62 protein-coding genes, 1 tRNA gene and 1 pseudogene are annotated in these 48,745 nt (G+C 60.1%); 17 read left to right on the forward strand and 47 right to left on the reverse strand.

Annotated elements, in window-relative coordinates; translation table 11 throughout:
* Positions 1–214: transposase (locus A3728_RS12470; RefSeq protein ID WP_150120774.1), on the forward strand; the 214-nt coding region annotated here is incomplete at its 5' end.
* Positions 215–769: 555 nt separating this feature from the next.
* On the opposite strand, the pseudogene A3728_RS12475 reads toward A3728_RS12470, so the two are convergent.
* A pseudogene (locus tag A3728_RS12475) lies at positions 770–1,861 on the reverse strand (IS3 family transposase).
* 213 nt (positions 1,862–2,074) lie between these two features.
* On the opposite strand from A3728_RS12475, the gene A3728_RS12485 reads away from it, so the two are divergent.
* Positions 2,075–2,857 (forward strand): metallophosphoesterase family protein, encoded by a 783-nt coding sequence (locus A3728_RS12485; RefSeq protein ID WP_082850883.1) that lies wholly within the window; start codon positions 2,075–2,077, stop codon positions 2,855–2,857.
* Positions 2,858–2,894: 37 nt separating this feature from the next.
* On the opposite strand, the gene tviB is transcribed toward A3728_RS12485, so the two are convergent.
* From tviB to A3728_RS12520, 7 genes are all read right to left on the reverse strand, one after another.
* Entirely contained in the window at positions 2,895–4,172 is a 1,278-nt protein-coding gene (tviB, locus tag A3728_RS12490) for a Vi polysaccharide biosynthesis UDP-N-acetylglucosamine C-6 dehydrogenase TviB (RefSeq protein WP_067924081.1), read from the reverse strand.
* A gap of 7 nt (positions 4,173–4,179) precedes the next feature.
* On the reverse strand, positions 4,180–5,196 hold the full coding sequence (locus A3728_RS12495) for an NAD-dependent epimerase/dehydratase family protein (protein ID WP_201722105.1): 1,017 nt from the start codon (positions 5,194–5,196) through the stop codon (positions 4,180–4,182).
* Between the two features lie 235 nt (positions 5,197–5,431).
* The gene (locus tag A3728_RS12500; protein WP_201722106.1) at positions 5,432–6,781 is read right to left on the reverse strand and encodes a polysaccharide biosynthesis/export family protein; all 1,350 of its coding nucleotides are present in this window, start codon (positions 6,779–6,781) and stop codon (positions 5,432–5,434) included.
* Between the two features lie 167 nt (positions 6,782–6,948).
* A tRNA-Arg gene (locus A3728_RS12505) sits at positions 6,949–7,025 on the reverse strand.
* A 102-nt stretch (positions 7,026–7,127) separates the two neighbouring features.
* Positions 7,128–8,513: a sensor histidine kinase gene (locus A3728_RS12510; protein ID WP_067924085.1), complete on the reverse strand. Its 1,386-nt coding sequence runs from the start codon at positions 8,511–8,513 to the stop codon at positions 7,128–7,130.
* A gap of 13 nt (positions 8,514–8,526) precedes the next feature.
* Positions 8,527–9,945, reverse strand: a complete 1,419-nt coding sequence (locus A3728_RS12515) for a dihydrolipoyl dehydrogenase family protein (protein WP_067924088.1) — start codon at positions 9,943–9,945, stop codon at positions 8,527–8,529.
* A 2-nt stretch (positions 9,946–9,947) separates the two neighbouring features.
* Complete coding sequence (locus tag A3728_RS12520) at positions 9,948–10,682, reverse strand: TVP38/TMEM64 family protein (RefSeq protein ID WP_067924091.1); 735 nt, start codon at positions 10,680–10,682, stop codon at positions 9,948–9,950.
* A gap of 290 nt (positions 10,683–10,972) precedes the next feature.
* Between A3728_RS12520 and rpmH the strand changes: the two genes are divergently transcribed.
* From rpmH to A3728_RS12575, 11 genes are all read left to right on the forward strand, one after another.
* On the forward strand, positions 10,973–11,107 hold the full coding sequence (gene rpmH / locus A3728_RS12525; RefSeq protein WP_067924094.1) for a 50S ribosomal protein L34: 135 nt from the start codon (positions 10,973–10,975) through the stop codon (positions 11,105–11,107).
* Between the two features lie 40 nt (positions 11,108–11,147).
* Complete coding sequence (rnpA, locus tag A3728_RS12530; protein WP_067924096.1) at positions 11,148–11,576, forward strand: ribonuclease P protein component; 429 nt, start codon at positions 11,148–11,150, stop codon at positions 11,574–11,576.
* On the forward strand, positions 11,573–11,794 hold the full coding sequence (gene yidD, locus A3728_RS12535) for a membrane protein insertion efficiency factor YidD (RefSeq protein ID WP_067924099.1): 222 nt from the start codon (positions 11,573–11,575) through the stop codon (positions 11,792–11,794). Before rnpA ends, yidD begins: the two co-directional genes overlap by 4 nt.
* A 54-nt stretch (positions 11,795–11,848) precedes the next feature.
* Positions 11,849–12,679: a tRNA 2-thiocytidine(32) synthetase TtcA gene (gene ttcA, locus A3728_RS12540; RefSeq protein ID WP_067924102.1), complete on the forward strand. Its 831-nt coding sequence runs from the start codon at positions 11,849–11,851 to the stop codon at positions 12,677–12,679.
* 107 nt (positions 12,680–12,786) lie between these two features.
* Positions 12,787–14,337 carry a GGDEF domain-containing phosphodiesterase gene (locus tag A3728_RS12545; RefSeq protein ID WP_067924105.1) on the forward strand — a complete coding sequence of 517 codons (1,551 nt, stop codon included), beginning with the start codon at positions 12,787–12,789 and terminating at the stop codon, positions 14,335–14,337.
* Positions 14,338–14,460: 123 nt separating this feature from the next.
* Positions 14,461–16,293 carry a membrane protein insertase YidC gene (yidC, locus tag A3728_RS12550; RefSeq protein WP_067924107.1) on the forward strand — a complete coding sequence of 611 codons (1,833 nt, stop codon included), beginning with the start codon at positions 14,461–14,463 and terminating at the stop codon, positions 16,291–16,293.
* Positions 16,290–17,030: an MOSC domain-containing protein gene (locus A3728_RS12555; RefSeq protein WP_067924109.1), complete on the forward strand. Its 741-nt coding sequence runs from the start codon at positions 16,290–16,292 to the stop codon at positions 17,028–17,030. Before yidC ends, A3728_RS12555 begins: the two co-directional genes overlap by 4 nt.
* Positions 17,030–17,680, forward strand: coding sequence for a ribosome biogenesis GTP-binding protein YihA/YsxC (gene yihA / locus A3728_RS12560; RefSeq protein WP_067924112.1), 651 nt, complete (start codon positions 17,030–17,032; stop codon positions 17,678–17,680). Before A3728_RS12555 ends, yihA begins: the two co-directional genes overlap by 1 nt.
* A 31-nt stretch (positions 17,681–17,711) precedes the next feature.
* The gene (gene argB / locus A3728_RS12565) at positions 17,712–18,575 is read left to right on the forward strand and encodes an acetylglutamate kinase (RefSeq protein ID WP_201722107.1); all 864 of its coding nucleotides are present in this window, start codon (positions 17,712–17,714) and stop codon (positions 18,573–18,575) included.
* Entirely contained in the window at positions 18,572–19,231 is a 660-nt protein-coding gene (locus tag A3728_RS12570) for a ferredoxin (RefSeq protein ID WP_067924117.1), read from the forward strand. The genes argB and A3728_RS12570 overlap by 4 nt, the downstream gene beginning before the upstream one ends.
* Positions 19,228–19,701, forward strand: coding sequence for a SixA phosphatase family protein (locus A3728_RS12575; protein ID WP_236628146.1), 474 nt, complete (start codon positions 19,228–19,230; stop codon positions 19,699–19,701). Before A3728_RS12570 ends, A3728_RS12575 begins: the two co-directional genes overlap by 4 nt.
* Positions 19,702–19,751: 50 nt before the next feature.
* Here A3728_RS12575 and A3728_RS12580 read toward each other — a convergent pair whose 3' ends face one another.
* From A3728_RS12580 to rplO, 16 genes are all read right to left on the reverse strand, one after another.
* Positions 19,752–20,543 carry an amino acid ABC transporter ATP-binding protein gene (locus A3728_RS12580; RefSeq protein WP_067924120.1) on the reverse strand — a complete coding sequence of 264 codons (792 nt, stop codon included), beginning with the start codon at positions 20,541–20,543 and terminating at the stop codon, positions 19,752–19,754.
* 13 nt (positions 20,544–20,556) lie between these two features.
* Positions 20,557–21,861 carry an amino acid ABC transporter permease gene (locus A3728_RS12585; RefSeq protein ID WP_067924123.1) on the reverse strand — a complete coding sequence of 435 codons (1,305 nt, stop codon included), beginning with the start codon at positions 21,859–21,861 and terminating at the stop codon, positions 20,557–20,559.
* A 1-nt stretch (position 21,862) separates the two neighbouring features.
* Positions 21,863–23,101, reverse strand: coding sequence for an amino acid ABC transporter permease (locus A3728_RS12590; RefSeq protein ID WP_067924126.1), 1,239 nt, complete (start codon positions 23,099–23,101; stop codon positions 21,863–21,865).
* 127 nt (positions 23,102–23,228) lie between these two features.
* Entirely contained in the window at positions 23,229–24,245 is a 1,017-nt protein-coding gene (locus A3728_RS12595; RefSeq protein ID WP_067924129.1) for an amino acid ABC transporter substrate-binding protein, read from the reverse strand.
* A gap of 178 nt (positions 24,246–24,423) precedes the next feature.
* Positions 24,424–25,140 (reverse strand): ATP12 family chaperone protein, encoded by a 717-nt coding sequence (locus tag A3728_RS12600; RefSeq protein WP_067924130.1) that lies wholly within the window; start codon positions 25,138–25,140, stop codon positions 24,424–24,426.
* Complete coding sequence (locus tag A3728_RS12605; RefSeq protein ID WP_067924133.1) at positions 25,137–25,820, reverse strand: HAD-IA family hydrolase; 684 nt, start codon at positions 25,818–25,820, stop codon at positions 25,137–25,139. Before A3728_RS12605 ends, A3728_RS12600 begins: the two co-directional genes overlap by 4 nt.
* Positions 25,817–26,866: an RluA family pseudouridine synthase gene (locus tag A3728_RS12610; protein ID WP_067924136.1), complete on the reverse strand. Its 1,050-nt coding sequence runs from the start codon at positions 26,864–26,866 to the stop codon at positions 25,817–25,819. The genes A3728_RS12605 and A3728_RS12610 overlap by 4 nt, the downstream gene beginning before the upstream one ends.
* Positions 26,863–27,243, reverse strand: a complete 381-nt coding sequence (gene crcB, locus A3728_RS12615) for a fluoride efflux transporter CrcB (protein WP_067924139.1) — start codon at positions 27,241–27,243, stop codon at positions 26,863–26,865. The genes A3728_RS12610 and crcB overlap by 4 nt, the downstream gene beginning before the upstream one ends.
* Positions 27,244–27,274: 31 nt before the next feature.
* Positions 27,275–28,615, reverse strand: a complete 1,341-nt coding sequence (locus A3728_RS12620) for a replication-associated recombination protein A (protein ID WP_067924141.1) — start codon at positions 28,613–28,615, stop codon at positions 27,275–27,277.
* 191 nt (positions 28,616–28,806) lie between these two features.
* The gene (gene rplQ / locus A3728_RS12625) at positions 28,807–29,226 is read right to left on the reverse strand and encodes a 50S ribosomal protein L17 (RefSeq protein ID WP_067924143.1); all 420 of its coding nucleotides are present in this window, start codon (positions 29,224–29,226) and stop codon (positions 28,807–28,809) included.
* Positions 29,227–29,354: 128 nt separating this feature from the next.
* Positions 29,355–30,371: a DNA-directed RNA polymerase subunit alpha gene (locus A3728_RS12630; RefSeq protein ID WP_067924145.1), complete on the reverse strand. Its 1,017-nt coding sequence runs from the start codon at positions 30,369–30,371 to the stop codon at positions 29,355–29,357.
* 114 nt (positions 30,372–30,485) lie between these two features.
* The gene (gene rpsK / locus A3728_RS12635) at positions 30,486–30,875 is read right to left on the reverse strand and encodes a 30S ribosomal protein S11 (protein ID WP_067924149.1); all 390 of its coding nucleotides are present in this window, start codon (positions 30,873–30,875) and stop codon (positions 30,486–30,488) included.
* Positions 30,876–30,890: 15 nt separating this feature from the next.
* Positions 30,891–31,259, reverse strand: a complete 369-nt coding sequence (rpsM, locus tag A3728_RS12640; protein WP_067924151.1) for a 30S ribosomal protein S13 — start codon at positions 31,257–31,259, stop codon at positions 30,891–30,893.
* A gap of 241 nt (positions 31,260–31,500) precedes the next feature.
* Positions 31,501–32,148, reverse strand: a complete 648-nt coding sequence (locus tag A3728_RS12645) for an adenylate kinase (RefSeq protein WP_067924153.1) — start codon at positions 32,146–32,148, stop codon at positions 31,501–31,503.
* Positions 32,145–33,521 (reverse strand): preprotein translocase subunit SecY, encoded by a 1,377-nt coding sequence (gene secY, locus A3728_RS12650; RefSeq protein ID WP_067924155.1) that lies wholly within the window; start codon positions 33,519–33,521, stop codon positions 32,145–32,147. The genes A3728_RS12645 and secY overlap by 4 nt, the downstream gene beginning before the upstream one ends.
* A 116-nt stretch (positions 33,522–33,637) precedes the next feature.
* Positions 33,638–34,120 carry a 50S ribosomal protein L15 gene (gene rplO / locus A3728_RS12655; RefSeq protein ID WP_067924158.1) on the reverse strand — a complete coding sequence of 161 codons (483 nt, stop codon included), beginning with the start codon at positions 34,118–34,120 and terminating at the stop codon, positions 33,638–33,640.
* A 273-nt stretch (positions 34,121–34,393) separates the two neighbouring features.
* Here rplO and A3728_RS22785 point away from each other — a divergent pair, with 273 nt between their 5' ends.
* Entirely contained in the window at positions 34,394–35,044 is a 651-nt protein-coding gene (locus A3728_RS22785) for a hypothetical protein (protein ID WP_150120775.1), read from the forward strand.
* A gap of 121 nt (positions 35,045–35,165) precedes the next feature.
* On the opposite strand, the gene rpmD is transcribed toward A3728_RS22785, so the two are convergent.
* The 12 genes from rpmD to A3728_RS12715 form a co-directional block, all read right to left on the reverse strand.
* Positions 35,166–35,354, reverse strand: a complete 189-nt coding sequence (rpmD, locus tag A3728_RS12660) for a 50S ribosomal protein L30 (protein WP_067924159.1) — start codon at positions 35,352–35,354, stop codon at positions 35,166–35,168.
* A gap of 12 nt (positions 35,355–35,366) precedes the next feature.
* A complete protein-coding gene (gene rpsE / locus A3728_RS12665; RefSeq protein WP_067924161.1) occupies positions 35,367–35,975 on the reverse strand; it encodes a 30S ribosomal protein S5 in 609 nt (202 codons plus the stop codon).
* A gap of 106 nt (positions 35,976–36,081) precedes the next feature.
* A complete protein-coding gene (gene rplR / locus A3728_RS12670; RefSeq protein ID WP_067924163.1) occupies positions 36,082–36,441 on the reverse strand; it encodes a 50S ribosomal protein L18 in 360 nt (119 codons plus the stop codon).
* 11 nt (positions 36,442–36,452) lie between these two features.
* Positions 36,453–36,986 carry a 50S ribosomal protein L6 gene (rplF, locus tag A3728_RS12675; RefSeq protein ID WP_067924165.1) on the reverse strand — a complete coding sequence of 178 codons (534 nt, stop codon included), beginning with the start codon at positions 36,984–36,986 and terminating at the stop codon, positions 36,453–36,455.
* 10 nt (positions 36,987–36,996) lie between these two features.
* A complete protein-coding gene (rpsH, locus tag A3728_RS12680) occupies positions 36,997–37,389 on the reverse strand; it encodes a 30S ribosomal protein S8 (RefSeq protein WP_067924167.1) in 393 nt (130 codons plus the stop codon).
* A gap of 13 nt (positions 37,390–37,402) precedes the next feature.
* Entirely contained in the window at positions 37,403–37,708 is a 306-nt protein-coding gene (gene rpsN, locus A3728_RS12685) for a 30S ribosomal protein S14 (RefSeq protein WP_067924169.1), read from the reverse strand.
* Positions 37,709–37,726: 18 nt separating this feature from the next.
* A complete protein-coding gene (gene rplE, locus A3728_RS12690; protein WP_067924170.1) occupies positions 37,727–38,290 on the reverse strand; it encodes a 50S ribosomal protein L5 in 564 nt (187 codons plus the stop codon).
* Entirely contained in the window at positions 38,290–38,595 is a 306-nt protein-coding gene (gene rplX, locus A3728_RS12695; protein WP_067924173.1) for a 50S ribosomal protein L24, read from the reverse strand. The genes rplE and rplX overlap by 1 nt, the downstream gene beginning before the upstream one ends.
* A 2-nt stretch (positions 38,596–38,597) precedes the next feature.
* A complete protein-coding gene (rplN, locus tag A3728_RS12700; protein ID WP_025045929.1) occupies positions 38,598–38,966 on the reverse strand; it encodes a 50S ribosomal protein L14 in 369 nt (122 codons plus the stop codon).
* A 68-nt stretch (positions 38,967–39,034) separates the two neighbouring features.
* Positions 39,035–39,280, reverse strand: coding sequence for a 30S ribosomal protein S17 (rpsQ, locus tag A3728_RS12705; protein WP_067924176.1), 246 nt, complete (start codon positions 39,278–39,280; stop codon positions 39,035–39,037).
* A 3-nt stretch (positions 39,281–39,283) separates the two neighbouring features.
* Positions 39,284–39,499, reverse strand: coding sequence for a 50S ribosomal protein L29 (gene rpmC / locus A3728_RS12710; protein ID WP_067924177.1), 216 nt, complete (start codon positions 39,497–39,499; stop codon positions 39,284–39,286).
* A gap of 124 nt (positions 39,500–39,623) precedes the next feature.
* The gene (locus A3728_RS12715) at positions 39,624–40,490 is read right to left on the reverse strand and encodes an alpha/beta fold hydrolase (protein ID WP_067924180.1); all 867 of its coding nucleotides are present in this window, start codon (positions 40,488–40,490) and stop codon (positions 39,624–39,626) included.
* 83 nt (positions 40,491–40,573) lie between these two features.
* Between A3728_RS12715 and A3728_RS12720 the strand changes: the two genes are divergently transcribed.
* A complete protein-coding gene (locus tag A3728_RS12720; protein WP_067924182.1) occupies positions 40,574–41,194 on the forward strand; it encodes a TIGR02466 family protein in 621 nt (206 codons plus the stop codon).
* A 12-nt stretch (positions 41,195–41,206) separates the two neighbouring features.
* On the opposite strand, the gene A3728_RS12725 is transcribed toward A3728_RS12720, so the two are convergent.
* From A3728_RS12725 to rplB, 6 genes are all read right to left on the reverse strand, one after another.
* Positions 41,207–41,812 (reverse strand): vWA domain-containing protein, encoded by a 606-nt coding sequence (locus A3728_RS12725; protein ID WP_082850955.1) that lies wholly within the window; start codon positions 41,810–41,812, stop codon positions 41,207–41,209.
* A gap of 240 nt (positions 41,813–42,052) precedes the next feature.
* Complete coding sequence (gene rplP / locus A3728_RS12730) at positions 42,053–42,466, reverse strand: 50S ribosomal protein L16 (RefSeq protein ID WP_067924324.1); 414 nt, start codon at positions 42,464–42,466, stop codon at positions 42,053–42,055.
* A gap of 13 nt (positions 42,467–42,479) precedes the next feature.
* Positions 42,480–43,187 (reverse strand): 30S ribosomal protein S3, encoded by a 708-nt coding sequence (rpsC, locus tag A3728_RS12735; protein WP_067924327.1) that lies wholly within the window; start codon positions 43,185–43,187, stop codon positions 42,480–42,482.
* Positions 43,187–43,567, reverse strand: coding sequence for a 50S ribosomal protein L22 (rplV, locus tag A3728_RS12740; protein WP_067924329.1), 381 nt, complete (start codon positions 43,565–43,567; stop codon positions 43,187–43,189). Before rplV ends, rpsC begins: the two co-directional genes overlap by 1 nt.
* A gap of 3 nt (positions 43,568–43,570) precedes the next feature.
* A complete protein-coding gene (gene rpsS / locus A3728_RS12745; RefSeq protein ID WP_067924335.1) occupies positions 43,571–43,849 on the reverse strand; it encodes a 30S ribosomal protein S19 in 279 nt (92 codons plus the stop codon).
* Between the two features lie 3 nt (positions 43,850–43,852).
* Positions 43,853–44,695 carry a 50S ribosomal protein L2 gene (gene rplB / locus A3728_RS12750; protein ID WP_067924337.1) on the reverse strand — a complete coding sequence of 281 codons (843 nt, stop codon included), beginning with the start codon at positions 44,693–44,695 and terminating at the stop codon, positions 43,853–43,855.
* A 242-nt stretch (positions 44,696–44,937) separates the two neighbouring features.
* Here rplB and A3728_RS22355 point away from each other — a divergent pair, with 242 nt between their 5' ends.
* Positions 44,938–45,621 carry a hypothetical protein gene (locus tag A3728_RS22355; RefSeq protein ID WP_082850956.1) on the forward strand — a complete coding sequence of 228 codons (684 nt, stop codon included), beginning with the start codon at positions 44,938–44,940 and terminating at the stop codon, positions 45,619–45,621.
* Complete coding sequence (locus A3728_RS23980) at positions 45,618–46,025, forward strand: hypothetical protein (protein ID WP_161487201.1); 408 nt, start codon at positions 45,618–45,620, stop codon at positions 46,023–46,025. The genes A3728_RS22355 and A3728_RS23980 overlap by 4 nt, the downstream gene beginning before the upstream one ends.
* Positions 46,026–46,236: 211 nt before the next feature.
* Here A3728_RS23980 and A3728_RS12755 read toward each other — a convergent pair whose 3' ends face one another.
* From A3728_RS12755 to A3728_RS23130, 5 genes are all read right to left on the reverse strand, one after another.
* Complete coding sequence (locus A3728_RS12755) at positions 46,237–46,533, reverse strand: 50S ribosomal protein L23 (protein WP_067924341.1); 297 nt, start codon at positions 46,531–46,533, stop codon at positions 46,237–46,239.
* Positions 46,530–47,147, reverse strand: coding sequence for a 50S ribosomal protein L4 (gene rplD, locus A3728_RS12760; protein ID WP_067924344.1), 618 nt, complete (start codon positions 47,145–47,147; stop codon positions 46,530–46,532). The genes A3728_RS12755 and rplD overlap by 4 nt, the downstream gene beginning before the upstream one ends.
* Positions 47,144–48,022 (reverse strand): 50S ribosomal protein L3, encoded by an 879-nt coding sequence (gene rplC / locus A3728_RS12765; RefSeq protein ID WP_082850957.1) that lies wholly within the window; start codon positions 48,020–48,022, stop codon positions 47,144–47,146. The genes rplD and rplC overlap by 4 nt, the downstream gene beginning before the upstream one ends.
* A gap of 14 nt (positions 48,023–48,036) precedes the next feature.
* Positions 48,037–48,354 carry a 30S ribosomal protein S10 gene (rpsJ, locus tag A3728_RS12770; protein ID WP_025050499.1) on the reverse strand — a complete coding sequence of 106 codons (318 nt, stop codon included), beginning with the start codon at positions 48,352–48,354 and terminating at the stop codon, positions 48,037–48,039.
* A 185-nt stretch (positions 48,355–48,539) separates the two neighbouring features.
* The coding region (locus A3728_RS23130) for a hypothetical protein (RefSeq protein WP_161489588.1) at positions 48,540–48,745 on the reverse strand (206 nt) is incomplete at its 5' end.

Here is a 48,745-nt window from a genome sequence, read left to right on the forward strand (position 1 = left end):
GAAAGACAGAGGGATACGCGCATGCATCCCCGGCCGAACCCAGCGCAAGAAAACCGTCAAGTACGACAGGCGCCGCTACAAACGTCGCAATCGGATCGAGGTCATGTTTGGAAGGTTGAAGGACTGGCGGCGGGTGGCAACCCGATACGACAGATGCCCGAAGGTCTTCCTGTCAGCTATCGCCCTGGCCGCCCTCGTCATTTACTGGCTATGAGTCCTGACCCTAACTAGCAACAATATTTCTCAGGCAGTTTACAAACAGCACGGTTCACCTGATTTGGTAAAGGCGTTTGCGATTGTAACAGGCTTTCGTGCAGCAGCTGTGATGATAACCTTATGCGTTTTTCACCGTGCACTGCTACCCAACATTTGACCGCCGGAAACTGATTTTTTTTCCACTCTTTCACGATGACGGCTGACTGCGCCATCAGGATAATGCATGGTGATCGGGACCTTGCATCCGATCACGTTGTGGGATCTGACTTCGTTATAGTTGCTACGCCGATCCCTCCTGCCGCTTTGAAGCTGGCTGTGCGAGTCCTGCTGCCGATGTGGGGCAGGATAGGACGGCAAAGTGGACGTCTTTTTGGAGGGCTCGACGAGTGGCTACGCGGGCAGGATTGAGGTTCTCAAGGGCCGGTGCGCTGGCTTTACCCGCCGAGACGGCTGACGATCCGATGTTTGCGGCACTTGTGGTTGAGGCTAAGCCGTGACCTGAGACCAGAATTCCCTCCAGCTTTTGGGAGAATCCGTCGGTTGATTTCTGGCCTCATGCGGCCTTGTTTTCCAGTTTCGATTTCATGGGAAATTCCTGCGGCGTGAGATTGCCGAGGGATGAGTGGGGTCTGTTTCGGTTGTAGTCCTCCTTCCATGCGCCGATCTTCTCGCGGGCCTCCGCCAGGGATGAGAAGAGGGTTTCGTTCAAGAGTTCGTCCCGGAAGCTGCCGTTGAACGAATCGACGAAGGCGTTCTGCATTGGTTTCCCCGGCGCGATGTAGTGCCACTCGATCCGGGTCTCCTGGCACCATCTGAGCACCGCCATATTGATCAGTTCCGTGCCGTTGTCGCTGACAATGGTCCCGGGCCGGCCGCGTTGCACGACGATCGCCGACAGTTCTCGTGTGACTCGCAGACCGGAGAGCGACGTGTCCGCGACGAGGGCGAGGCATTCGCGGCTGAAATCATCAAAGATGGCCAGCACCCGGAACCTGCGCCCGTCGGTGAAGGCGTCCGACACGAAGTCCGAGCTCCAACGTTCGTTAGAACGCTCCGGGGGCCAGCATCGGTCTTCGCGTGCCGAGAGCCCGCTTCCGACCGCCGCGTTTGCGCACCTGTAGCTTCTCTTCGCGATAGAGCCGCCTCAGCTTCTTCTGATTCACCTGCCAGCCCTGCCGTTCCAGCATCACGTTTACACGCCGGTAGCCGAACAGACGAAGCTCCGCTGCCACGGCGTTCATCGCTTTGCGCAGATCGGCATCGTCCGGCCGCAAACTGCGATATCGCACGCTCGACCGATCAACGCTTAGAACAGAACACGCCCGCAGCTGGCTCACCTGATGCGCTTCGCAGAGGTGCGCCACGGCTTCCCGCCTGGCCGGGGGCGTCACCATTTTTTTGATGCAATGTCTTGCAACATGGCGTTGTCCAGCATCTGTTCGGCCAACAGCTTCGTGTTCTCGTCCTCAAGCGCTTTCAACTTCCGGGCATCCGACACTTCAAGCCCGCCGAACTTCGCCTTCCACTTGTAAAACGTGGCCGAGCTGATCCCGTGCTCCCGGCAAACCTCCGCCGTCGCCACGCCACTCTCCTGCTGCTTCAGGATCGCGATGATCCGCTCTTCGCTGAACCTTGATCTCTTCATTCTGTCCGTCTCCTTCGTTGGGACGGACTCTACCTCAAACTGGAGGAGGATACGGGCCTGAGGTCACCTGGCGCGTCCTGCACCCAGTCAAAAACGGTGCCGCAGTCGGGCCTTTCCAGAAACAACGGACCAAATCATTCCCTTTTATCTTGGACTTTCCCCCGAAAAAACGAAATATCATCCTACCCGGTCGCACCGGCGAAGGATTAAGGTATGTTTGGAAAATTGAAGGGACTGTTCGGTACATGGGAAAATCGGATTCAAGGCCCCGGTGCGGAGGCATTGGCACCCGAAGCTCCGCTTTACGTGGTAGGCGACATCCACGGTCGCGCCGATTTGCTTCGTCAAGCGTTGAATCTGATCGAAGGGCATAGAGATGCCGGCAGCGGGTCAGCCAAGACCGTCTTTGTCGGTGATTACATCGACCGCGGGCCGGAATCGTCGAAGGTTCTTGCTACGCTCTACAGCATGCAGCAAAGCGATCCCGACCGTATCATTTGCCTCAAGGGGAACCATGAAAGCATGCTGCTGGAGTTTGTGGACGACCCGGCAGAACGCGGCGGGCGGTGGCTGATCAACGGCGGTTCGGAAACGCTCGACAGCTACGGTATCGAAGGTCTGCACCCAAAGTCCGACGCAGAAGACATGATGGAAGCGGGGGATGCGATGGCCGCTGCCATGCCTGAGGGTCTTATGAAGTGGCTTCGTGCGCTTCCCCTGACCTATCGGAGCGGAAATGTGATCGTAACCCATGCTGCACTGGACCCGGACCTCTCGCCTGAGGATCAATCGGATAAAGTCTTGCTCTGGGGCCATCGGGAGTTTCTGACCCGACCACGGGAAGATGAATTCTGGGTCGCGCATGGGCATACGATCATGAAACAGGCGCATTGCCATTCAAGCCGTATCGCGGTGGACACGGGCGCCTACCGGACAGAAACCTTGACCGTGGCCGCTATCCGTCAGGGCGGCTGCGAGTTTCTTCAAACGAAATAGCGATCTCCGAAAGCCCGGCCTCACCCACCGGAGCGGGTCAGAGGCGCATATCGCTGTCGTCCTTCGGAAAGACGGACTTCAAATCATAAAAGATATGCGATGGCTTGCCAAAGGCGCGTATTTTACCTGCACCGCCTTTGACGAACAATTCGTGCGGCACGGCCAGCAGGATGGCATCGTAGAGGCCGCTCTCAGGAGTATCTGTCATCGAAAGGCCATACTGAAGCATGGCCTGTTCCCGATCTACCCATGGGTCGTGCACGTCTACTTCAACGCCGAATCCCTGCAGTTCGAAAATTACATCGACCACCCTCGTGTTCCTGAGATCAGGGCAATTTTCCTTGAATGCCAGCCCGAGGATCAGAACCCGTGCCCCGTCGACCTGTATGCGTCGCTTCAAGAGCCCCTTCACGGTCTGCAGTGCCGCATAGCTGCCCATGCCGTCGTTCAGTCGACGACCGGAAAGTATAACCTCCGGATGATACCCCACGGCCTGCGCCTTGTGGGTAAGGTAGTAGGGATCGACGCCGATACAGTGCCCCCCTACCAGCCCCGGTCTGAACGGCAAAAAATTCCATTTCGTGCCGGCTGCCTCTAGAACATCGAGCGTATCTATGCCCAGCCGGTCGAAGATCAGCGCCAGTTCGTTCACAAGCGCTATGTTCACGTCTCGTTGTGTGTTCTCGATAACCTTCGCCGCCTCCGCGACCTTGATCGACGGGGCAAGGTGGGTGCCTGCGCTGATGATACGGCGGTAGAGACTGTCAATGAAAAGACCCGCTTCCGGGGTGGAGCCCGACGTCACCTTGCGGATTGTCGGCAGGCGATGTTCCTTGTCCCCCGGATTGATACGCTCAGGGCTGTAGCCTATGAAAAAGTCCTCGTTATAGGTCAGACCAGACTGAGCCTCTATGATCGGCACGCATATTTCTTCAGTCGCACCGGGGTAGACGGTGCTTTCGAAGATGACGACGTTTCCATGATCGATGACTTCGGCGACTGCTTCGGAAGCGCGCCTCAGTGGTTCCAGATCGGGCTGCTTATGGCGATCAATCGGTGTCGGAACTGTAACGACAAAGACGTTACACGCCCGGAGCGCTTTTGGGTCTTCGGTAAAGGTTAACCGGTCCGCTTCGGCAAGGTCCTTAGCGGTCGTTTCCATGGTCCGGTCAACTCCACCGCGCAGGTCATTTATCCGAACCGGGTCAATGTCAAAACCGAGCGTATCGAATTGCTTGCCAAACTCCACGGCAAGGGGCAGGCCGACGTAGCCAAGTCCGATAATTCCGATCCGGCTCTCTTCTATTGAAAACATGGGCGGCTTATCCCCGTTTTTCATGGTATTCGCGGTACCAGTCGACAAAGGCCTTCACCCCGTCGCGAATATCCGTTCGCGGCTGATAACCGGTCAACTTGTGCAGCAAATCCGCATTCGCCCAAGTCGCGGGGACATCACCCGTCTGCATTTCCATGTAATTGCGGAGGGCCTTTTTCCCCAATTCGTCTTCGATCGCTTCGATAAAATCGAGCAGCCGGACCTTTTGTGAATTGCCGATATTCACGATGCGAAAGGGCGCTACCGGCGACAGGCTGTCGCCTTCCGGAATATCCGACTGCGCATTGGGCCGGATGGGGACAGCATCCATCAAGAGGCGGATGCCACAAACGAGGTCTTCGACATAGGTGAAGTCGCGGAACATTTCACCGTGGTTGTAGATATCGATCGGCGTCCCTTCGAGGATACCTTTCGTAAACTTGAAGAGGGCCATATCCGGGCGTCCCCATGGCCCGTAGACGGTAAAGAAACGGAACATCGTCGTCGGCAGGGACCAGAGGTGCGCATAGGAATGGGCCATCGCCTCATTCGCTTTCTTGGTCGCGGCATAGAAGGTCAACGGGGTGTCAGCCTTCTGGCATTCATCGAATGGCATCTCGCTGTTGGCACCATAGACAGAACTCGTGGATGCCATGAGGAGATGCCGCACCGACGCTTCCCGCGCAGCTTCCATTACGTTGAAAGTGCCCGTGATATTGCTGTCGAGATAGGCGCGCGGATTCTCAAGACTATAGCGGACACCGGCCTGCGCCGCGAGATGCACGATTACGTCAGGATTGAAATCCACTGTCAGACGCCGAACCTCTTCGGCGTTCTCCAGACGCGTATTTTCGGCACGAAACCCGGACAACGCGAACAACATCGCGTGCCGCTCTTCCTTGAGGGTGACATCGTAGTAATCGGTCATCGCGTCGATGCCCAAGACATCGTGGCCCTCAGACAGAAGCAATCGGGACAGATGATATCCGATAAAACCAGCGGAGCCGGTTACAAGAACACGCAACCTCGTTCTTCGATCATCGGGCACGTGTTCAATACCTTTCGCAAACGAAAGTCGTCAGGCGGGGAGGCAACTCCGCGATTAGACAACTTTACTCAATTCGACGGTTTCATGAACCCGTTAACGATCGGTAAAATACAATTGGCGAAATTTACCGTATAAGTCTGCGATAAACAGCCACCACCCGGGCGAGTTGCAAAATCGATGTACGCGCGGCCCTGAACAACAGGTCGAACCGTTATCTTGTCAGGGCTGTACCAGTCGAAATCACAGTCGGAAATATCTGCTGGAACGCGCGGTTCCAGACCGTAATGGGCTGCTCTGCGATGAAGACGATGTCGTTCGGCTGCAGTTTCATTTGCGTGGCCAGCGTCAGATTGGCTGCATTCTCGGCATCGAGATGCCATGCCGTCACCGCGCCCATTTCTGCGGGATTGGACGATCCGCGCAGCACATAGATTTGGCCGGGGTTGCCGGTCTGGGTCGAGAACCCCTCACCATCATAAAGCGCATCGGCCAAGCTGGCCTGGCGCCCGAAGGGCATCACGAAGCGACCCGGCGCTGTGACTTCCCCGGTCAGGTAGACATAATCACGATCCACCGCATCGAACTCAAGACGATCCCTGAACGTCGAACGCGCCTCGCTCAGTGCTTCGCGACGCAGCGACACCTCAGCGTTCAATTCGTTCAATGCCTGAACCCTGCTTTGCTGGCGGAACTGAGCAAGCGCAATCTGTTCTGCGAAATAGGCTTGTGCTTTTTCGAGGTCGTATTCCGTATCCACGAAAACGCTGTCCCCATCCACCAGACGGAGCTTCTGAAGCTCGGGCCGACTCAGGTATTCTTCAAGCGGGATCTGGTAAAGTGTTCCGTCGCGGTAAATACGGATGGATGCGAAGTCGAGGTCGCCTGCGCTGATCCCGCCTGAAGCGGCGAGCGCTTCGTCGAGAAATAGCGGCGTCAGCGTGATCGGGGCCACGGTGGGCTGCGCGACCGCTCCGCCGATGGAAACGCGCTTCGAATTGAACTCGGCAATCTCCAGGCTGAACGTCGGATCGATCTGGTTCTGAACGAGGCTCTGGAACAGCTGCGCCTCGGCTTCTTCAAGGGTGAGGCCCGCCATCATCACCCGGCCAACATCCGGAACGGCAATCGCACCGTCATCCTGCACGGTGTAGCCTTGGCGGCTGTTCTGGGCAGCGAGTAAACCGCTGAGTTCTTCTACAGTGCTCGCCGGCGACTTCGTCGCGAGCAAGAGCACATCACCGACGCCGATCCGATAGGGGCCGGGATTCACGTTCGTCGGAATGCGCGTCGCCAAGGCGGCAGGCCGCCGCTCGGGCCCCAGAGAAGCAGGGGGCGGCGCACCTGCGCCCCGAACGCCGCCACCGCTTCCGGCATTCTGGAAGAACACCGCCGGTATCTGGCGCGGGTTATAAGAGGCACGGTTTGCGATCAGCACGGTTTCGGCATTGAGCGGGATCACCCGAACCTTGCCATCCCGTTCGTCCACCTGCGGGGAAACATATATCGCGCTGCATCCTGCAAGAGTCAGAACGAATGCAATCGCACTTGATAGTTTATACATCGAGACCTCGCGCAGGCAGAACAACTCAAAGACTTTTCGGGGATAGGGCGCGCCAATTCAAGGTCCCAATCCTCAATTCGCACAAAACTTCCTGAGTGTCGCGATCGTGCCCCGGAGGGCACGCGATACTGAACGAGGTTCGAAAAATGACTAAATATGGGGCAAAGTGGCGGACCGAGGAGGATTCGAACCCCCGACCCCTTGATTCGTAGTCAAGTACTCTATCCAGCTGAGCTATCGGTCCACTGACGGGCGGTTTAGTGGGCGCAGCGAGGCAATGCAACCCTGTAATCGCACTTCAATCGCACTTCGGCTGAATTGCGTTTCGCCAGCCTTTTCCACCGGGTCAGAAGGTGCCGTCCCCTTTCGGCAACTCGATCCGAAAGAGGGTTCCCGCAGGCCCCGTTTCCCGCAGCGTCAACTCCCCGCCGTGGCCGCGAACAAGTTCCGCTGCGATCACGAGGCCAAGGCCACTGCCCCCCTTGCGCGCCCCGCCCTGAAACGGCTTGAACAAATGATCCTTCGCCTTCTTGGGCAATCCGGGCCCGGTATCCGAGACCTCTACCCGCCAAGCATGGCGGTCTTCCTCCGCCGACAGGACGACTTCGCCGGGTTCACCGGTGGCCATGATCGCCTGCCGCGCATTCCGTACGAGGTTCGACAGAACCCGAAACATCTGCTCCGGATCGGCCCGGATCATCATTGCAGGATCGATCTTTGTGGTGAGCGTGAGCGGATAATCCCCCACCGCGAGGCGTTCGCCCTCCATCACGTCCTCGACGATTCCCATCAAGGGGACCACGTTGAGCGTAGGCCCCGGCTCTTCCGCCCGTCCGAAGGCCAGTGTGGATTCGCACAGGTGGACTGCGCGGGTGATGGAAGCCACGAGCTTCGGCGCCATGCGCTTTACCGTCGGGTCCTCAGAGGCCTCGATCCGGTCGGTGAATAATTGGGCCGAGGTCAGGATATTTCGCAGATCATGGCTGATCTTGCTGACGGCGCGACCCAATTGCGCAAGGCGTTCCTTCTGTCGCAGAGCTTGCGTCAATTCCGTTTCCAGCTTGTTCAGCGCCTCTTCGGCCTCCCGCAGTTCGGTAACGCTGGCGGAGGGTTTGATAATGCGTCGCGCGTCTTCTGGCGCGGCTGCATAGTTCTGCATTTGCGTCACCACACGGGCGATGGGCTTCAACAGCAAGGCCCGCATCGCAAAGAACAGCAAGACTGCCGTCACGGCGGAGATGACGGCGGAAAGGGCAAGGATACGCATGCCGTAGTCGATCATCGCGGCCCGCATCGGGGCTGTCTCCATCGTGATCTCGATCAGCAGGCCCGCTTCGCGGACGGGGGCACCAATGACCCGCACCACCTCTTCGCGCGGGTTGACGAGCCTGCGCAGCGCATCGCGAATCAGCGTGGCCGCACGGGCATCCCGAAGGTCATAGGTGGCGCTGATGGCACGCGGCATGGGCGACGACAGAACGAGTTGGCGCACTTCATCCCTGCGCAGAACGACGTTGAAGACCTCTGCATTGCGCAAAAGCTCCTCTTCAAGTTCAGGTTCGATCATATCCTCCGCCAGCAGGGTGAGCGAGGCGATCTGTGCCCGTTCCAACCTGTTCAACATGTAGTCTTCGCGGAATCGTGCGATCGATGGCACGAAGATCATAACCTCGGCCAGCATCACGAATACTGTCGTCAGAACCAGAAGCCGGCCGGAAAGGGAATTGAACATCGCGCTCACACGATTACGGCACGAGCCTCTGGACGAGCGAGACCACGGTTTTCACAAGCTTGCTATCGAACAGGCGTGGGCTGAAATAGGCGCCCGCTGCACGCTTGTTGATCTCTCCATAGGTCGGATAGGGTGCAACCATGCCTGCAATCTGACTCATCTTCAGGTTATTTGCCAGTGCCAATGCCCAAAGCCCGATAAGCTCCCCGGCGAGATGCCCGGCGATGGACGCTCCCACGGGTTTTCCCTTCACGACCATTACCTTGATCAACCCGGTGGTCTGCCGCTCGGCAATGGCGCGATCGTTTTCGTTGTAGTGGAAACGCACGACTTCCAGCCTGTCGCCATGCTTTTCCCGGGCCTCTTGCTCGGTCGCGCCGACCTGCGCAATTTCCGGGGCGGTATAGGTGACCCATGGGATATGCGCCGTCTTGGCCTTGGACGGTATCGCGAATAACAGCGACCGGATAATGACCCCGGCGTGGTAGCCCGCGACATGGGTAAACTGCATACCGCCCGCAACGTCCCCGATCGCATAGACGCGGCGGTTGGAGGTGCGCATGGAAGCGTCGACCTTCACGCTGCCGTTCTCCGCCTCGATCCCGGCCTTGTCGAGATCGAGCTTCTCGGTGTTGTTCTTGCGCCCTACCGCCATCAAGAGGTGGGAACCGGTGAAGACCCGCCCGTCTTCGGCTTCGACCTTGATGTCGCCGGCGGTGCCGCTGATGCGTGCCGCCTTGGCGTTTTCCTCGATCACGACGCCTTCGTCCTTCAGGACGCGCAGAACGACGGCAGCGGTTTCGGGGTCGTCCTTTCCCAGCGCGCGATCCCCTTCGATCACGGTCACCTCGCAGCCCATCCGGATATGGGCCTGCGCCATTTCCATCCCGATGGGGCCACCCCCCACGATCAACAGATGCCGGGGCTTTTCCCGCAGATCGAAAAGCGTCTCGTTGGTCTCGAAAGGCACGTCCTGCAACCCGTCGATCGGCGGCACCATCGGCGAAGAGCCCGTGGCGATCACGATCCGCCGCGCCTCGATCACTGTTTCGCCTGCCTGCACTTCTTGGTCGGAAATGAAACGCCCGTATTCGCGAATGACCTCTACGCCCAGCCCCTCAAACCGTTCCTGACTGTCCACGGGGGCGATCTGCTCGATCACCCGGGCCACATGGTCCTTTGCGGCTGCATAATCCACTTTGCCCTCCGCCGCGGCGACACCGTACTGATCAGAGGTGCGTTGGGCATGAGCAGCCTTTCCCGTGGCGATAAGCGCCTTCGAAGGCACGCAACCGTAGTTAAGGCAATCGCCCCCCATCTTGTGCCCTTCGAGCAATACGACACGGGCGCCCATTTGCACTGCCCCGGCGGCCACGGAAAGCCCCGCCGATCCCGCCCCGATCACGAGGATATCGGTCTTGATCCGGTTCATTTTCAGGTCTCCTTGCGACCCGACAGGGCCTTGTAAACGACGGGTACGAGCGCCAGCAGCCCCAGACCGAGGATCGGCAGCAAGATATGCGGCTCGAATATGATTCCGAGATCCGGCGTTTCACCCCGGGCAAAGACCTGTCCCAGCCCGCTGCCCACGGAGGTGAACACCAAAGTGCCCGGAATGATCCCGAGCGCCGTGGAAATCGCGAACCGGTAAAGCGGCACCGCAAGCAGTGCCGGGATGAGGTTCGCGACGAAAAAGGGGACGATGGGTACAAGACGGATGAAAAACAGCATCGACCATTGATTGTCGTCCAGCCCTTTGCGAATCCGGCTGACCATCCCGTCTGATGCATCCATTCGCGCCTTCAGCCTGTCGCCCAGCCCCATCCGGGCGGCCAGAAAGATCACGATCGCCCCCAGTGTGGCGCCGGTAACATTGAGCACCACGCCCAGCCACGTGCCGAAAAGGAACCCCCCGGTCAGCGTGGCGATGGTGGCCCCCGGCAGGGAAAACCCCACAATGACAATATAGGCCGCCAGGAACAAAAGCACCGTCAGCACGAAATTGTCGTCCCTGTAGGCCAACAAGGCTTCCCGATTGTTTCGCAACGTTTCAAAGCTGAGGTAATCGCGCAGGGTGAAGGCCCCGATTCCCGCAACGATAAGGATCGCGATCAACGGCAAATAATGCATGAAGGCGGATTTTTCCGCAGGATCGGTCGTATCGGGCATCTGGCGCTTTCTGCGAAATATCGGGCTTCACTACAGATGCACCCTCCCCCCTGCAAAGGACAGCCTTCTCACGCTCCCTTGATGCAGCTATGCTATGTGTACCTGATCTGGACGGTAAAGCCGCCCGCTTGAAACAATTTGCGCCCCAATGCGGGGAATTGTTGCAGTCGGCGCCGAAAAACCGGCCAACGGGTTTGACTTGCGTGGCACGGGGCAGTAGAGGACGGGCCTGAATTGCACCCGGCGCGACGATTCCGCGGCGTTCGGGCCCAAAAAGTGGAGACGGAGCGATGAAACGCACCTATCAACCCTCGAACCTCGTGCGCAAGCGGCGCCATGGTTTCCGCGCGCGCATGGCCACGAAGGCCGGCCGCAAGATCATCAACGCGCGTCGCCGTCAGGGCCGCAAGGAACTGAGCGCCTGATAGAACGGGCATTCTTCGCCCGGGCACGACGGAAAGAACGATGATACCGCCGGAGGCACCCCAGTCAGGCCAGTTGGCCGAAGCGGGGGAAGACCCCCCGGCGGTTTCTTTGCGTCTGCACACCATCCGGCAACGTCGGGATTTTCAGCGCGCGGCCCGGGCACGCAGCGTCGCCATGCCGGGTTTCATCCTGCAGATGCGCCAGCGCAATCCCGAAGAGCCCGCCCCCCATCCCCATGCGCTGCGCGTCGGTTTCACCTGTTCGCGCAAGGTCGGCAATGCCGTGGCGCGAAACCGGGCAAAGCGTCGCCTGCGCGAAGTGGCACGGCTGCAACTGCCGATGCTCGGGCAACCGGGGGCGGATTACGTGCTGATCGGGCGGCGCGGCGCAACCGCGGAGCTGCCCTTTACCCAGTTGCAAACTGACTTTGCCCGCGCGCTTGCCATCCTGCACGGGGAAAAATCGTGACACCGCTCGCCCATATCCTTGCGTTGCCTGTGCGAGCCTATCGGCTGATCCTCAGCCCGTGGGTCGGGTACAACTGCCGTTACCATCCGACCTGCAGCGCCTACGCGCTCGAAGCGCTGCGACGGCATGGCGGTCTGCGCGGCGGATACCTGACACTGCGCCGCTTGGGCCGCTGCCATCCGTGGGGCGGGACGGGCATCGACGAAGTGCCGGATTGAACCGTCCGTTCGACCACGCTTGAACGGCGTGAAGCGATGGCATAAGCCCATTCCATGCTGGACGATCCCGACGATATTCACCCCCTGTTCCATGGCGCGCCCCGCACCACGGAGTTCCGCAAGCTGCGCAAGCGAATCATTCGGCAGACCCGTGAAGCCATCGAAAGCTACGGGATGATCGAACCGGGCGCGCGCTGGCTTGTCTGCCTGTCGGGCGGCAAGGACAGCTATACCCTGCTGGCTGTCTTGCATGAGCTTAAGTGGCGCGGTCTCTTGCCGGTTGAGATCCTCGCCTGCAACCTCGATCAGGGGCAACCCGGTTTTCCGGCCACGGTCCTGCCCGATTTTCTGGAACGGATGGGTGTGCCCCACCGGATCGAATATCAGGACACCTATTCCATCGTCATGGACAAGGTGCCCGAGGGGCGGACCTTCTGTGCGCTCTGTTCGCGGCTGCGGCGCGGGAACCTTTACCGGATCGCGCGCGAGGAAGGATGCAGCGCTGTCGTGCTGGGCCATCACCGGGACGATATCCTCGAAACATTCTTCATGAACCTGTTTCACGGGGGGCGGCTGGCGACGATGCCGCCCAAGCTGCTGAACGAGGAAGGCGATCTGTTCGTCTATCGGCCCCTCGCCCATGTGGCCGAAGCCGACTGTGAAAAGTTCTCCACCGCCATGGGATATCCGATCATTCCCTGCGATCTTTGCGGCTCTCAGGACGGGCTGCAGCGCCAGCAGGTCAAGGCGATCCTCGATGGGTGGGAACGCAATTCGCCCGGGCGGCGGCAGGTCATGTTCAAGGCTTTGACCAACGCGCGGCCCTCCCACCTCTTGGACGCAGGGCTGTTCGACTTCGCTGCGCTCACCCGGAACTGCGAATAATTTTAGGCATTTTGCGCCCCGGGATGGGTCAGCGTTAACCCGCGACCATCCTCCCCTTGCTAGGTTTCCCTGGAAACGCGGCATTTCGCCCGTGGAAGGAGCTGTCGATGTCCACCGCAAGGAACCCGCTAGGCGCGCAGTTCGCCACCATCGTTCTGCAGACCCTCACCGGCCCCCCGGCCTTTGCCTTCGTCCCCGCGATATCCCTGTCCGCTTTCTGGTTCGGCGGGGAAATCGCGCTCGTCATCGTATCCTGTGTCATGCCGATCCTCTATCTTCTGGCCGGTGGTTTCCGTAGGACACCGGCAGAAGAGGCGGAAGGCAGCGATGGGTACGCGGGGTTGGCATCGCGCGGTCACTTCGGCCGGCAGGTGGACCGGGTACATGCCCGGGCATCGCAAACAGGCCGGCAATCGGCGCTCTTTGTCCTGACCATCGAAGATCTGGAAAAGATCACCGCAACCCATGGTACGGCTGCCGCGCTGAGGGTACGCGAACAGATCGGCGACCGGTTGCTGGCCGCCATGCGCGCGGACGACACGGTCGGTGCGTTGTCCGATTCGCAGCTTGCGGTTTGCCTGTCGCTGGTGCGCTATCTCGATCTTGAAAGCTGCATACAGATGGCGGGGCGGATGCAATCCGTGGCGGAACTTCCCGTTTCCGTTGATGGTGTATCGGTATATGTCAGCGTTTCGGTCGGCTTTTGCCAGTTGGCCCGTGCACCGGGGGACGATGGGGCCGCCTGGCTGGCCGCCGCCGCCACCGCAGCCGCCGAGGCCGTATCGCGGGGTCCGTCGGCCATGCGCGGATATTCGGACAGCATGCGCCGCCAGACACAGATCCGCAGCGCGCTGCGCGACGATGTCGAACAGGCGCTCGAGAGCGGAGAGATCAAGCCGTGGTTCCAGCCACAGATCTCAACCGATACCGGGCTGATTTCCGGGTTCGAGGCGCTCGCTAGGTGGAGCCACCCGACACGCGGCCTGATCCTTCCTGCAGAATTCCTCCCGGTGGTTGAGGCTGCAGGAAAGCTCGAACGTTTGGCCGAAGTTGTCATGTACCACGCCTTCGCCGCGGTAAAGGCATGGGACAGCGCGGGCGTATCGGTCCCGCAGGTGGGGGTGAACTTCGATGGCGCCGAACTCAAGAATCCGCAGCTCATCAACAAGATCGAATGGGAACTCGACCGCTTCGATCTTTCCCCCGAAAGACTCTCGGTCGAAATCCTCGAAACGGTCGTCACTTCGGAACCGGACGACATGATCACCCGTAATGTTATCGCACTTGGTGAACTCGGCTGTCGTATCGATCTGGACGATTTCGGCACGGGCCATGCCTCCATCGCTTCGATCCGCAGATTTTCCGTCAGCCGCATCAAGATCGACCGCTCCTTCGTTATGAAGGCAGACCGCGATCCAGAACAGCAGCGTATGATCTCCGCGATACTCACCATGGCAGAGAGGTTGAATGTAGAAACGCTGGCCGAGGGGGTTGAAAGCGTCGGGGAACATGTGCTTCTCGCCCAACTCGGCTGCCATCATGTACAAGGCTACGGCATCGCGCGCCCGATGCCGTTCGAGGAGACGCTCGACTGGATCGTCAGCCACAATGCCAAGCTGGAGGACACTCCGCGTATCATGGAAGGAAGATCACGCTGAAGGGCTACGATGCCCACTCGCCCTGCCGGTTGGCGACGCGGCGCTACCCTGAATCTGCTTGACCTTTGGGCCGGCACTCTGTTGAACCCACGCTGATACGCAGAGACAGCAGGGAACGGTCCCATGGACGAACAGAACAAGAATCTCATCCTCGCGACTGTCCTGAGTTTCATCGTGATACTGGTGTGGTTCGTCGTCTTCCCCCCTCCAGAAACGCAGGCGCCCACCGAAACTGCCGCCGTCGAACAATCCGACACCGGAACGGCAACAGTCCCCCCCGCTGTTTCATCCGATAGCGCGGATGTAACCGTGGGCGATGCTGCCGTCGGGGCGGATACGACGGCGCAAACACTGGCGGAGGCGCCCCGCGTGCCCATCGCCACCGATGCGCTGAGCGGTTCCATTTCCCTTCTCGGCGGTCGGATCGATGATCTGTCTTTGAACGATTACCGCACGACGATCGACGAAGACGCCCCCATCGTTACCATGCTCTCCCCCGCAGGCACGCCAGACGCCTATTATGCCATGCAGGGCTGGGCCGCCGGCGCCGGATTGCCCCCCGAAGCCGTTCCCGGTCTCGATACCCTGTGGGAAGTGGTCGAAGGGGAAACCCTTGGCGTGGATTCCCCCATCACCCTCCAATGGCAAAACGATGCCGGTCTGACGTTCCGGCGGACAATCTCCGTTGACGACCGCTTCATGTTCACCATCACGCAGAGTGTCCTGAACGATAGTGATACGGTCGTGTCCCTTGCCCCCTATGGCATGGTGGCCCATCACGGCGTGCCGAGCGATCTGAAAAGCTTTTTCATTCTTCATGAAGGCGCCGTTTCCATGGCCGATGGGGAGCTGCTGGAAACCGATTGGGATGAAATTCCCGAAGCCGAAGTCGATCCCAAATGGGGCCGCCAGGCCATCGTACGTGAAAACGTCATGGAAGGGTGGATCGGGTTCAGCGACCATTACTGGCAGGCCGTCCTTATCCCCGGGGACAATCAGGGCGTCGATCAGGCGCTCACCTATAACCCGCGGTCGGACATCTACCATGCCTTCACCCGTCTGCCCACGCAGACAGTCGCCGCCGGCCAGACCGCAACCGTGACCACGCAGCTATTTGCCGGTGCGAAGGAATGGGAAATCCTCCGCCACTACGAAGATCTGGGCGTTACCAAGTTCATCGACAGCATCGACTGGGGCTGGTTCTTCTTCCTGACAAAGCCGATCTTCTGGGTGCTGCACGAGCTGAACCAGCTTATCGGCAACATGGGTATCGCGATCATCGCCCTGACGCTGCTGATCAAGGCCTTGCTCTTCCCGCTTGCCTATAAATCCTATGTCTCCATGGCGAAGATGAAGGAACTTCAGCCGCAGATGGAGAAGCTGAAGAAAGAAGCGGGTGACGACCGGCAAAAGATGCAACAAGGCATGATGGAGCTCTACAAGCGGGAAAAGGTGAACCCCGCGGCGGGCTGTCTGCCGATCCTGTTGCAAATCCCGATCTTCTTCTCGCTCTACAAGGTGATCTTCGTCACCATCGAATTGCGGCATGCGCCCTTCTTTGGCCCCTTCCAGGACCTTTCAGCGCCTGACCCCACTTCGATTTTCAACCTCTATGGGTTGCTTCCCTTTGCGGCGCCGGAAACGGGCACGATCCTCGCCCTCATCTTCATCGGTATCCTGCCGCTTCTGCTGGGCATTTCCATGTGGCTGCAGCAGAAGCTCAATCCGGCGCCCACCGATCCGACCCAGCAGATGATCTTTGCCTGGATGCCGTGGGTCTTCATGTTCATGCTCGGCGGTTTTGCCAGCGGGCTTGTCGTCTACTGGATCGCGAACAACACGATCACCTTTACCCAGCAGTACCTGATCATGCGCAGTCAGGGCTATAAGCCTGACCTGCTCGGCAACATCAAAAGTGGTTTCGCCCGCAAGTCGAAGCCGGATGCGAAGAAATGATGAAGGTCTCCCGACTTTTCCGCCACCCGCTGAAAAGTCACGGGCGCGAGGACCTCAAGACCGTATATCTCGCCGAAGGGCAGGCCATGCCCTTCGACAGGCTCTGGGCGGTCGCACATGATCACGCCCGCGCCGATGGTTCGGAATGGGCACCTTGCCAGAATTTCTCTATCGGGGCGAAGGCGCCGAAGCTTGTGGCTATTGACGCTGTTCTGGATGAAAAGACAGAAGAGATCACGCTGCGCCACCCCGAGAGGCCGGAAATCACCCTCCATCCGGAGCGGGATGCCGCGCGCCTGCTGGAATGGGTGGCCCCCCTCGTGCCCCAGAACCGCGCCCTGCCGCACCGGGTGTTCCGTCTGGACCGGCGCGGATTCACGGATACGGAATTCCCCTCGGTATCTCTGTGCAACACAGCCTCTCACGCGGAGGTCGAAGACCTCGCCGGGGAGGCTCTTTCGCCTCTACGCTGGCGTGGCAACATTTGGTTCGAAGGCGCTTCGCCTTGGGCGGAATTCGAATGGATCAACCGGGATGTGAAAATCGGCGGGGCCGTTCTGCGGGTCGCCGAAAGGATCGAACGATGCCTCGCAACCACCGCGAACCCCCGTACGGGCGAACGCGATGTGGATACGCTCAAACTGCTGCAGACCATGGGCCATCGTGACTTCGGCATCTATGCGCGTGTCGTCCAGAGCGGGACGGTAAGCGTTGGCGACAGTCTGGAACTGACCTGATGGCCCTACCCTTCCCCCTCGCCGATGAACCGGAGCCTCAGGATGCCGAAGACGGTCGGCTGCTGTTCGCGGGCGGCACCGAATTCGTCAAAGGCGTTGTCGCCATGGACGGGCTGCCCGATCCCGATCGGCTCGAAGTCTGCTTTGCCGGACGTTCGAACGTTGGTAAATCCAGCCTCATCAATGCGTTGACAGGGCGCAAGGGTCTGGCACGTGCGTCGAACACCCCCGGTCGCACGCAAGAGATCAATTACTTTGCGACCGGCGAAGATCTCTACCTTGTCGACCTTCCCGGCTATGGCTTCGCCAATGCGCCGCTGGCGGTGGTCGAAAAATGGCAGCGTCTTTTGCGGCAATACCTTTCGGGTCGTCAAACCCTGCGCCGCGCCTTCGTGCTCATCGATGCGCGCCACGGTATCAAGAAAGTGGATGAGGAAATCCTGTCCCTCCTCGACAGTTCCGCCGTCACGTTCCAGGCTGTTCTGACAAAGGCGGACAAGGTGAAGGAAAAGGATCGGGAAAAGGTGCTCGATCAGGTGCGCGCCGCGCTATCGCGACATCCCGCCGCCTACCCCGAAATCCTTGTGACTTCGTCGGAAAAGGGCTGGGGCATCCCCACGATGCGTGCCATCATCGCCGCTCTGGAATAGCTGGCGCAGCGCGCCACCAAAGGGTCAAAGGATGAGAACGCAAGACATGAACCGCGATTGGATCGCCACCGCCCGCACCCTGTCACAGGCACTACCCTATCTGCAGCGCTATGCGGATGCGACCGTGGTGATCAAACTTGGCGGTCACGCCATGGGCAGCGATGAGGCGATGGATGAATTCGCCCGCGACGTCGCCCTGATGCGGCAGGTTGGTGTGAACCCCGTGATCGTCCACGGCGGTGGCCCGATGATCAATGACATGCTCAAGCGGTTGGATATCAAATCCGAATTCGTGAACGGCAAGCGCGTGACGGATGCGGCGACAATGGACGTGGTCGAAATGGTCCTCTCCGGGCTGGTAAACGCCAAGATCGTGCAGGCAATCAGCGAACAGGGCGGGCGTGCCGTAGGGGTATCGGGCAAGGATTCGGGGCTGATCATCTGCGAAGCGGAAGACCCCGCGCTCGGCCTTGTCGGTCGCCCGACAGAGGTGAACCCGCGTCTTCTCCTCGACCTTGCGGAAAAGGAGATCATTCCCGTCATTGCCCCCTTGGGAATGGGCCGCGGGGGCGAGACGTTCAACATCAACGGCGATACCGCCGCCGGGGCCATTGCCGCGGCCCTGAAGGCGGATCGCCTCCTGCTCCTGACGGATGTCGCCGGGGTGAAGAACGCTGCCGGGGACGTGCTGACAGAGCTTACCGCGGCGCAGATCCGCGAAATGGTGGCCGATGGGACGATTGCGGGCGGGATGATCCCCAAGACCGAAACTGCGCTCGATGCGCTGGAGGGCGGGGCGCGGGCTGCCGTTATCCTCGACGGTCGTGCGCCAAATGCCTGCCTTCTCGAACTGTTTACCGAGCACGGGGCAGGCAGCATCATCCGCAAAGGATGACACTGCCGGAGCTGGAAGCGCTGCTGGACCCTGCGTATCTGCGCATCCTCGGCGGCTTCCACCCCGGGCCGGATGACGGCACCCCGGAGGGCTGCAAAACGCTTTTGCTTCTCGGCCCGGATGAACCTCGGTTCTGGCCGTATTTCATCCAGACACCTGAGTATCGCGACGACGCGCCCGACGCGATGGACAGATGGTCCCTGCGTGTGGTGGGGGACTGCGCAAAAAGGATCGGCGCACAGGCGCTTTTTCCCTTCGGTGGCCCGCCCTACCTGCCCTTCTATTCCTGGGCGTTAAAATCAGGCCGGGCCCACGTGTCGCCGATCCGGTTTCTCGTCCATGATCGTGCGGGGCTGTTTCTGTCATTTCGTGGTGCCCTGGCCCTTTCGGAACGGATCCCCCTCCCCTCACCGGAAAGCACGCCCTGCGCCACCTGTGCAAGCCAGCCCTGCGCCACTGCCTGTCCCGTCCGTGCCTTGACACCCCAGGGATATGATGTGGCAGCCTGCAAGGCATATATACGGTCCGACGCAGGGCGGGATTGTCGGGAAAACGGATGCCTCGCGCGGCGGGCCTGCCCCGTATCGAAGACAGCGGGCCGGCTATCGGCGCAATCGGCCTATCATATGCAGTATTTTATCAAAGGTAGCCCATGAAACGCCTGATCCTTATGCGGCACGCGGAGTCCGATTGGAGCGGCAGCAGCGGCACCGATCACAGTCGGGTTCTGAATGCCCGGGGCCGCCTTGGGGCGGAACGGCTCGGGCAGTGGATGAAGGAACATGACTATCTGCCGGACCGCGTCCTTTGTTCCGACGCGAGCCGCACCCGCGAAACGCTTCTGCTGCTGGAACTGCAAACAAATTCAGTCGAGCATTTGCGCGCGCTCTACCTCGCCGGGCCGCCGGAAATTCTGGAGCTGCTGCGCGAGGCAGAGGGCGAGGCGGTGCTGATGGTCGCACACAACCCGGGCTGCGCCACCTGCGCACAGTGGTTGCCCGTTGCGAACGAGGTGCGGAATATCCGCCCGGCGCAACCAGCGTTATCGACTTCGACGTCGAAGACTGGGGAAATATTGATTGGGGAACCGGTCAGCTGCACGACTATACCAGCCCGCGCGACCTGAATTGAACAGGCGCCCGGGCGGCGCAAACCGCCCGGTCCGCATGGTTTCGGTCAATGGCCGAGGATCTGGCTCAGGAACAGTTGGGTCCGCGGCGACTTCGGATTCTTGAAGAACTCCTCCGGCTCGTTCTGTTCGACGATCTGCCCGTCATCCATGAAGATCACCCGGTTCGCGACCTGACGGGCAAAGCCCATCTCGTGCGTCACGCAGAGCATCGTCATACCCTCTTCGGCGAGCTCGATCATGGTGTCGAGCACTTCCTTGATCATCTCCGGGTCGAGGGCGGAGGTCGGCTCATCGAAAAGCATGATTCGGGGGCGCATGCACAGCGACCGGGCGATCGCCACCCGCTGCTGCTGCCCGCCCGAAAGCTGACCGGGATATTTATCCGCCTGATCCGGGATCTTCACCTTTTCGAGGAAATGCATCGCTGTTTCCTCGGCCTTCTTCTTGGGGACCTTGCGAACCCATATCGGGGCAAGCGTACAGTTCTCAAGAATCGTGAGGTGCGGGAAGAGGTTGAAATGCTGGAAGCACATACCGACTTCGGAGCGGATCTTGTCGATGTTCTTGAGGTCTGAGGACAGCAATGTGCCGTCCACCTCGATGGTGCCTTTCTGGTGCTCTTCCAGCGCGTTGATGCAGCGGATCAGCGTCGATTTACCCGAGCCCGAAGGACCACAAATAACGATACGTTCCCCGCGATAGACTGTCAGGTCGATATCCCGCAGCACGTGGAAGCTGCCGTACCATTTGTTCATGTTCTGGATGGAGATCGCGACTTCGTCGGAGACCTTCATCTGGGGGTTGGGTGTCACGTGGGTTTCAGCGATGTCAGCCATTCTTCGGGCCTCCTTAACGATGATCTGTCGCGAGGCGGCGTTCCAGCCACTGCGAGTATTGCGAGATGCCGTAGCAGACAATGAAGAAGAGCAGCGCAGCAAAGCCGAGCAGTTCCCAATAGACGCCGTTCCAGTCCGTCGAAGCGAGGATCGGGCCACGGATCATGCCGACCAGATCGAACATGGAGATGATCGATACCAGCGTCGTATCCTTGAAGAGACCCACAGCGATGTTCACGATGCCCGGAATGGAGATCTTCAGCGCCTGCGGCAGAATGATGAGCCGCATTGCCTGCGGGTAATCGAGCCCGAGGCTATCGGCCGCTTCGTACTGCCCCTTCGGAAGCGCGGCGAGCCCGCCCCGGATCACCTCGGCGATATAGGCCGAAGAGAACATGGTGATCATAATGACCACCCGCAGGAACAGGTCCACGCCGGAGCCGGGCGGGAAGAAATAGGCCAGCATCACGTTCGCCACGAACAGCAGCGTGATCAGCGGCACCCCGCGAATGAACTCGATGAAGATGACGCAGATCCATTTGATCAACGGCATGGAGGACTGACGACCCAACGCCAGTGCGATACCGATGGGCAGTGAAAGCGAAACGCAGGTCACGCCCAGCATCATGTTCAGCATGAAGCCACCCAGATCGCGCGACGGCACCGCTTCGAGCCGCAGGCCCGAAGTGATCCGGGCGAGGTCGGGAATGGCGAGCCCGCCGACATACCAGACCGCCAGCGCGGCGATGACACCACCGAAGAACCCTGTCGCGAAACTGCGATGGACGAGTTTTTCGTAGACGAAATAGCCCACGACGAACCCCAGCAGTGCGACGATGGGTGTCCAGATCGTACCGCCCCAGATCAGCCAGTAGGCAAGGAACGGATAGATGCCCGTGAAGAACAGGAGCTTTCGCGGCAGGTCGAAGAACAACACCGGGGCAGCCGCCAAGAACATCAGAACGAAGGCGAGCAGCGGGCGCCAGTAAAGCTCAGGCGGATATTTGAACCCGAAGAGCAGCTGGTTCCACCGGTCGGTCAGTACCGAGAAACAGGCAGCCGAACGCCCGTCGAGCACTTCACGGCATTCCGCGAGCGAGCTTGTGGTCCAGACCCCGCCAAGGATCCACGGCAAGGTTCCCGCAAGCACGAGGTAGATCACGTATATCGCCGCCACGGTAAGCAGGGCGTTCAGCGGCGTCGCGAACAGGTTTTCCCGGCCCCATTTGTAGATGCCCCGCTCCGCCACCGGCGGAGGCACGGGCGGCAAAGCCGTTTCACGGACGAAAGCGACTGATTCTGCGTGTGTATCAGACATCTCAGCGCTCCTTCAGCTTCATGGCATTGTTGTAGACGTTCATGACCGCGGAAATGCAGAGCGAGATCACGAGGTAGAACAACATCAGCAGCAACACGCATTCAATGGCACGGCCTGTCTGGTTCAGGGTGATACCCCCCAGTGTCGCAGTGATGTCGGCGTAGCCGACGGCGATGGCCAGCGAAGAGTTCTTGGTAATGTTCAGGTACTGGGAGATCAGCGGCGGAATGATCACCCGGAGCGCCTGCGGCAAAACGACGAGGTTCATCACACGCCGGGGGCGTAGGCCAAGGGCCGAGGCCGCCTCTGTCTGACCTCTGGAAACCGCCTGAATACCTGCACGGACATTTTCAGCGATGAACGCGCCGGTATAGATCGACAGGGCGAACCACAGGGCAATCAGCGGGCCACCGATCTTGATACCACCGCCAAAATTGAACCCGCGCAGTTCGGGAATGTCCCACTGCAGCCCGAGGGCGAAAAGAAGAACGATCACCGGCACGAACCAGATCGCGAGGTTCAGCCAGAAGGTCTTTGGCCGTACACCTGTTTTCGCCTGCTTGTCGTTCGCCCGGGCCGAAACCGCGCGCGTGGCGAACAAGGATGCAACCAGAACGCCGATGACCAGCAGCCAGTTGATCCAGCTCCCGTCCTCTCCGCCAAAGCCACGGGTAAAATACGGACCGGGGACATAGACGCCGCGGTTGGTGAAGGCAAAAAGATCGAACAACATCGAGGAAGACGGCGTGTCCCCCCTGAAGGCGCTGGGGGCCGGCATCACCGCCGTCATGATGGTGAAGATGATGATGATCCAGATCAGCACCGGAATGTTACGGAAAATCTCAACGTAAAAGGCCATCAGCTTGCGCACGAGCCAGTTCTTCGACAGCCGCAGCACCCCTGCGATGACGCCGAAGACCGTGGCGGTCACACAGGCAAGGAATGCGACCAGAAGGGTATTCAGCACACCGACGACCGCGGCGCGCAGGTTCGTGGACTGGCTGTTATAGTCGATCAGCGTCTGGTTAATGTCGTAGCCGGCAGGGCTGTAGAGGAAGTCGAAAGAGATATCGAGCCCCTGCTCCTGCAGGTTCGCCATCAGGTTGGAATAAAGATACCCGAGTGTAAGGGCGAGGACCACGGCAGCGATAACCTGAAGGGTCATCGAGCGGTACCGCGTATCGTTCAACAGCGAAGATAGCCGGAACGAACCCCTTTGGGGGTCGGTAAGTGACGTCATGAAACTGTTCCCTGTGTCCCGGCCGGTTTTTTATGCGGCGCATCGGTAGTGCGAAGGTGGCTCGGGTTCTTGTCGGTCGTCATGGGGTACGAAGGGCGCGGAAATCCGCGCCCTTCGGTCGTGATATTTAGCGGAACGGGGGCGAGTACAGCAGGCCGCCGTCTGTCCACTGTGCGTTCAGACCACGTGCGAGGCCGATGGGGGTTTCTTCGCCGATGTTCTTGGCAAAGATCTCACCGTAGTTGCCTTCGGACATGATCGCCTTCTTGGCCCAATCGGCTTCGAGGCCCATCATCTCACCCAGGTTGCCCTCGGTGCCCAGCAGGCGGGCGACTTCGGGGTTGGTGGTGTTGGACGCCATGTCGCCGACGTTCGCGGATGTCACGCCGAGCTCTTCGGCAGTGATCAGCGCGTTCAGAGTCCAGCGAACCACGTCGCCCCACTCGTTGTCACCGTGGCGGACCAGCGGGCCCAGCGGCTCTTTGGAAACGATTTCCGGAAGCAGCGTGTGCTCATCGGGGTTTTCAAAGGTCGCGCGTGTCGCGGCCAGACCGGAAGCGTCCGTCGTGTAGACGTCGCAGGCACCGGCAAGGTACTGCTGCTGCGCTTCAGCGTTGGTTTCGATCGGAACCGGCTCGTAGTTGATGTTGTTCGCGCGGAAGAAGTCCGCGAGGTTCAATTCGGTCGTTGTACCGGTCTGGATGCAGACGGTCGCACCGTCGAGGTCCTTCGCGGAGGAAACGCCAAGCGCCTTAGGCACCATGAAGCCCTGACCGTCGTAGTAGTTGACGCCGACAAAGTCGAACTTCAGATCAACGTCACGGCTGAAGGTCCAGGTGGTGTTCCGGGCCAGCATGTCGATTTCGCCGGAGGCCAGCGCGGTGAAGCGTGTCTTGCCCGTGGTGGGGATGAACTCGACGGCGGTGGGGTCACCCAGAACGGCGGCGGCAACGGCACGGCAGACGGCCACGTCGAAACCATTCCATTCACCATTCGCATCGGGAGCGGCGAAGCCGACCAGGCCGGTGGTCACGCCGCAGTTCAGCTTGCCGCGCGCTTGCACGTCTTCCAGCGTTCCGGCCGCTGCAGCGCCGGCTGCGAGGCCCGCAAAGGTCAGCGCGCCAAGAAATACGGATTTTTTCATTTTTACCTCTTCCTGATAGTCCGCCACATCTTAGGGCGGTTATTCCGACACCGGGGCGCCGGAGGCGATACTGGCAGAATTGTTCCTGCTCAGTGGTCAGCACTGTGGTCGGAATTGGGATCGGAGGTCAAGTGTCGGATCGGTGAATCTGCCCCGGTTTACGTCGCAAGAGCCGCTCTCAACCGTCCTTTTTTGCAAGATCGAACATCTGTTTGGCGTGAAGAAAGCTCTGCCGCTTCACTTCGGCCAGGGCCTCCGCCTCTTCGTCGGCCCCCCATTGTTCGATCTGCCAGAGTTCATCAAGCCGCGATACGGTCCAGATTTCCTCTGCCTTTCCCGCGCCCAGTGCTGCGGCAAATCCCAGAACGAGCGAGCCGGAAAGAGACACAAGATCGTGAAACGCGGCCAGCTCGAAATCGTTCAATGCATGGGTCCGTCGCGACAGGGCGGCAAGGGCGTCTGCCTCCTGCGGGGCGTGCATGATTCCCGTGCGGGGCGAAAGATCGGCCCCCAGGTCCTGCCGCGCCCAGTCGAGGTATGGGTCCCATTGCGCCTGCTGACGGGCGACCAGTTCTTCCGGCCCATCTGCGCGATAACACAGCAGGTCCGCATCGCCGTAAGCCGCCAGCATCTCGGCCACTTCCGCATGCTGGGGGACGACCTTGTCAACGGCGGCGTTGACCGTCCGCGTGGCGGGCATGGTGCGTGGATCGATGACGCCGTCCTGCGCCATCCATTCGGATGCAACGGCCTCTGCCATTGCGCGGGTGGGCATGGTCAGCGGATTTTTCGCAGGTGTCCGAATGGGCCGCCCGTCAAGCTCGACGGCAAAGCCTTCGTCGGCGGCAACGACTTCTGCCGCTTTCCAGAAACGTTTCGCCTTCCAATCGCTCATGCGGCAACCTTCCATGTTTCTTCCAGCGCGGGCAGCAAGGTATCGAACCCGTCAACGATGCGGCTGGCTGCCGTGAGGTTCTGCACCGGATGGTAGCCCCAGCTCACCCCGATTCCTGTCACACCCGCCGCGGCGGCCATATCCATATCGAGACTCGTATCGCCAACCATCACCGTATCAGCGGGCGCCGCCCCGGTTTCGCGCATCGCCTCAAGGATCATCGAAGGATGCGGTTTTGAAGGATGGAAATCCGCGACCTGCCGGGTTGCGAAAAATCGGCCCAGTCCATGCGCCTCAAGCAACAGGTCGAGCCCGCGCCGCGATTTACCGGTAGCGACGCCCAGCAGCACGTCGTCCCGCGCGGCGAGCTGTTCCAGAGTCTGCAGCGCCCCGGGATAGAGCGGGGAGGACTCGGCAACCCCAGTCCGCGCCCGCAGATCCACATAGGCATCCTTGTAGGCCGCCTCCATCGCCACGTGCAGATGCGCCGGGACATCGGGTGCCAGCACAGCCATGGCCCGGTCAAGCGAGAGGCCAACGATCGACAGAACCGCGGCACGATCGGGTGCGGGCAGCGAACAGGCGGCAAAGGCATGGCCCATCGCCGCGACGATATCCGACTGGCTGTCCACCAGCGTGCCATCGACGTCGAAAATCACCAGCCGCAGGGGTGCCGTCACGCCCAGCCCTCTTCGAAGGGGTCGGCGGGCACATCCGACGCAAGCCATTGAAACGTGTCCCAGGTCCGCGCCATGTGATCGGGCAGAGGTGCCGTGAGGTTCAGCCGCGCCTTTGTTACCGGATGTTCCAGCGTCAGCGAACGGGCGTGCAAATGCAGCTTCTTGGATATGTCGCCACCCAGTTGTGCGCCCCAGCCATCGCCGAGATTGTCCTGCCCCGAGCCGCCGTATTTGCCATCCCCCACGATAGGGTGACCGATTTCAGCCATATGCGCGCGCAGCTGATGCGTTCTGCCGGTGACGGGGATCAACGCGCACCAGCAGGTGCGGTTCGCCGCCTGCGCCAGCACGGCATAATCCGTCGTCGCGCGCTTGGCGCCATCGGTCGTGTCCACTTCGGCGGGATGGATGCAATGCATCTTCTCCCCCTCGCCGCGCGACCCATGGCCCCCGGCCTTGACCAGCCCGAACTTGATCGTGCCGTTCTTGGGGTGCGGAACGCCCGCGACCGCCGCCCAGTAAATCTTCCGGGTTTCGCGATGCCGGAAACTCGCGGTCAGATCGGCCGCCACAGCCCGCGTCCGCGCCATCAGCAACACGCCCGACGTATCCTTGTCCAGCCGGTGCACAAGGCGCGGCTTCTCATCCAGATCGAAGCACAGCGCGTCGGCCAAGGCATCCACATGCCGGTCGGACTGCCCCGATCCGCCCTGCACCGGCAACCCCGGCGGCTTGTTGAGCGCGATCACATGATCATCGCGATAGATCACGCAGCTTCGGATGAACTTGGCGTCCGCGTCACTGATCCGGGTGCGTTTGGGTGGGGGCGGTGCATCGCTGTCGGGCAACGGCGGGATACGGACCTGCTGGCCGACCTCGAGCCGTGTGGCGGCCTTAACCCGCCCCCCATCGACGCGTATCTCGCCCTTTCGGCACATTTTTTCCAGCCGACCTTGCGAAATCTGCGGAAACTGTCGCTTGAACCATCGGTCAAGACGCTGGTCGCCCTCGCCGTCTTCCACGGTTCTGGTCTGGACCCGGCTCATGTCAGCAATCCCCGCATGATGAGCACCCCGGCCATCAGCCCCATGATCGAAAGCCCGACGGACAGCGTGACATATACAAGGGCCGATGCCGCCTGCCCGCGTTCGAGCAGGGTCACCGTTTCCAACGAGAAAGCGGAAAACGTAGTAAAGCCACCAAGGATACCCGTCATTACGAAGGGCGACAAATGCGTCAGCCCCCGCTGGGCCGCGAAGATGACGAAGGCCCCCATCAAAAAGGAACCGATGACGTTCACCGAAAGGATCGCGATGGGGAAATCCCCCGTCGCACCCATCCTGTAGACGGCGACGCCGAAAAGGTACCGCAGAGAGGCGCCGATCGCCCCGCCGAGTGCCACGAGTGTAAGCGTTATGAACATAGGCGGTCCATCGTCCCTGCGCTGCTGGATGTCAAGTTTCGGACGACCGGTCCGTATTGGACCGCTTGCTGCGCAACCGCGCGAAATATTCCGTCCGCTTCTTCAGGTCGCGCTCAAAACCACGTTCGACCGGGGCGTAGAACGCGACGCGATCCATGGTGTCGGGGAAATAATGCTGGCCTGAAAACGCGTCCTCCGCGTCATGGTCATAGGCATAGCCGGCACCGTAGCCCTGCTCTTTCATCAGGCCGGTGGGCGCATTCATGATATGCTTCGGCGGTGGCGCTGATCCGGTCTTGCGCGCCGACTTGCGCGCGGCCTTGTAGGCCACGTAAGCGGCATTGGATTTCGGCGCGAGTGCGAGATAGAGAACCGCCTGCGCCAGCGCCAGCTCCCCTTCGGGGGAGCCGAGGCGTTCATATGTTTCCCAGCCCTGCAGGCAAATGGCCTGCGCCTGCGGATCGGCGAGGCCGATGTCCTCCACCGCCATGCGGGTGATCCGCCGCATGAGATAACGCGGGTCCTCGCCCCCCTCCAGCATACGTGCAAGCCAGTAGAGCGCGGCATCCGGGTCAGACCCCCGCACCGATTTGTGCAGGGCAGAGATGAGGTTGTAATGAGCGTCACCCGATTTGTCGTATTGCGCGGCCCGGCGGGCCAGCCGCGTCGAAAGCGCCCCTGTATCGAGGGGGTCAGCGACATCCCAGCTCACGATCTGCTCAACTAGGTTCAGCAAGGCGCGCCCGTCCCCGTCGGCCATTTCCAACAAGGCGGAACGCGCCTCGGCGGTCAGGGGCAGCGACCGGCCAAGCTCCTCTTCCGCCCGGATGGCAAGCTGTTCGAGGCTTTCGACTGACAGCCGTTCCAGCACCAGCACCTGCGCGCGGGAAAGGACCGCGGCATTAAGCTCGAATGACGGATTCTCGGTCGTGGCCCCTACCAGCAGGATGGTGCCATCCTCCATATGCGGCAAAAAACTGTCCTGCTGGGCCTTGTTGAAGCGATGTATCTCGTCGACGAAAAGCAGCGTCCCCTGCCCCTTTGCAGCACGCAGCTTGGCCGCCTCGAAGACCTTGCGCAGTTCGGGAACCCCGCTAAAAATGGCACTGATTTGCACGAAATGCAGATCGGTTTCATCAGCGAGCAGGCGTGCAATGGTCGTCTTTCCAACGCCCGGCGGACCCCAGAAGATCAACGAGGAAAGCGCCCCCGAGGCCAGCATAGTGCTCAGCGGAGCCTCCGGGCCGATGACACCGGGCTGCCCGATCACCTCGGACAGGCTCTTGGGTCGCAACCTGTCGGCAAGGGGCCGATGGCCTGCCCCCCGTTCCGGGACCCCTTCGTTCATCTGGCTGTCAAACAGGTCCGCCATATCCCACTCCGGTCTGCACATGGCCGCGTCCGGCCAACCGTGCTTCGTTACTACTACGTATTCCCCATCTTGCGTAGGTACGCCACCTGCTGGTCAGCGCCCTTCCAAATGGTTGAAAATCCTCGCCGAAGGCAAAAAAGCAGAAAGCCCCGCAAAGCGGGGCTTTCCAGCAAACGGGTTGCCCCGGTTGATCAATCCTCGGCAGAGGCCTCAGCCGCGACGCGCGCCTTGTCGGCGGCACCTTTCGCGTCACGATCACGGTCCACGAATTCGATGATCGCCATCGGTGCCATGTCACCATACCGGAAACCGGCCTTCAGAATGCGAACATATCCACCCTGACGGTCTTTGTAGCGCGGGCCCAGCACGTCGAACAGCTTCGCGACGTACTGGTCTTCCTTCAGCTTCGACGCGGCCTGACGGCGCGCGTGCAGGTCGCCCCGCTTGGCGAGCGTAATCATCTTTTCGATGATCGGGCGCAGTTCCTTGGCCTTGGGCAGGGTTGTCTTGATCTGCTCATGTTCGATGAGCGAGCCTGCCATGTTCGCCCAAAGCGCCTTGCGGTGCTCATGTGTGCGGTTGAGGCGGCGGTATCCACGTGCGTGACGCATGTTCTATCTCCTAATGTTGCCCTCTACGGGCTGTTTTGCTTTGTCCGGCCCGCGATGCGTGTCTTGGGCTCTCCTTGGGGCCAGAGGCCCGGAAACGCTGCGGCAGGTATGACCCGCCGCAGTGAATATCAGAAGGAATCCTCGAATTTCTTCGCCAGATCCTCGATGTTGTCGGGCGGCCAGTCCTCGACGTCCATGCCGAGATGCAGACCCATGCCCGACAGCACTTCCTTGATCTCGTTCAGGGACTTGCGGCCGAAGTTCGGGGTGCGGAGCATCTCCGCTTCGGTCTTCTGGATCAGGTCGCCGATGTAGACGATATTGTCGTTCTTCAGGCAGTTTGCCGACCGCACGGAAAGCTCGAGCTCGTCCACTTTCTTCAGCAGCAGCGGGTTGAACTCCAGACCGTCGTCGTCATCCTGACGGGACGCGGACTCGGGCTCGTCAAAGTTGACGAAGATACCAAGCTGGTCCTGCAGGATGCGTGCGGCAAAGGCCACCGCGTCATCGGGCGTGATGGAGCCGTCGGTCTCGATCTTCATGGTCAGCTTGTCATAGTCGAGCACCTGACCTTCACGGGTCGGCTGCACGTCATAGGACACCTTCTTGACCGGCGAATAGATCGCGTCGATCGGGATGAGACCGATGGGCGCGTCCTCGGGCTTGTTCTTGTCGGCAGCGACATAGCCCTTACCGGTGTTGACCGTCAGTTCCATGTAAACGTCCGCCCCATCGTCGAGGTGGCAGATCACGTGGTCCCGGTTCAGAATTTCGATGCCGGAGGATTCGCTGATGTCGCCGGCCGTGACGACGCCGGGACCAGTGGCTGAGATCGACAGACGCTTCGGCCCTTCGACTTCCATGCGCAGGCTCACGCCCTTGAGGTTCAGGATGATGTCGGTCACGTCTTCGCGCACACCGGCGACCGAAGAGAATTCGTGCAGAACGTTGTCGATCTGAACGGATGTGATGGCGGCACCCTGCAGCGAGGACATCAGCACGCGGCGCAGGGCGTTGCCCATGGTCAGGCCGAAGCCCCGCTCGAGCGGTTCCGCCACAACGGTCGCCTGGCGTGCGGGGTCATTGCCCGGCTTCACGTCCAGCTGTGTCGGCTTGATCAGTTCAGCCCAATTCTTATGGATCATGCGTCCCTCCATTCTTGTCCGTGCCTCATGTCCAAACGGCACGAACGCTCGAGGTTTCAAAAAAGCGTTTCGGGGCCGCGCACGTGGCGCAGCCCCTGTTGACAGTCCTGTCGCTTAGACGCGGCGGCGTTTGGGCGGACGGCAGCCGTTGTGGGCCATCGGGGTCACGTCACGGATCGAGGTGATGTTGAACCCGGCAGCAGCCAGAGCGCGCAGCGCGGATTCACGACCCGAACCGGGGCCCTGCACTTCGACTTCCAATGTCTTGACGCCATGATCCTGCGCTTTGCGGCCCGCGTCCTCGGCGGCCATCTGGGCGGCGTAGGGCGTGGATTTCCGCGACCCCTTGAAGCCCATGGTGCCGGCGGAGGACCATGCAATCGCATTGCCCTGAACGTCGGAAATCAGGATCTTGGTGTTGTTGAAGCTGGAGTTCACATGCGCAACGCCGGCGGCGATGTTCTTGGAAACCTTCTTCTTTACGCGTGTCTTTTCACGTGCCATCGGTCAGACCCTCCCTTATTTCTTCTTGCCGGCAATGGCCTTTGCGGGGCCTTTGCGGGTGCGAGCGTTGGTGTGGGTGCGCTGACCACGGACAGGCAGGTTGCGACGGTGGCGCAGGCCACGGTAGCTGCCAAGGTCCATCAGGCGCTTGATGTTCATCTGGGTGTCGCGGCGCAGGTCGCCTTCGACGGTGTAGTTTTCATCGATGTGCTCACGAATCTTGAGCACCTCCGCGTCGCTCAGCTCATTGACGCGACGGGAGGTTTCGATGCCAACGGCTTCGCAGATGGCTTCGGCGGAGGAATTGCCGATGCCGGTGATATAGGTGAGGGCGATGGGAACCCGCTTTGCAGTCGGGATGTTTACGCCGGCAATACGTGCCACGTGTCATATTCCTTTTCGTTGCGGGTCCGTCATGCCAGACCCTTTTTTCACAACGTGAAGCCCGAGGCGGATTGCCTACGGGCTACAGCTGATCAGGTGATCTTGTAGGGAGCGTGATCGGCGCCCCGCACAATTCGATTCTCTTGCGAGATAGCGCTGGTTAGGGCGGATTCGGGGGGAGGTCAACCCGCCCCTTCGTCAATAGAAGGGACGCTGTGGAAACCGCGCCCCCAACCGCCGATCAGCTATCGAGGATGGAGGCGATAGAGGCCTGAACCTCTTCGATCGGCGCGAGGCCGTCGACAGGTTTCAGCAACTCATGTGCGAAATAATATCCCAGCAACGGCGATGTCTTCTTGTAGTATTCCATCAACCGGTTGCGCAGGCTTTCCTCGTTGTCGTCCGCCCGGCGCCTGAAGTCCGCCGCCCCGCAGTTGGAGCATTTGCCATCCGCTGGCTGCGGCTTCGTCACGTCGTGGTAGACTTCACCGCACTGCCCGCAGGTGGAACGCCCGGCAATCCGCTGGACGAGCACTTCGTCCTCGACCCGGAGTTCGATAACCGCATCGAGCTTCTGCCCCATCTCAGCCAGCAAATCCTTGAGTGCAACGGCCTGCATCAGGGTCCGAGGGAAACCGTCAAAAATGAAGCCGCCTTGGTCGCCACCAGCTTCGAGCTTTTCGCGGATCAGGCCGATCACGATTTCGTCCGTGACCAGATCACCACGTGCCATCACGTCGGCGACCATCTTGCCCATCTCGGTACCGCTGTCCTTGGCTTCGCGGAGCATGTCGCCAGTGGAAAGCTGTACCATGTTCCGTGTTTCAACAAGGTGCCGCGCCTGCGTGCCCTTCCCGGCGCCCGGAGGCCCAAGCAGAATAATATTCATCGACGTACCGGGCTCCGTTTCTTGCGTGTACCTTTGCCTCTCCCTGCACCTTTACCGCGCAGTTGAGAACGTTCAAGCAGACCTTCGTATTGATGGGCCAGCAAATGGCTTTGGACCTGCTGGATTGTATCCATCGTGACGGAGACAACGATCAGTACCGAGGTGCCCCCGAAATAGAAGGGAATGGCGAACTGCCCGCGCAGAATTTCAGGCAGCAGAACGACGGCTGCAAGATAGGCGGAACCCAGAACGAGAACGCGGTTCACCACGTACTCGAGGTATTCCGCCGTACGCTTGCCGGGGCGGATACCCGGGACAAAGCCGTTCTGGTTCTTGAGGTTCTCCGCCACGTCATCGGGTTTGAAGCTGACGTTGAACGTGTAGAAATACGCGAAGAACACGATCATCGCGACGAGGAACAGCAGATAGAGCGGCTGACCGGGGCCGAAGTTGGCCAGCATCCACGACATCACCGGATTGGTGGAATTGCCCGAGAATGTGCTGATCGTGACCGGCAGCAACAAAAGCGACGATGCGAAGATCGCGGGGATGACGCCCGCCGGGTTGACCTTGACGGGGAGGTGAGAGGACCCGCCGTCATACATCTTCATGCCCACCTGGCGGCGGGGGTACTGAATGTGGATCTTGCGCAGTGCGCGCTCCATGAAGACGACGAACATGATCGTCAGGATCACCATGACCAGCACGCCCACGATGACAGCAGGGCTGATGGCGCCCGACCGGCCCGAGGCGAAGAACTGCGCAATGGCCGCCGGAACCTCGGCGATAATGCCCACAAAGATGATGAGCGAAATGCCGTTGCCGATACCGCGTGCGGTGATCTGTTCACCCAGCCACATCAGGAACATCGTACCGCCGACAAGGGTAATGATGGTGGACAGACGGAAGTAAAGGCCGGGGTCGGCGGCGATATCCCCCGCTTCGAGGCTGACGGCGAGGCCATAGGCCTGCAACGTGGCCAACGCCACCGTACCGTAGCGCGTATACTGATTGATCTTCTTGCGCCCCTGTTCGCCCTCTTTCTTTAGCTGTTCCAGCGACGGCACCATCGAGGTCAGAAGCTGAACGATGATCGAGGCCGAGATATAGGGCATGATGCCGAGGGCGAAGATACCCATCCGGCCCAGAGCACCACCGGTAAACATGGAAACCATGCCGCCGATCCCCTGCCCCGCGCTTGCCATGAACTCGCGCAGCGCAGAACCGTCGATGCCCGGAACGGGAATGAAGGTTCCCAGCCGGTAGACGATCAGAAGGCCGAGCGTGAACAGGATTCGGTTGCGAAGATCGGTCGCCTTACCCAGCGCGGACCAGCTGGTGTTGGCGGCCATGTTCTCGACAGCAGATACCATTGTGGGGCTCTTTTCTCTTGCGAAAACGCCGCCCAGGCCGTTTTCCGGCGGGCGGCGTTGGGAAAACTCAGGGTTATGTAAGCGGGACGGCTCCCGCTCACAAGGCTAATCCCGGATCAGGCTGAGGCTTCTGCCGCTTGGGGCGCCGTGACTGTAACGCTGCCACCGGCCTTTTCGACCGCTTCAATGGCAGATTTGGATGCGCCGGCAACCTGCAGATCGACCTTGGCGGAAAAATCGCCCTTGGCCAGAACCCGGATACCGTCACGCTCGCGGCGCACGAGGCCAGAGGCGACCAGTGCAGCACCGTCGATGGCAGAACCCGCATCCAGCTTGCCCGCGTCGATAAACTTCTGGATCAGGCCCAGGTTGACGACGGCGTATTCCTTGCGGTTCGGCTTGTTGAAGCCACGCTTCGGCAGACGCTGATAGAGCGGCATCTGGCCGCCTTCGTAGCCCTTGATCGCCACGCCCGAGCGGGACTTCTGACCCTTGATACCGCGGCCACCCATCTTGCCCTTGCCGGAGCCGGGACCACGGCCAACGCGCATCCGCTTCTTCGCGGCGCCGGGATTGTCGGAAAGTTCGTGCAGTTTCATGTCGCTTCTCCTTCTGCCGGATATACCCCCCAGCGACGGGAGCGGGCAAACGCGGCGTTTCGATTCTGTGGAGCCCATGGGGCTACCGGGGGCGTATAGACGGGGATCCGAAATGGTTCAAGGGCGGACACCAAAACGGGAGTCCCTACGGCTTTATCTATATGATACGTATTTAACCTACAAGGTAAAATGCTGAGATGGTTTTTACCCTTGACAATTATAGTTAAATATCATTTAACCCTCAGTGAAATTGAAGGGTGAAATGAGTCCGATATGAAAATGAGCGATGCTCTTGTTAGGCAAAATGTATTCGAATGGTTGCAGCAGTATTATGAGGTTCGAGACGTCTCAGGCTCTTCAAGAAATGAGGTTCAAGACGTTTCGTCAGGCTCTGGGGTGCCGAAGCTTTCGAGGTTAGAAGTCCAGAAAGATGGCACGACTTTACGCTATGCAGTAAAACTAACTCGCGCTTATGGGAGAATTTCATTTAGTCGATCAGACGCCGGGCAATGGAAACTGCTTTCTGAGGTAGATCGTGTTGTATACGTACACGTCGACCCCGACGATGAAGGTCAAGCTCGAATTCTAGTTTTCAATCAAAATACGATAATGGACGCTTTTGAAACAACTTATCAAAAGCTTAACGAGGCGGGACAAGGTCATATACCTGTGTGGCTCAGCCCCAAGAAAGAAGAGGGCTTACGGTTTTTTGGATCCGGCTTTGAAGGGCAAGCGATTGCCGCACATACGATAGAACTAATTAGCTTCGGCACACTTGATGAGCGCTTATCCGAAAAACGCGAGCTTGGTGACGATGATAAGGACGAACTTAGTAGAGCTATAGAGGGAGTGAAGAAATTAGCCGCAAGTATGCTCGGTATTCCAACTGAGAAAATCAGCGTTAATATAACATTGTCTCATTGATTAACTGAGCGCCCCGCTGTTTCCAGCGGGGCGCTCATATTCACGAAGCCCGGGGCTCCGCCGTGAATTCCTCAAAGGCTCCACTGGAGCCTTTGCCGGGCCCGAGGGCCCGGACAGCAATTCAGCCCTTCTCTTCGACGATCTCCACCATGTGGGGGATCGAGTTGATCATGCCGCGCACGGAAGGCGTATCTTCCAGTTCCCGCGTGCGGTGCATCTTGTTCAGGCCCAGGCCGATCAGCGTGGCACGCTGCTTGGCGGGGCGGCGGATCGGGGAGCCGATCTGCTTGATCACGATAGTCTTGGCCATGTCGAGATCTCCTTAGGCGTCAGCTTGGGCAGACGCGGATTCGGACGGGCTGTTGTGCGAAATGTCGCTCTGCTCGTCGATCTTGGGCTGCGAGAGGATGTCGGCGACTTTTTTGCCGCGACGCTGGGCCACCGCACGGGGGGACTGCTCCTTACGGAGGCCATCCATGGTCGCACGGATCATGTTGTAGGGGTTCTGCGAACCGATGGACTTGGAAACCACGTCCTTCACGCCCAGCATTTCGAAAACGGCACGCATCGGACCACCGGCGATGATACCGGTACCTTCCGGCGCTGTCCGCATGACGACCTTGCCGGCGCCGTGGCGACCGTGCATGTCGTGGTGCAGTGTGCGGCCTTCGCGCAGCTGAACGCGGATCATCTGGCGCTTGGCCTGCTCCGTCGCCTTGCGGATGGCCTCCGGCACTTCCTTGGCCTTGCCCTTGCCGAAGCCTACGCGGCCCTTCTGGTCCCCGACCACGACGAGCGCGGCAAAGCCGAAACGCTTACCGCCCTTCACGGTCTTGGAAACACGGTTGATCGCGACCAGACGGTCGGCGAATTCGGGGTTCTCGTCGCGTTGATTGCGGCGGTTGCCCCCGCGGTTGTCGTCTCTTGCCATCTGGCGTCCTTTCGGTTCGGCACGGCGTGCCATTTCTTCGATCCCGGTGAGCGGTCCAGAACGGCCCCCGGATCATCGAGACGGCCCCGAAGGGCCGCCTGCAACATCAGATTTTCAGACCGCCTTCGCGGGCTGCATCGGCAAGGGCTTTCACCTTGCCGTGGAACAGGAAGCCGCCCCGGTCGAAGTAGGCTTCTTCGATGCCCGCCTTCTTGGCGCGTTCGGCGATTGCCGCACCGACCTTGCCGGCCGCTTCGACGTTGTTCTTGCCGACAACGCCCAGCTCCTTCTCCAGCGAGGAGGCAGAAGCGAGAGTACGACCGTTCACATCGTCGATCAGCTGAACGCTGATGTTCTTGTTGGAGCGGTGCACGCTGAGGCGCATGCGCCCGGCGTTGACCTTGCGAAGCTTGTTCCGAACGCGCAGGCGGCGTTTCAGAAACAGTTGTCTTTTGCTGTTTGCCATCTGTTGCGTCCTTACTTCTTCTTGCCTTCTTTGCGGAAGATGAACTCACCCTTGTAGCGGATGCCCTTGCCCTTGTAGGGCTCCGGCTTGCGCCACGCGCGGATGTTCGCGGCCACCTGGCCTACGAGTTGTTCGTCCGTACCTTCCACGACGATTTCTGTCTGCTTCGGCGCGGTGACGGTGACGCCCTCGGGGGGCGTGTAGTCCACGTCATGCGACAGACCGAGGTTCAGCTTGAGCGTGTTGCCCTGCATCTGGGCACGATAGCCCACACCCTGGATTTCAAGCTCTTTGCGGAAGCCGTTGGTGACGCCGGTGACAAGGTTGTTCACCATCGTGCGGCTCATGCCCCACTGCTGGCGTGCACGCTTGGACTTGCCGCGCGGCGTGATGCTGACGACATTGTCTTCCACGGTCATGGTGACGTCATCCGTCGCCTTGAAGCTGCGGGTGCCCTTGGGGCCCTTCACTTCAATGGTCTGGCCCGAAACGGAAGCCGAGACGCCGGAAGGCAGTTCTACGGGTTTTTTACCAATACGAGACATATCGTTCCCCTTAGAATACGGTGCAGAGCACTTCGCCGCCGACATTCTGGCTGCGCGCGCTTGCGTCCGACATCACACCCTTGGGGGTGGAGACAATCGACACGCCCAGGCCCTGACGGACAACCGGGATGTCATTGACGCCCATGTAGACGCGACGACCGGGCTTGGAGACCCGCTTCAGCTCGCGAATAACAGGTTCGCCCTCGTAGTACTTGAGGCTGATTTCGATGGCGGGGTGGCCGTCGGCGCCCGTCGTCATCTCGTATCCGCGAATATAGCCCTCGTCGGCCATGACCTCCAGCACCCGCTCGCGCAGCTTGGACGCGGGCGTGATGACGGTGGACTTGCCGCGCAACTGGCTGTTGCGGATGCGTGTCAGCATATCTGCGATAGGATCGTTCATCTGATGCGCCCCCTTACCAGCTCGACTTGACCATGCCGGGGATCTGACCGGCAGAGCCGAGATCCCGCAGCGCGATCCGCGAAATTTTCAGTTTGCGATAGTAAGCATGCGGACGGCCCGTGATCTGGCAGCGGTTGTGCAGGCGCACGGCGCTCGAGTTGCGGGGCAGTTTCGCCAGCTTCAGGGAAGCGCGGAACCGCTCTTCCATGGGCTTGCTTTCATCGTTGACGATGTCCTTCAGCGCCGCGCGCTTGGCGGCATACTTCTTGACCATTGCTTCGCGCTTCTTCTCGCGCTCGATCATGGATTTCTTAGCCATATCTAATCTCCCCCGCGCTTATGAGTTGAAGGGCATGTTGAAATGCTTCAACAGGCTCTTCGCTTCAGCGTCGGTCTTCGCCGTCGTGGCGATCACGATGTCCATTCCCCATGTCTCATCGACCTTGTCGAAGTTGATCTCGGGGAACACGATGTGCTCTTTCAGGCCCATGGCATAGTTGCCACGACCGTCGAAGCTCTTGCCCGGAACGCCGCGGAAGTCACGGATACGGGGCATTGCGATCGTGATCAGACGATCGAGAAATTCATACATGCGGTCGCCGCGCAGCGTGACCTTGGCACCCAGGGGCATGTCTTCGCGAACACGGAAACCCGCGATCGATTTCTTTGCCACTGTGGTCAGCGCCTTCTGGCCGGCGATTGCGGTCAGGTCTTCCTGAGCCGATTTCGCCTTCTTGCTGTCGCGGACAGCTTCCGCACCGCAACCGATGTTCAGCACGATCTTGTCGAGACGTGGGATCTGCATCTCGTTGGTGTAGCCGAACTCTTCCTTCAGCGCGGCCCGGATGCTTTCGCGGTACTGCGCCTTCAGGCGGGGTGTGTAGTTTGCATCGTCAAGCATCAGATCACGTCCCCTGTGGTTTTGGCAAAGCGGACTTTCTTGTCGCCGTCCATCTTGAAGCCGACGCGGGTCGCCTTGCCGTTGGCATCGACGAGCGCGAGGTTGCTGAGGTCAATGGGCATCGCCTTGGGGATGCGTCCGCCCTGCGAGGTCTGCGACTGGCGTGTGGCGCGGATCGCGATGTTCACACCGTCAACGACAGCCTTGTTGGACTTCGGGTCAACGGAAGAAATGTTCCCCGTCTTGCCCTTGTCCTTGCCGGCCAGAACGATGACCTTGTCGCCTTTGCGAAGTTTTGCAGCCATGATTACAGCACCTCCGGAGCGAGCGAGATGATTTTCATGAAGTTCTTGCCGCGCAACTCACGCACCACCGGCCCGAAGATACGGGTGCCGACCGGCTCGTTGTTGTTGTTCAGAATGACGGCCGCGTTGCGGTCGAAGCGGATGGCGGTGCCATCGTCGCGGCGAACTTCCTTGGCGGTGCGAACAACGACGGCCTTGCGGACGTCGCCCTTTTTCACACGACCGCGGGGGATGGCTTCCTTGACCGAGACGACGATGATGTCGCCGACGGACGCGTATTTACGCTTGGAACCACCCAGAACCTTGATGCACTGAACACGGCGCGCGCCGCTGTTGTCAGCAACATCCAGGTTGGTCTGCATCTGGATCATTTGGTTTCTCCCGACCTTCTGGGGGGCGATGCGGCCCTTGCCCCAGGGTTTCGATTAATGGCAGGCGTTTACGCCTCGGCAGCTTCCGAGGTCAACACTTCCCAGCGTTTCGTCTTGGATTTCGGCGCACATTCGATGATGCGCACGGTATCGCCCACCTTGAACTGGTCGTTCTCGTCGTGGGCGCGGTATTTCTTGGACTTCCGGATCGTCTTTTTCAGAACCGGATGCGTAAAGCGACGCTCGACCGAAACGGTGACGGTCTGGGCGTTGGCATCGGATGTGACAGTGCCTGTCAGGATACGCTTGGGCATGGATCAGGCTCCTTGTTCGGTCGATGCCGCGGCTGCGGCTTTCTGGTTCAGAATGGTCTTCACACGCGCGACATCACGCTTCACGGCGCGGATGCGTGCGGGGTTTTCCAACTGTCCGGTGGCCTGCTGGAAACGCAGGTTGAAGGATTCTTTCTTGAGGTTCACAAGCTCGTCGCGGAGTTGATCCGGCGTCTTGTCGTGCAGTTCCTTGGCGTTCATCGCCGCTTTCCTTTCAACATCACCGGCGGGCCGCGTCACGCGTTACCCTGATTCCCGGTGGAGTGGGGTGAAGTGCGCCGTATAGGTCCGTTCCCTCTGGGGCGCAACCCCCTTGTCTTTCGGGCTAGGGGACCGACTTACCATCGGTTGCAGGGGCCTCCGAAAGAAAGCGCTCGATCGCCACGACATAGGCGCGAGGGCGCTCGAGCTGTGGCATGTGCCCGCACCCATCCAGCAGGACGACCTCGCACCGTGGCATGCGCGCCTGCAGTAGCGACGCATGTGCTGCAGGTACGAACATGTCCCGCCGCCCCCAGATGGCGCATGTGGGCACATCAATCTCAGGCAGCCGTTGCAGCAGCGCCTTCCGGGGCCCCGCAGAAAACCCCTGCGCGTTCATGAAGGACCGCAATTGCGCGGCGAAAGCCATGCGCGCGCGCCGGTCCGCCGCCATGCCCAGCCGACGCCCCACGAGACGCAACGTTTCCGCACCACGGTCCTGACGCAGCGCATTGCGCAGGATACGAAAGCCCGCCACGGCGGGCCGTTTCGTCGCCTCACGCAGCACCGGCAGCGGGCCGCCGCGCAGATCGACGATGCTGTCCGGACCGATCCCGGCGGGAGCCGTCAGCACCAGACGTCGGACGCGTTCCGGTGCGACATGGGCAAGGTCCAGTGCGATGCGCCCTCCCATGCTCCATCCGTTGATATCCACCCGGTCGAGTGCGAGCGCATCGAGCACCGCGATTGCGTGGTCCCGCATCTCCTCCGGCGCATAGCTCGCCCCGCGCGGTTTGTCGGTGCGCCCACAGCCCAGAAGATCGAAGACGATGACACGACGCTGCTGGGCCAGAGCATCCGCCGCCCCGCCCCAATCTTCGAGCGAGCCGGAGAGCCCATGCAGCATGACGAGCGGCACTTCCCCCTGCCCCAGGTCGCGGTAACGGGTACGCACCCCGCCCGCGTCTATATATCTGTCGCCCTTTGCCATGCCCGACACTTGCCTGCCCCCGGGCCGACCACAAGCGCAAAGAGCCCTCGCCTTGCCATGCAGGCTGGGCTAAAACGCCGAGCATGTCACAGGTCAGAACCCTCTTCGCCACCCGCCTCTACCACGCCCGGCTATCGGCCCATGGCCCCACCATCGACGCGGACGAGTTCGAGGCGTCCTGCTATTCCATCGCGGAGGATGACGCGGCCGGTCAACAGTGGTCGGAGGACCATGGCTACCCGGGCTATACCTCCTACGCATCGCTCGGTGACCTGCCCTACCGGTTCCCGATTTTCGCGGACCTCGTTCAGGCGCTCGACGCCCATGTGGCTGACTTCGCCCGCGATCTCGCCTTCGATCTTGGCGACAAGAAGCTCACGCTGGATTCGCTCTGGATCAACATCCTCCCCGAGGGCGGAATACATACAGGGCACCTGCATCCCCATTCCGTGATCTCGGGCACCACCTACGTCGCGATGCCGGACGGGGCCAGCGCCATCAAGTTCGAAGACCCCCGTCTGCCGATGATGATGGCAGCCCCGGGCCGCAGGAAGGATGCCCCGGAGGAATTGAAGACCTTTGCCTATGTCGCGCCGAAAGTTGGCGATGTGCTGCTCTGGGAAAGCTGGCTGCGTCACGAAGTGCCCATGAACATGAGCGAGGATGATCGCCTCTCCGTGTCATTCAACTACGGTTGGGGCTGACAGACACCGACGCTAGAACAGCACGTTACAGCCCAAGGTTACCCGCAGGGCGGCGATCAGTTCATCGAGGCTCTCGGCACCGGAGTAGGTGCCGCCCGTTCGGTCCGCAAGGCAGCGTGCCACCGGCTCCGCCTCGACATAATCGCTGGCACCTTGGCTGCCCCATGCGAAATAATCACCGCGCACCTTGAAGCCGATCACATGCACCGTGGTTGCAAGCCCCTCGGCCGACAGGTCTGCGGCCAGTGCACAGGGCTGCCCCCCGCAGGTCTCCTTCCCGTCTGTCACCAGAACTATGGTCGCCGGTTGCTCCTCATACTTCAAAACGCCCGCCGCCATTTCAACCGCGGCGGTAAGCGCCGTGCTGCCTTCCGGCGACAGGGCGTCGACCGCGCCGATCAAACGATCCGCTGCATTCTGAACCGGAGGGAAATGCAACTTCACACCCCCGCAGGGATCGACGCTACCCGGCCCATAGACCAAAAGCCCGATGCGCCGGTCCGCCGCCACCTGCGGCATGACCGTCGCAACGGCGCGCCGCGCCTCGAATATGCGGGGCTCGCCAATCTGATTAAAGCCCATCTCGGCCATGGAGCCGGACCCGTCGAAAACAAGCATGGCATCGTCAGTGCACTGCTGCGCTGAGGCGGCGGTGGTCACAATGGACAGGCAGAGTACTGGCAATGAAAGGCGCATGTCCGAAGGGTCACCGCACCGCTGGCGTTTGTCTAGGGTTTTCACCAGTACCCGGGGGGCACCTTCGTCTCGGTCGGCCAAACGCAAAGGCCCCCGCCGTTACCGGCGGAGGCCCTGAATTTCGATGACGTTTGACGCCTTGGCGGCGTCAAACGATGCGACTTACCAGTCTTCGCGAACGACGACGCGTGTTTTGATCGGCAGCTTCATCGCGGCAAGGCGCAGCGCCTCCCGTGCGATGTCTTCGCCAACACCGTCCAGTTCGAACATCACGCGACCGGGCTTGACCTTACAGGCCCAGAAGTCGACCGAACCCTTACCTTTACCCATACGAACTTCGACGGGCTTGGAGGTCACGGGCACATCCGGGAAAATCCGGATCCAGACACGGCCCTGACGCTTCATGTGACGCGTCATGGCACGACGTGCCGCTTCGATCTGGCGCGCAGTCACCCGCTCGGGCTCCAGCGCCTTCAGGCCGAAGGTGCCGAAGTTGAGGTCGGAACCGCCCTTGGCCAGGCCCTTGATGGAGCCTTTGAACTGCTTGCGGAATTTAGTGCGTTTTGGTTGTAGCATCCGTCATTCCCCCTTAGCGACGACCGCCTGCACCGCGAGGTGCCGGGCCATCCTGAAGTTCCTGCGCCTTGCGATCCCGCGCGGCCGGATCATGTTCCATGATCTCGCCTTTGAAGATCCATGTCTTGATGCCGATGATGCCATAGGCCGTCATCGCTTCGACATGAGCGTAATCGATGTCCGCACGCAGTGTGTGGAGCGGCACGCGACCTTCACGGTACCATTCCGTCCGCGCGATTTCAGCACCACCCAGACGACCGGCGAGGTTGACCCGGATACCGAGTGCACCCATGCGCATGGCATTCTGAACGGCACGCTTCATTGCGCGACGGAAGGAAACCCGGCGCTCAAGCTGCTGGGCGATGCTTTCGCCGACCAGCTGTGCGTCCAGTTCCGGCTTGCGAACCTCGACGATGTTGAGGTGCAGATCGGATTTGGTCATCTTGGCGATCTTCTGGCGCAGACCTTCGATGTCCGCACCTTTCTTGCCGATGATGACGCCCGGGCGGGCCGTGTGAATCGTGACGCGGCACTTCTTGTGCGGGCGTTCGATGATCACGCGGGCCACGCCGGCCTGCTTGCACTCTTCCTTGATGAAGGACCGGATGGCCAGATCTTCGAGCAGAAGATCGCCGTAGTCCTTCGTGTCGGCATACCAGCGGCTGTCCCAGGTACGGTTGACCTGCAGGCGCATACCGATCGGATTTACTTTGTTACCCATCAGGCTTGCTCCTCGACTTGACGCACCTTGATCGTGATTTCGGAAAACGGCTTCACGATCTTGCCGAACCGGCCACGGGCGCGCGGACGACCACGCTTCATGATCAGGTTCTTGCCGACATAGGCTTCGGCGACGACCAGTTCGTCAACGTCCAGATTGTGGTTGTTCTCGGCGTTCGCGATTGCGGACTGAAGGCATTTCTTCACGTCCTGCGCGATCCGCTTCTTGGAGAAGGTCAGGTCCGTCAGGGCCTTGTCCACCTTCTTGCCACGGATCAATGCGGCGACGAGGTTCAGTTTCTGCGGGCTGGTACGAAGCATGCGCAGTTTCGCCATCGCTTCGTTATCGGCCACGCGGCGGGGATTCTTATCCTTGCTCATGGCTTATTTCCGCTTCGCTTTTTTGTCGGCGGCATGACCGTAATAGGTCCGGGTCGGCGAATACTCACCGAACTTCTGACCGATCATGTCTTCGCTGACGTTGACTGGGATATGCTTGTGACCGTTGTAGACGCCGAACGTCAGGCCCACGAACTGGGGCAGGATCGTCGAACGGCGCGACCAGATCTTGATCACTTCGCTGCGGCCGCTTTCGCGGGATGCTTCGGCCTTCTTGAGGACATAAGAGTCGACAAAAGGACCTTTCCATACTGAACGAGCCATTGATTAACGCCCCTTCTTCTTGGCGTGGCGCGAGCGGACGATGAGCTTGCTGGACGCTTTGTTCTTGTTACGGGTCTTGGCACCCTTCGTCGGCTTACCCCAAGGAGTAACCGGGTGACGACCACCGGATGTACGGCCTTCACCACCACCATGCGGGTGGTCGATCGGGTTCATGACCACACCACGCACCGAAGGACGGATGCCCTTGTGACGCATGCGGCCGGCCTTGCCGTAGTTCTGGTTCGAGTTGTCGGGGTTGCTGACGGCACCGACGGTGGCCATGCATTCCTGACGCACGAGGCGAAGCTCGCCCGAGCTGAGGCGGATCTGGGCGTAGCCGCCATCGCGACCGACGAACTGGGCATAGGTGCCCGCCGCCCGTGCGATCTGACCACCCTTGCCGGGCTTCATCTCGATGTTGTGGACGATCGTACCGATCGGCATGCCGGAGAACGGCATCGCGTTGCCCGGCTTGATATCGACCTTCTGGCCGGCGATGACCTTGTCACCCACCGCCAGGCGCTGCGGCGCGAGGATATAGGCCTGCTCGCCGTCTTCGTATTGAATGAGCGCGATGAACGCGGTCCGGTTCGGGTCATATTCGATCCGCGCGACTACAGCGGACATGTCCAGCTTGTTGCGCTTGAAATCGACGATGCGGTAGAGGCGCTTGGCTCCCCCACCCTTGCGACGCATTGTGATCCGTCCGGTGTTGTTCCGTCCGCCATTCTTGGTCAGACCCTCTGTGAGGGCTTTGACCGGGCGGCCTTTCCAAAGCTCCGAACGGTCGATCAGTACCAGCCCACGCTGGCCCGGCGTCGTCGGTTTGTACGACTTGAGTGCCATGTTGTCTGTCTTCCGTTTAGCTGACGACGAGGGCACGCCCCCGCCTATGGTATGAAGGGCCCCGAAGGTCCCCGTGATGGATGTCCTTGCGAACAAAGACAGAGCCCCGGACGAATCCGGGGCCTTGCCGATGGGGTCTGTTAGGGGGGATCGGGGAGAGGGTCAAGGCATCTTTAGAACCTTGTTCTTTAGAAGCTTGTCTAGACTCATTCTCAGTGGCATTCATACATAGAGGAGTCTGTATGTCTTTCGAAAATCTCATAGGGATAGGTCTTTATACGCCAGTTGAGGCGCAGAGACTGCTTGGAGTCTCGGCTTCAAAAATTTCTCGATGGTTAAGAGGTCATGCAACGAACCAGAAGCAGTATCAGCCCCTCTGGGAACCAGAAGTAATGCTGAACGACGGGGCTGTGTACCTTAGCTTTCGTGACCTAATGGAAGTTCGCGCAGCAGATCAATTCATTAACGCTGGGGTAAGCCCTCAGACGATCCGCAAAGCGATAATTGAGGCCCGACAGGAACTTAACTTAGTCCACCCGCTATCCTCAACACGATTCCGAACCGACGGACGTACAATCTTCTTGGAGATCGCGGAGCAGGAGGCGGATCCCAAGTTATTTGATCTTTTCAAGAAGCAATATGCATTTTCAAAGATTATGGAACGTAGCCTCAAAGACGTCGAATTTGATGGTAGTGTTCCCGATCGATGGTGGATCTCTTCAAAGCGGTCAGGAATATTGGTCGATCCAGAGTATTCGTTTGGCCAGCCAATTGAGTGTGAGACAGCTATCCCAACTACAGTTCTTGCAAACGCTGCAAAGGCAGAGGGAAGTGTCGTAAAGGCAGCGCGAGCATGGAATGTCACTCCACGCCAAATTGAACGGGCCGTGCGATTTGAATCCACTTTGACGCAGAAAGCCGCTTGAAGGTCTTTTTCGATAATTGCACGTCGCCCACAATGGCGAAAACTCTTGCCGGCTTCCTTCACAATTCAGACACTGAAGTCTTGCATGCACGGGATCTCGGTCTGAACAAAGCAAAAGATGTCGATTGGATAAATCATCTAAATTCAACCGGCGACGACTGGCTTATGTTCACTGGCGATGCACGGATTAGAAGAAATCCCGCAGAAAGGGAGGCTTACCGCCGTGCAAAACTAAAGGGGGTCGTTTTGGCGGCGGCATATCAGAAAACGTCTATGAGTCGCTGTTGCGGGATAATTGTGGCAAAATGGCCAGAACTCATCGACTTCACGTCACGGATCGAGCCGCCATATCTAGTGGAACTCTCAATAAATTTATCGCCGAAATTTAAGATATTACCGATCTGAGCACTCGCATTTTGCTGCTTCAGTATCGAAGAAGGGCGGTACTATCTCGCGTTTCTGCAAATAGGCGCGCCATATTATCAATGCCAAATAGCTGACCCGCCTTCCGTTGCACAGGCGGAAGACTTAGCCGATTTTCAACTCAAAACCCTCCCAAAAGCAAAAAGGCCCCCGCTTTCGCGAGGGCCCTCCAATTCTCAAACCGAACCGCTGCTTACAGCCCGGTGCTCACGTCGATCGTGTTGCCTTCTTCCAGCGTCACATAGGCCTTCTTCACGTCTTTCCGCTTGCCCATCTGGCCGCGGAAACGCTTGACCTTGCCCTTGGTGATGGAGGTGTTGACCGCCTTCACCTTCACGCCAAAGAGCGCCTCTACGGCCTCCTTGATCTGGGGCTTGTTGCTGTCCATTGCCACTTCGAAGACAACGGCGTTCTGTTCGGACGCCATGGTTGCCTTTTCGGTGATGACCGGCTTGCGGATCACGTCGTAATGTTCGTGCTTGGCGCTCATTTCAGACGGGCCTCCAATGCTTCGATCCCCGCCTTCGTGATCACGAGCGTATCACGCTTGAGGATGTCATAGACGTTTGCGCCCATCGAAGGCAGAACATCCAGCCCCTCAATGTTGCGCGCGGCTTGGGCGAAACCCTCGTTGACCGAGGCCCCGTCGATGACCAGCGCACGCTTCCAGCCGAGGCTGGAAATCTGCTTGGCCAGCGCGGAGGTCTTGCCCTCTGCGTTCAGCTCATCGAGGATCACAAGGTTGCCCGACTTCGCCTTGGACGACAGCGCGTGGCGCAGGCCCAGCTTGCGGAACTTCTTGGTCAGCTCGTGGCCGTGGCTGCGCGGGGTCGGACCCTTGTAGATACCACCCTTGCGGAAGATCGGCGCGTTGCGGTCACCGTGGCGTGCGCCGCCGGTGCCCTTCTGGCGATAGATCTTCTTGGTCGAATAGGAGGTTTCCGAACGGGTCTTGACCTTGTGTGTGCCCTGCTGCGCGTTGTTACGCTGCCAGCGGACGACACGGTGCAGGATGTCGGCGCGCGGCTCGAGCCCGAAAAGCGCCTCGTCCAGGTCTACCGATCCGGCCTTCCCGCCATCCAGATTGATGACATCTAGTTTCATGCGTCACCTTCTTTCTTGTCTTCACCGGCGTCGGAGTTGTCCGTATCGGCACCCTCCTCCGCGATTTCGGCTTCGGCTGCCTTCAGCGCTTCCGCTTCCTGCGCGGCCTGCTCTTCGGCAAGGCGCTTGGCTTCTGCTTCGGCCTCTGCTGCAGCGGCTGCTGCGGCTTCCTCGGCGGCCTTCTGGGCTTCCTCGGCGGCGGATTTCAGCGCCGCGGGCAGGATCGCGTTCTCGGGGAACGGCTTCTTCACCGCGTCCTTGACAGTCACCCAGCCACCCTTGGAGCCGGGAACGGCACCCTTGACCATGATCAGGCCACGCGCGCTGTCGGTCTTGACGACCTCGAGGTTCTGCGTGGTGACACGGGCGGCACCCATGTGACCGGCCATCTTCTTACCTTTGAAGACCTTGCCGGGATCCTGACACTGGCCGGTGGAGCCGTGCGAACGGTGGCTGATCGACACACCATGCGATGCCCGCAGACCGCCGAAGTTATGGCGCTTCATCGCACCGGCAAAACCCTTACCGATGGATGTGCCCGCCACATCGACGTACTGACCTGCGAAGTAGTGATCAGCGATGATTTCCTCACCGACGTTCAGCATCGCATCCGCATCCACGCGGAACTCAGCGACCTTGCGCTTGGGTTCCACGGAAGCGGCGGCGAAATGGCCGCGCATCGCCTGGCTGGTCCGCTTGGCCTTGGCCGTACCGGCACCGAGCTGGACGGCGGTATAGCCATCACGCTCAGCAGTCCGCTGGGCCACGACCTGCAGCTTGTCGAGCTGGAGAACGGTGACGGGAACCTGACGCCCGTCTTCCATGAACAGCCGGGTCATCCCGACCTTTTTTGCAATAACGCCTGAGCGCAACATATCCGGTGCCCTCCTTACGACTGCAACTTGATCTCGACGTCCACACCAGCGGCGAGGTCGAGCTTCATCAGCGCGTCCACGGTCTGGGGCGTCGGATCGACGATGTCAAGCAGCCGCTTGTGCGTGCGGATCTCGAACTGGTCACGGGATTTCTTGTCCACGTGGGGACCACGCAGAACGGTGAACTTTTCGATCTTGTTGGGCAGCGGAATCGGGCCGCGGACGGAAGCGCCGGTGCGCTTTGCCGTATTGACGATTTCCTGTGTGGAGGAATCGAGCACCCGGTAATCGAACGCCTTCAGGCGAATACGGATGTTCTGGCTCTGAGCCATGTGCATATCCCTTGTTCTGGGATGTCAACGGATTGGAGGATGGCGCTCATCGCTCACCCTCATCGCGTCTTGGTATCAACCGAAACGGGGCGCGATCTGGCGCACCCCGAAGCAGTCGAGGGGCGTATAGGCGGAGTCGTTCCGGGTGGCAAGGGGGATCGGCGCGAAAAAGGGTGGGCGGACCCTTAGCCCAAAAAGAAAGAGAACGGCATGAAGAGCGCGAAGGAAAGCAGCATCAATATACCGGCGTGATAAGTATAGCCGTTCTTCTTCTTAAGGATGCGGCCCAGCACGATCTGGGAATCGATCATGCCCGAAAGCGCCTGTTTCTCGCTCGTCAGAATGGTCTCGAGGATCCCAGCACCCTCTTCCCGCCCAAGGAAAATCTTGC

Origin of the sequence: Sulfitobacter sp. HI0040, from assembly GCF_001634885.1 — a bacterium.
Lineage (GTDB): Bacteria > Pseudomonadota > Alphaproteobacteria > Rhodobacterales > Rhodobacteraceae > Sulfitobacter.

Excerpts from the sequence above, each read along its gene's own strand:
- A3728_RS12485 (WP_082850883.1), top strand. The coding sequence starts at position 2,075 with ATGTTTGGAAAATTGAAGGGACTGTTCGGTACATGGGAAAATCGGATT.
- tviB (WP_067924081.1), bottom strand. The coding sequence starts at position 4,172 with ATGTTTTCAATAGAAGAGAGCCGGATCGGAATTATCGGACTTGGCTAC.
- A3728_RS12500 (WP_201722106.1), bottom strand. The coding sequence starts at position 6,781 with ATGTATAAACTATCAAGTGCGATTGCATTCGTTCTGACTCTTGCAGGA.
- A3728_RS12510 (WP_067924085.1), bottom strand. The coding sequence starts at position 8,513 with ATGTTCAATTCCCTTTCCGGCCGGCTTCTGGTTCTGACGACAGTATTC.
- A3728_RS12515 (WP_067924088.1), bottom strand. The coding sequence starts at position 9,945 with ATGAACCGGATCAAGACCGATATCCTCGTGATCGGGGCGGGATCGGCG.
- A3728_RS12520 (WP_067924091.1), bottom strand. The coding sequence starts at position 10,682 with ATGCCCGATACGACCGATCCTGCGGAAAAATCCGCCTTCATGCATTAT.
- rpmH (WP_067924094.1), top strand. The coding sequence starts at position 10,973 with ATGAAACGCACCTATCAACCCTCGAACCTCGTGCGCAAGCGGCGCCAT.
- rnpA (WP_067924096.1), top strand. The coding sequence starts at position 11,148 with ATGATACCGCCGGAGGCACCCCAGTCAGGCCAGTTGGCCGAAGCGGGG.
- ttcA (WP_067924102.1), top strand. The coding sequence starts at position 11,849 with ATGCTGGACGATCCCGACGATATTCACCCCCTGTTCCATGGCGCGCCC.
- A3728_RS12545 (WP_067924105.1), top strand. The coding sequence starts at position 12,787 with ATGTCCACCGCAAGGAACCCGCTAGGCGCGCAGTTCGCCACCATCGTT.
- yidC (WP_067924107.1), top strand. The coding sequence starts at position 14,461 with ATGGACGAACAGAACAAGAATCTCATCCTCGCGACTGTCCTGAGTTTC.
- A3728_RS12555 (WP_067924109.1), top strand. The coding sequence starts at position 16,290 with ATGATGAAGGTCTCCCGACTTTTCCGCCACCCGCTGAAAAGTCACGGG.
- yihA (WP_067924112.1), top strand. The coding sequence starts at position 17,030 with ATGGCCCTACCCTTCCCCCTCGCCGATGAACCGGAGCCTCAGGATGCC.
- argB (WP_201722107.1), top strand. The coding sequence starts at position 17,712 with ATGAGAACGCAAGACATGAACCGCGATTGGATCGCCACCGCCCGCACC.
- A3728_RS12570 (WP_067924117.1), top strand. The coding sequence starts at position 18,572 with ATGACACTGCCGGAGCTGGAAGCGCTGCTGGACCCTGCGTATCTGCGC.
- A3728_RS12575 (WP_236628146.1), top strand. The coding sequence starts at position 19,228 with ATGAAACGCCTGATCCTTATGCGGCACGCGGAGTCCGATTGGAGCGGC.
- A3728_RS12580 (WP_067924120.1), bottom strand. The coding sequence starts at position 20,543 with ATGGCTGACATCGCTGAAACCCACGTGACACCCAACCCCCAGATGAAG.
- A3728_RS12585 (WP_067924123.1), bottom strand. The coding sequence starts at position 21,861 with ATGTCTGATACACACGCAGAATCAGTCGCTTTCGTCCGTGAAACGGCT.
- A3728_RS12590 (WP_067924126.1), bottom strand. The coding sequence starts at position 23,101 with ATGACGTCACTTACCGACCCCCAAAGGGGTTCGTTCCGGCTATCTTCG.
- A3728_RS12595 (WP_067924129.1), bottom strand. The coding sequence starts at position 24,245 with ATGAAAAAATCCGTATTTCTTGGCGCGCTGACCTTTGCGGGCCTCGCA.
- A3728_RS12600 (WP_067924130.1), bottom strand. The coding sequence starts at position 25,140 with ATGAGCGATTGGAAGGCGAAACGTTTCTGGAAAGCGGCAGAAGTCGTT.
- A3728_RS12610 (WP_067924136.1), bottom strand. The coding sequence starts at position 26,866 with ATGAGCCGGGTCCAGACCAGAACCGTGGAAGACGGCGAGGGCGACCAG.
- crcB (WP_067924139.1), bottom strand. The coding sequence starts at position 27,243 with ATGTTCATAACGCTTACACTCGTGGCACTCGGCGGGGCGATCGGCGCC.
- A3728_RS12620 (WP_067924141.1), bottom strand. The coding sequence starts at position 28,615 with ATGGCGGACCTGTTTGACAGCCAGATGAACGAAGGGGTCCCGGAACGG.
- rplQ (WP_067924143.1), bottom strand. The coding sequence starts at position 29,226 with ATGCGTCACGCACGTGGATACCGCCGCCTCAACCGCACACATGAGCAC.
- A3728_RS12630 (WP_067924145.1), bottom strand. The coding sequence starts at position 30,371 with ATGATCCATAAGAATTGGGCTGAACTGATCAAGCCGACACAGCTGGAC.
- rpsK (WP_067924149.1), bottom strand. The coding sequence starts at position 30,875 with ATGGCACGTGAAAAGACACGCGTAAAGAAGAAGGTTTCCAAGAACATC.
- A3728_RS12645 (WP_067924153.1), bottom strand. The coding sequence starts at position 32,148 with ATGAATATTATTCTGCTTGGGCCTCCGGGCGCCGGGAAGGGCACGCAG.
- secY (WP_067924155.1), bottom strand. The coding sequence starts at position 33,521 with ATGGTATCTGCTGTCGAGAACATGGCCGCCAACACCAGCTGGTCCGCG.
- rplO (WP_067924158.1), bottom strand. The coding sequence starts at position 34,120 with ATGAAACTGCACGAACTTTCCGACAATCCCGGCGCCGCGAAGAAGCGG.
- A3728_RS22785 (WP_150120775.1), top strand. The coding sequence starts at position 34,394 with ATGAAAATGAGCGATGCTCTTGTTAGGCAAAATGTATTCGAATGGTTG.
- rpmD (WP_067924159.1), bottom strand. The coding sequence starts at position 35,354 with ATGGCCAAGACTATCGTGATCAAGCAGATCGGCTCCCCGATCCGCCGC.
- rpsE (WP_067924161.1), bottom strand. The coding sequence starts at position 35,975 with ATGGCAAGAGACGACAACCGCGGGGGCAACCGCCGCAATCAACGCGAC.
- rplR (WP_067924163.1), bottom strand. The coding sequence starts at position 36,441 with ATGGCAAACAGCAAAAGACAACTGTTTCTGAAACGCCGCCTGCGCGTT.
- rplF (WP_067924165.1), bottom strand. The coding sequence starts at position 36,986 with ATGTCTCGTATTGGTAAAAAACCCGTAGAACTGCCTTCCGGCGTCTCG.
- rpsH (WP_067924167.1), bottom strand. The coding sequence starts at position 37,389 with ATGAACGATCCTATCGCAGATATGCTGACACGCATCCGCAACAGCCAG.
- rpsN (WP_067924169.1), bottom strand. The coding sequence starts at position 37,708 with ATGGCTAAGAAATCCATGATCGAGCGCGAGAAGAAGCGCGAAGCAATG.
- rplE (WP_067924170.1), bottom strand. The coding sequence starts at position 38,290 with ATGCTTGACGATGCAAACTACACACCCCGCCTGAAGGCGCAGTACCGC.
- rplX (WP_067924173.1), bottom strand. The coding sequence starts at position 38,595 with ATGGCTGCAAAACTTCGCAAAGGCGACAAGGTCATCGTTCTGGCCGGC.
- rplN (WP_025045929.1), bottom strand. The coding sequence starts at position 38,966 with ATGATCCAGATGCAGACCAACCTGGATGTTGCTGACAACAGCGGCGCG.
- rpsQ (WP_067924176.1), bottom strand. The coding sequence starts at position 39,280 with ATGCCCAAGCGTATCCTGACAGGCACTGTCACATCCGATGCCAACGCC.
- rpmC (WP_067924177.1), bottom strand. The coding sequence starts at position 39,499 with ATGAACGCCAAGGAACTGCACGACAAGACGCCGGATCAACTCCGCGAC.
- A3728_RS12715 (WP_067924180.1), bottom strand. The coding sequence starts at position 40,490 with ATGGCAAAGGGCGACAGATATATAGACGCGGGCGGGGTGCGTACCCGT.
- A3728_RS12720 (WP_067924182.1), top strand. The coding sequence starts at position 40,574 with ATGTCACAGGTCAGAACCCTCTTCGCCACCCGCCTCTACCACGCCCGG.
- A3728_RS12725 (WP_082850955.1), bottom strand. The coding sequence starts at position 41,812 with ATGCTTGTTTTCGACGGGTCCGGCTCCATGGCCGAGATGGGCTTTAAT.
- rplP (WP_067924324.1), bottom strand. The coding sequence starts at position 42,466 with ATGCTACAACCAAAACGCACTAAATTCCGCAAGCAGTTCAAAGGCTCC.
- rpsC (WP_067924327.1), bottom strand. The coding sequence starts at position 43,187 with ATGGGTAACAAAGTAAATCCGATCGGTATGCGCCTGCAGGTCAACCGT.
- rplV (WP_067924329.1), bottom strand. The coding sequence starts at position 43,567 with ATGAGCAAGGATAAGAATCCCCGCCGCGTGGCCGATAACGAAGCGATG.
- rpsS (WP_067924335.1), bottom strand. The coding sequence starts at position 43,849 with ATGGCTCGTTCAGTATGGAAAGGTCCTTTTGTCGACTCTTATGTCCTC.
- rplB (WP_067924337.1), bottom strand. The coding sequence starts at position 44,695 with ATGGCACTCAAGTCGTACAAACCGACGACGCCGGGCCAGCGTGGGCTG.
- A3728_RS22355 (WP_082850956.1), top strand. The coding sequence starts at position 44,938 with ATGTCTTTCGAAAATCTCATAGGGATAGGTCTTTATACGCCAGTTGAG.
- A3728_RS12755 (WP_067924341.1), bottom strand. The coding sequence starts at position 46,533 with ATGAGCGCCAAGCACGAACATTACGACGTGATCCGCAAGCCGGTCATC.
- rplD (WP_067924344.1), bottom strand. The coding sequence starts at position 47,147 with ATGAAACTAGATGTCATCAATCTGGATGGCGGGAAGGCCGGATCGGTA.
- rplC (WP_082850957.1), bottom strand. The coding sequence starts at position 48,022 with ATGTTGCGCTCAGGCGTTATTGCAAAAAAGGTCGGGATGACCCGGCTG.
- rpsJ (WP_025050499.1), bottom strand. The coding sequence starts at position 48,354 with ATGGCTCAGAGCCAGAACATCCGTATTCGCCTGAAGGCGTTCGATTAC.